Raw genomic sequence first — 54,752 nt, 5'->3', positions numbered from 1 at the left:
TCGGTCACGCCGCGCCTGGTGCCCACCACCATGTCGGAGCGCTCGGTCTGCAGAACGTTGATCAGCTGCGGCGCATCCTCCGGCGCGTAAGTGCCGTCGCCGTCGGCCATAACGTAGATGTCGGCGTCGATGTCGGCGAACATGCGCCGAACCACATTGCCCTTGCCCTGGCGCGGCTCGCGCACGACGGTGGCGCCGGCGGCGCGGGCTTTCAGCGCGGTAAGGTCCTTGGAATTGTTGTCGTAGACGTAGATCGCGGCCGAAGGCAGCGTCTCGCGGAAGCGCCGCACGACCTCGCCGATCGTCAGCTCCTCATTGTAGCAAGGCAGGAGCACGGCGACGACCGGCTCGTGGCGGACTGCATGCGGCATGTCTGTCTCCGGGCGCCCGATCCAGCCCCGGCCGTACTTATGCCGGCCCCGTCGGGCCGTTTTACTATTTATTGAAGCCGTTAAGGCTAGGTTTAAACCGATCCTCTCCTTCAAAGGCCACCGCAATGGGCACAGCCGAGAACGGCGCCGCCACCTGGAAATCCGATCTGGTGCTGGCCCTGCTGGTCGCCCTGCTCGCCTTCGCCATCAATGCGTGGGCCGGCTTCGGCCAGCTGACCGATGCGGGCGGCGACAACGACAATCTGCTGCGCCTCGTCGAGGTCCGCGACCTGCTGGCCGGCCAGGGCTGGTTCGACCTGCACCAGTACCGGATGGGGCTGGAAGGCGGCTTCGTCATGCATTGGTCGCGGCTGGTCGATGCGCCGATCGCCGCCATCGCGCTTGCCGCCTCGGCGCTCACCGGCAGCAGGCCGCTTGGCGAGGACGTGGCGCAGGTGCTGTGGCCGGCGCTGCTCTTTTGGTCGACCTTGTTCTTCACCGCCCGCGCTGCGCGCAGTTTCGGCGGCGGCGGCGCGGTGCTGCCCGCCATCCTGGTCGGCGCCGCCGGCTATTACTTCATCGGCATCTACGATCCCGGCGCGCTCGACCACCATAACGTCCAGCTGATGCTCACCATGGCGAGCCTCGCTTTGCTGCTCGAGGCGCCGGCGCAACGCTGGGCCGCGCTGCTGTCCGGCCTTTGCGCCGCGCTGACGCTCGCCATCGGCATGGAAACCGTGCCCTACGTCGCCACTATCGGCGTTTGCGTGGCGCTGCTGTTCGTCGCCGATCCGGCTGGCGAGCGGATGATCGCCCGGGATTTCGGCCTCGGCTTCGCCGGCGTCGCGGCGCTGGTCTTCGTCACGACGGTTTCGCCTTCCGCATGGGGCGTGGCTCAGTGCGACGCCTTCTCGGTCGTCCAGTTCCTCGTCGCGGCCATTGCCGGCGCGGGGCTGGCGGCAATCGTCTCCGTCGAGCCTGCCGCCCGCAGTTGGCGGCGCAGGCTGGGGTCGCTCGCCGCGCTGGGGGCCGTCCTCGGCGTAGTCGTCGCGGTGCTGTTCCCGCAATGCCTCTCCGCGCCCTATGGCTCCCTCGATCCGCGCCTCAAGGAACTGTGGCTCGACCATGTCGACGAAGCCCAGTCGCTGTTCACGCTCCTTGTCCGCGATCCGGCGCGCGTGGCGGCGCGTTACGCCACGCCGCTGGTCGCGATCATGCTGATGGCGCTGCATTTGCGCCGCGGCGGCTGGCGGCGGCAGGACAGCCTCGTCGCCGCATTGCTCGCCGTCGCTTTCGTGGTCGGCGTCTGGCAGGTGCGCGGCACCACTTTTTCGATCGCCTTCGCGGTCGTCCCGCTGTCAGCCTGGATCGCCAAATGGCGGGCGCGGGCCGAAACCAGCTCCTCGCTCGGCGTGGCGCTGCGCCTTGCGGCCGTCTGGCTGGTCTCGATGAACCCGGTCTGGACAGGCGTCGCCGCGGCCGCCTCGGTCGCGTTGGAAAAAGGCAAGTCCGTCGCCGACGGCGGCACCGCGGACAAGACTTGCGAGAGGAAGGCTACCTTCGCACCGCTCGGCGCCATGGCCGATACCACCGTGCTGACGATCTCCAATCTTGGAGCGCCGATCCTCGTCTATAGCGGCCATCGCGTCTTCGCCGGCCCGTATCACCGCAATGTCTCCGGCAATCTGCTGGCGCTGGACGCCTTTCTCGGCTCTGCCGATGACGCGCGCGCAATCGTCAAGGCGCATCGTGTCGGCCTCGTCGCCATCTGCCCCGGCAATATCGAGACCCTGATCCTCACCCGGAAAGCCCCGCAGGGCTTCCTTGCCGGCCTGCTGCGCAGCTCGGTGCCGGACTGGCTCGAGCCGGTCAGCGAGACCAAGGGCAGCCCGATCGAGCTCTATCGCGTAAAGCAAGCCGGCTAACGCAATGTCCCGAAAGTGCGAAACGGTCTTTGCATCGCAATTACTTGAATGGAAGCTGCATCGCCGGAAAAGAACTGTTCGACATCTTCATTAGAAGCTACGCATAAACGAATATGTAGGCTGAACTAGCCTTCTTCCCGAAGCTGAACCACCGCCCGCGACGCAGGTAACATCCGGGCGAAGGAAAAATCGATTTTCCGATACGTTTCCTAAACGCTTTGCTGCCAGTCTGGCTGAAAATACCGACATCAGAACAGAGATATGATGCAAACGACGTTTGGCACCGGTCGGCCGGTCAAGGAAAACACGGATCTGGCCTTCACGGATTCGTTGACCGGGCTCGGCAACCATCGTCGCTTCTTCGACAAGGTCGATCGCCTGATCGGCGACCGCGCCGACGATCCCGCGCCCTTTACCGTCGGCATCCTCGACCTCGACGGCTTCAAGCCGATCAACGACCTGTTCGGCCACAAGGCCGGCGATGACATCCTGGTCCAGGTGGCGATGCGGCTGCGCGCCTCGATGGACGGCTATTCCACCGTGTGCCGCATCGGCGCCGACGAGTTCGCCTTCCTCTACCCGATGGTGTTCTCGGAGGAGCAGGCGGCCGAGACGTCGCGCATGCTGATCGAGATCTTGTCGGCGCCCTATGATGTCGGCGAGCGCACCGCCAGGCTCTCGGCCTCGGTCGGCTGCTCGCTGTTCTATTCCGGCGACGAGACCACCGAGATCCTCCTCAACAAGGCCGAGACCGCGCTCTATCACGCCAAGCGTTCGGGCCGCGGCCGCGTCGTCGTCTACACCCGTGAGATGGAAGAGGCGGCCAAGCGCGTCACCCGCATCGAACAGGCGCTGCGCCGCGCCGTCTCGGCCGGCGAGGTCGAGCCGCATTTCCAGCCGATCGTCGACTTGAACAGCCGCCGCACCATCGGCTTCGAGACGCTGGCGCGCTGGACCGACCGCGACCTCGGCGTCGTGCCGCCATCGGTCTTCATCCCGATCGCCGAGGAACGCGGCATCATCGGCCCGCTGTCGCAGCTGGTGCTGCGCAAGGCGACCGAAGCGGCGCGCAGCTGGCCGAAGGAGCTGTTCTTGTCCTTCAACCTGTCGCCCTCGCAGCTTGTCGACCAGAACACCGGGCTGCATATCCTGGCCATACTCGACCGCACCGGCTTCGATCCGCGCCGGCTGGAGATCGAGATCACCGAGACCGGCCTGATGAACGACCCGGCCTCGGCCGAGAAGATCGTCGAGGATTTGCGCCGCGTCGGCATCCGCGTCTCGCTCGACGATTTCGGCACCGGCCAGTCGTCGCTCGGCCGCCTGCGCGAGTTCCATTTCGACAAGCTCAAGATCGACCGCGCTTTCGTCTCCTCAATCCTCGACGACCGGCCCTCGGAGCACATCATCCGCGCAATCCTGGCCATGTGCGAGGGGCTCGGCATGGATGTCGTCGCCGAAGGCATCGAGGACGAGGCACAGGCCGACCGCCTCGTCCAGTTTGGCTGCGCCGGCGGGCAGGGCTACCTGTTCGGCAAGCCGGCCGACGCCGACGCCACGCTCGGCTATCTGCGCGATTCCTATCGCGGAGCGCTGCGCGCCAAGGCAATCTGACCCGGCTTTTCGGCGGTTCGGAAGTCCGGCGGACACCGCCCCGGTGCGGCGTCGATCATTTGTCTGACATTTGGCCCGGAAATCCGACGTTTCTCCCTTGCTCCCGCGCTTCGTCTGGCTAGGATGCGCGCCGGCCAAAGGGAGAACAGATCATGATGCCATCGGCGCGTTTCGCCGACCTGGACGGCGCCTCGGTGCTGATCACCGGCGGCGGCTCCGGCATCGGCGCGGCGCTGACCGAAGGTTTTGTACGGCAGGGCGCCAGGGTCGCGTTCATCGACATCGCTGATAAGCCAAGCATCGCCCTTGCCGACCGATTGGAGAAGGAGCTTGGCCGCCGCCCGCTCTATCTCAAGGCCGATCTGCGCGACATCGAGGCGCTGCGCGCAGCCGTTGCCAAGGCGGCCGAGGCGCATGGCGACGTCACGGTGCTGGTCAACAACGCCGCGCTCGACGAGCGTCACGCGGTGGAAGACGTCACCGTCGAGTTCTGGGACAACAATCTCGCCATCAACCTGCGCCCGCATTTCTTCACCGCCCAGGCCGTGGCGCCCGGCATGAAGCGCGCCGGCGGCGGCTCGATCATCAACTTCACCTCCACCTCCTATCTGATCAACCATCCCGATATGCCGGCCTACACCGCGGCCAAGGCAGGCATACTCGGCCTCACCAAGGGCCTTGCAGGCAAGCTTGGGCAGGACCGCATCCGCGTCAACGCGGTGGCGCCAGGCTGGGTCATCACCGAACGGCAGCGCAAGCTTTGGGTCACCGACGAGGCGCTCGCCGCCCATGTCGCCAAGCAATGCATCAAGGATGTCATGCAGCCCGACGACATGGTGGGCACGGTGCTGTTCCTGGCGTCGGACGCCTCGCGCATGCTGACCGCCCAGATGCTGATCGTCGATGGAGGCTTCCTGTGAGCCCGGCACCGGCGGTCGCCGCGCTCGACTGGGGCACGACCAGGCTCAGGGCCTGGCTGCTCGACGGCACGGGCAAGGTGCTTGCCGAGCGGCGCGGCGACGACGGACTGATCACCGCCCGCGAAAAGGGTTTTGCCAAGGTGCTGGAGAGCCACCTTGCCGCCATGGGCGCGCCGGACACGCTGCCCGTCATCATTTGCGGCATGGCCGGTTCCCGGCAAGGCTGGATCGAGGCGCCTTACGTCACCGTGCCGGCGCCGATCGGCGCGATCCTGCGCGGCGCCGCTCGCGTCGAGGGCTCACGCCGCGACATCCGCATCGTGCCCGGCCTCGCGCAACGGCTGGCCGACGCGCCGGACGTTATGCGCGGCGAAGAGACCCAGCTTGCCGGCGCCGGTTTGCCGGCAAAGGGGCGCCACCTCGTCTGCATGCCCGGCACGCATTCCAAATGGGTCGCGGTCGAAGGCGGCGCGGTCGAAGGTTTCGGCACCTGGCCGACCGGCGAGCTGTTTTCCGTGCTGGCCACGCACTCGATCCTGAAACATTCACTGGGCGAGCATCCCGCTCCGGTCGCCGCGGACAGCCCGTTCTTCCGGCAATGGTGCGAGCGGGCCTTGGGCGAAGGCGGCGACGTCACCTCGAAACTGTTTGCCATCCGCGCCGCCGGGCTTCTGCAGGATCTGCAGCCCGCCGACGCCGCGGCCTGCCTTTCCGGGCTGCTGATCGGCGGCGAGATCGCCTCGGCGAGGCGCCGCTACGGCGCCAGCGAAGCGCCGGTGGTGCTGATCGCCTCGGGCGCGCTGGCCACGCTTTATGGTGCGGCGCTCGGTTTTGCCGGCCTTGCTTTCCGCAGCGTGGACGCCGATGAAGCGGTGCGTGCCGGTCTCGTCGAGGCCGCGCGCGAGAACGGCATGATTGGAGGCGCTTCATGAGCCAGACCGCACCCTTCCCGAAGCTCAAGCGCGGGCTTGTCGCCATCCTGCGCGGCTTGAAGCCGTCCGAGGCGGTGGCGATCGGCCGCGCGATCCACGACGCCGGCATCGAGGCCATCGAAGTGCCGCTCAATTCGCCGGAGCCGTTCGCCTCCATCGCCGGTCTGGTCAAGGCGCTGCCGCAAAGCGCGCTGATCGGCGCCGGCACGGTGCTGACCGCCGCCGATGTCGACGCCTTGCATAAGGCCGGCGGCAAGTTGCTGGTCAGCCCCAACATCGACGCCGAGGTCATGGGGCGCGCCATGCATTACTCCATGGTGACGATGCCTGGCGTGTTCACGCCGACCGAAGCCTTCCAGGCGATCCGGCTCGGGGCCTCGGCGCTGAAGTTCTTCCCGGCGAGCGTGCTTGGATCGAGCGGCGTTGCGGCGGTGCGTGCCGTCCTGCCGCCCGCAACCTTGATCGGCGCCGTTGGCGGCGTTTCCGACAAGGATTTTGCCGGATACAAAGCGGTCGGCGTCAGCGTCTTCGGGCTTGGGTCCAGCCTCTATAAGCCGGGCGCGACGGTCGAGGAGGTGGCGCAGCGCGCTCGCGTCGCGGTCGCCGCCTGGGACGAGGCCTTCGGAGGATGACGATGGACGGCGTTTCGGTTTTTTCCGATCATATCTGCGAGCTCGGCGAAGGCCCGAGCTACGATCCCGCCACCGACGCGCTGTTCTGGTTCGACATCGTCAACGGCAAGCTTATGGAAAAGCCGCTCGCCGGGAAGCTGAAAATCCATGATCTCGGCGTCATGGCCAGCGCCGTCGCCGTCATCGACGACGAGCGCCAGCTGATCGCCACCGAGGTCGGCCTGCAGGTCAGGGACGTCAGGACCGGTAGATTGACGCTGCACACGCCGATCGAGGCCGATAACCCGCTGACCCGCTCCAACGATTCGCGCGTCCACCCGTGCGGCGCGCTCTGGACCGGCACGATGGGCAAGGGCGAGGAGAAGGGCGCCGGCTCGATCTACTGGTTCTTCAAGGGCGAATTGCGCCGGCTGTTTTCCGACATCACCGTCTCGAACTCGATCTGCTTTTCCGAGGATGGGACGATCGCCTATTACACCGACACGGCGACCGGGCTTCTGATGCGCGTCGCCTGCGATCCGGCGACCGGCCTGCCCGAGGGCGGGCCGAAGGTGTTCGTCGATCATCGCTCCTCGAAAGGCTATGTCGACGGTTCGGTCGTCGACCGCGACGGGGTTCTCTGGAACGCCGTCTGGGGCGGCAAGGCGGTGAAGGCCTATGCGCCGGACGGCACGCTGCTGCGCGAGATCGCCATGCCGGTGACGCAGGCTTCCTGTCCCGCTTTTGTCGGTGCAAAAGCGGACCGTCTGGCTGTTACCTCCGCCTGGAAGGGCAAGGACGAGAAGCAGCGCGCGCTCGATCCGCAGGCCGGCATGACCTTCCTGCTCGACATTCCGGTCAAAGGCCGCTTCGAGCCGCGCGTGCGGATCGCCTGAGCGCTGTCACGCAACCGCCCGCGCCGGTCGGTTTCCCGCAAGCCGATTGCCGCGGCCGTGCGATGGTAGCGCCCTGATTTTGACAGGGCAGACGTCCATGCCGCAGGACAAGCCGACCCTCATCCTCGTCTACGAACCGGAAAAGGCTTGCCTCGACCGCCTATCCGCCGACGGCTACCCGGCGGATCGTGCCGTGGAAATCTCGTCCTATCTGGCGCAATCGACCGACCTTAAGCCGGAGTTCGGCCGGCTCGCCGAGGCTTGCGACAAGCGTGACCTCGCTTTCAGGCCTGTCGAGCTCGACGGTGCGGCGCCGATCCTGGCGAAAGCCGATCCCGCAAGGACGCTGGTCTGGGCCCTGACCGACGGCATTGCTTATTTCCGCGGCGGTGTGGCGCCGGCGCTTGCGCGGCTGAATGGGCTGCGGACCATCGGCGCCGATGATTCACTATTCGCGCTCTGCCAGGACAAGCTGCGTTCCGGCGCCGTGCTCGCTGCGCTCGGCCTGCCGGTGCCGCAGGCCGGCCTGGCGCGCAACGGCGCATGGCTGGTCGAGCCGCCGCCCTCGCCCAAAGGCTGGTTCGTCAAACCCAACCGGCTCGGCGCTAAGATCGGCATCTGGCCGGATTCGCGCACCGCCGATCCAGTCCATGCGCTGGAGCTTAGCCGGCGTGTGTTTTCGCATTACCGCGACGATGTCGTCGTCCAGCCCTATGTCGCCGGCCGCAACGTGCGGGCGAGCTTCCTTGGGTTGAAGGAAGAAACCGGCGTCGAGGCTTTGGGCATATTCTTCGTCGATTCCGGCGGCGACTTCCAGACCATGGCCGACTCGATGGCACTCTATGGCGAGACCGGTCAGGCGGCGAAGGATGCTGGCACCTATGCCGAGCCGGAACTTGAGGCCGTGGGCGCCAGTCAGCCCGAGGCGGATCGGAAAATCCGCGCCATTGCGCAGAAGCTGATAAGCGGTCTCGGCCTGAAAGATATCTTTTCCGTCGACTTCCGGGTCGAGGCCGACGACACCGTGCACCTCATCGAGTTCGAAGTCTGCCCCGGCCTGCCCTGCTTCGATTTCCGGAACTATTGCCGAAAGCAGTGGGGCATGGAACTCGCCGACGCGATGGCAGAGACCGCCGCCAACCGGCTTTTTGCTGACTAAACGCCCTCGACCAGCACGATCTCGCCGTCGGCCACTTTCTGGCGGATGGCAACGGCGCGCTGGTATTCCGGCGAGTGGTAGCAGTCATGCGCCGCCGCCAGTGATTCGAACTCGATGATGACGTTGCGGGCGCGCCCCGGCCCTTCGGCCTTTTCATGCTCACCGCCGCGCGCCAGGAACTTGGCGCCGAAGCGGTCGAAGGCGAGCTTCGCGGCGGCGACATAGTCCTTGTAGCCCTCGGCGTCGCGCACATCGACGCGGGCAATCCAATATCCCTTCGGCATTCTTTTTTCCTGTTTGTGCTTGAGCGAGGACTGGTCCTCAGGCTGATTGCATCTCCGCGAGGATCGCCTCTGCCGCGGCGCGGCGGTCCAGCGCGGCGACAATCGGCCGGCCGACGACCAGATGGCTGGAGCCGTTGCGGATCGCCTGCGCCGGCGTCACTACGCGTTTCTGGTCGCCATGCTCGCTGCCCGCCGGCCGGATGCCCGGCGTCACCACCGCCAGGTCGGGTCCGACGATACGGCGCACCGCTTCGGCCTCTTCCGCCGAGCAGACGATGCCGCCCATGCCGGCATGCAGCGCCTGTTCGGAGCGCCGGAGCACCAGCGTGTGCGGGTCGTGTTCGTAGCCGGCGTCGATCACGTCCTGCTCGTCCATCGAAGTCAGCACCGTCACGCCAAGCAGGCAGAGCTCGCTGCCCTTGGCCGCCTCGACAGCCGCTCTCATGGTTTTGGGATAGGCATGCAGCGTCAGCATCGTCATGCCCATCTTGACGATGTTCTCGACGCCCTTGGCGACCGTGTTGTCGATGTCGAGCAGCTTCATGTCGAGGAACACTTTGGTGCCGCCGCTGGCGAGCTCCCGGGCGAAATCCAACCCGCCGGCGAAGGCGAGCTGGTAGCCGATCTTGTAGAAGGAAACCGTGCCTTCGAGCTCGCGCACCGCTCTCTCGGCCTCCTTCAGCGTCGGCAGGTCCAGCCCAACGATCAGCCTGTCTCGCATGGTGTCGGCCTCCGCGAAATTGATCACGTCTCGATCCGGGTGGATAGCATGCGCGAGGTTTCGATCAGTGTGCGGCATAGGCGCTCCATCGATTGGTGTAGTCTGGCGTCCCTGAATTGTCCGTCCTCGGCGAAGGCTTCGCCTGCCTCGGAGACCGAGCATTCGGGCGTGATCACCTCCATCTGGCAGCGCACCAGCACCGCGCGCAGATGGTTGATGCAACGTATGCCGGCGAACTTGCCCCCGGAGGACGAGCAGAGCCCGACCGGCTTGCCGGCAAGCGGCCTGAACGTGCGGCTGCCCTCGCGCCGAATCCGGCTCACCCAGTCGATGGCGTTCTTGAGCAATGGCGGGATCGAGCCGTTATATTCGGGCGTCGCGATGAGCAAGCCGTCATGCGCGGCGATCTGGCGGCCGAGCTTGATCGCGTTCTCGGGGAGGCCTTTTTCCTTTTCCAGGTCCTCGTCCATGATCGGCAGCGGATAATCGCCGAGCGAGATGCGCGTCACCTCCGCGCCCTGCATGGCCAGTTCCTTCTGCGCCACGTCGGCGGTCCGGCCGCTGAAGGCGCCGCTCCGGGCCGAACCGGCGAAGACGAGGATTCTTGGGATCACTGCCATTGGCCACCCTTGTTCGGGGACAGGTACAGCCAAGGAGCATTCAAATCAACGAGGGGGTGGCAGAAAACGTTCGAGGATTGGTCGCCACCTACCAGCTTCGTCATCCACGGGCGAAGCAGCCGAGAAGCGGCGTCGCGAAGACCCGAGGATCCATTCCCTTACCCCAATCGTAGAGGCGCAGCGGAGCAGAATTCTGGATCGTCGCAACGCTTCGAAAGTCACGGAATGGATCCTCGGGTCTCCGCCGCGTCGCTTCGCTCCTTGCTCCGCCCGTGGAGGACGAAGTGACGGGCGCTTCGGCCAGTCGCCAGGACGCTGCCGCCACGGGCGATGCCCGAACACTTTTGCAGGTAGAAACTAATGCCCTGCGCGCCGGTAGATCCACAGCTGCGTCGGCGGGATGTTGCGGAAGATGAAATCGAAATGTTCGACCGTGTAGTCGCCGCGCCCGGCCGGGATCGGCGACAGCGGGCCGTAGGTCAGTTGCACGATCGGCCGTCCGGCGGGAATGCGGTCGAGCAGGCTTTCGATATAGGCGATGCGCTGGGCGACCGGGAAGTTGAGCAGCGGCACGCCGGAAACGACCGAATCGAACACCAGGTCGCGCTTGTCGCCGAGCGTGGCATAGAGATTGAAGGCGTCGCCCTCGATCACGTTGACGCCGGGATAGAGCCCGCGCAGATGGCGAACGAAGTCGGTCGAATATTCGACCGCGTACAGGTTTTCGGGCTTCACGCCCTGGGCAAGGATGGCGCGGGTGATGACACCGGTGCCGGGCCCGACTTCGAGCACCGGCAGGCCCGATCTCGGATTGACGATCGACGCCATCTTGCGCGCGGTGATGGAACTGGTGGGAACGATCGAGCCGACCGTCTTCGGCTTGTCGATCCAGCCTTTGAAGAACTTCAGCTCGTCGTCGAATTTTTCGGCCAGCGCTTTGCGCAACCCGGGACTACGTGCCATCACGAGCTCTCCTCAATGCTCAGCCTCCCGCTCCGCTACTTAGCAGGTGGGTGGAACAAGGCAAGGCGTCAAGCTGGCATAAGGTGTTGATGACGCTTGGGCAGCAGGTCGCTCCGCCGATGCCGCTGTGGCGGTCAGTTTTCGCCGAACGACTCGAAGAAGTCCTTCATGCGCGCGAAAAAGCCGCTCGACTGGGGCGAGTTGTCCTTGGACGAAAGCTGCTCGAACTCTTCCAGCAATTCGCGCTGGCGGCGCGTCAGGTTCTGCGGCGTCTCGACCGCCGTCTGGATATAGAGGTCGCCGACATTGGGCTGGCGCAGCACCGGCATACCCTTACCCTTCAGGCGGAACTGACGGCCGTTCTGGGTGCCTTCCGGCACTTTCACCTTGGTCTGCGTGCCGTCCAGCGTGGTGACTTCGAAGGAACCGCCAAGGGCGGCCGTCGTCATCGAGATCGGCACCTTGCAATAAAGATCGGCGCCGTCGCGCTGGAAGAATTCGTGCGGCTTGACCGCCAGGAAAATGTAAAGGTCGCCGGATGGTCCGCCGCGCAGGCCCGCCTCGCCCTCGTTGGCAAGCCGGATGCGGGTGCCGTCCTCGATGCCGGCGGGGATATTGACCGACAGTGAGCGTTCCTCGGTGACGCGGCCCTGGCCGGCGCATTTCGGGCAGGGGTCCTTGATCGTCTGGCCGCGGCCCTGGCATTGCGGGCAGGTCCGCTCGATCGAGAAGAAGCCCTGCGTGGCGCGCACCTTGCCGTGGCCGTGGCACATCGAGCAGGTCACCGGCTGCGTGCCCGACCTGGCGCCGCTGCCGGAGCATTCCGCGCAGGAGATGGAGGCCGGCACGCGGATCTGCGCCGTTTTGCCGGAAAAGGCTTCTTCCAGCGTGATTTCCATATTGTAGCGCAGATCGGCGCCGCGTTCGCGGCCGCCCGACGAACGGCGCTGCCGGCCGCCCATCATGTCGCCGAAGATATCCTCGAAGATGTCGGCGAAGCCGCCGGCGCCGAAGCCGTGTGCCGCGCCGTTCATGCCGCCCTCGAAGGCGGCGTGGCCGAAACGGTCGTATGCGGCGCGCTTCTGCGGGTCCTTCAGCGTCTCGTAGGCTTCGTTGATTTCCTTGAACTTGTGCTCGCAGGCATGGTCGCCGGGGTTGCGGTCGGGATGGAACTGCATGGCGAGCTTGCGGAAAGCGCTCTTGAGTTCCTTGTCGTCGGCGCCTTTTTGCACGCCCAGCGTTTCGTAGAAATCAGCTTTCATTTTTTCCCGCTGTCCGGATGCTCAATGTCTTCAAGCATTGTTGGCGACGTTTGCCGGCACGTTCTTGGATTTAGGAGCGATGTTTCCCGGATGCTAGTACTAAGCCGGGCCACTCCGGGTTTTTCTGTCACTTTTTCGGGCAGGGTTGCAAAAAAGCCCGGCCTTGCGCCGGGCTTTTCGCATAATCCGCCGTCAGCCGGCTCAGGCCGACTTCTTCTTCTCGTCGTCTTCGTCGATTTCCTCGAAGTCGGCGTCGACCACGTCCGAATCCTTGGCGGCATCCGCCTTGGCGTCGGCTTCGGCCGCTTCCTTCTGCGAAGCCTCGTACATGGCCTGGCCGAGCTTCATCGACACTTCGGCGAGCGACTGCGACTTGGCCTCGATGTCCGCCGGGTCATCGCCTTCGGCGGCGGTCTTCAGCGCGGCGATCGCGTCCGAAATCGCCGTGCGGTCAGCCTCCGAGACCTTGTCGCCATAGTCCTTCAGCGACTTCTCGGACGAATGCACCAGCGCCTCGGCCTGGTTGCGGGCCTCGACGAGGGCTCGGCGCTTCTTGTCCGCGTCGGCATTGGCCTCGGCGTCCTTCACCATCTTCTCGATGTCGGCGTCGGACAGACCGCCCGAAGCCTGGATGCGGATCTGGTGCTCCTTGCCGGTGCCCTTGTCCTTGGCCGAGACGTTGACGATGCCGTTGGCGTCGATGTCGAACGTGACCTCGATCTGCGGCACGCCGCGCGGGGCCGGCGGGATGCCAACGAGGTCGAACTGACCGAGCATCTTGTTGTCGGCCGCCATTTCGCGCTCGCCCTGGAAGACGCGGATCGTCACCGCCGACTGCGAATCCTCGGCGGTCGAGAAGGTCTGGCTCTTCTTGGTCGGGATCGTCGTGTTGCGCTCGATCAGTCGGGTGAACACGCCACCCAGCGTCTCGATGCCCAGCGACAGCGGCGTCACGTCGAGCAGGAGCACATCCTTGACGTCGCCCTGCAGCACGCCGGCCTGGATGGCAGCGCCAAGTGCGACGACCTCATCCGGGTTGACACCCTTATGCGGCTCCTTGCCGAAGAACTGCTTCACGATCTCCTGGATCTTGGGCATGCGGGTCATGCCGCCGACCAGCACCACCTCGTCGATCTCGCCCGCCTTCAGGCCGGCATCCTTGAGCGCCGCCTTGCAGGGGTCGATGGTGCGCTGCACGAGGTCCTCGACCAGGCTTTCGAACTTCGCCCGGGTGAGCTTCATCGTCAGGTGCTTCGGGCCGCTGGCGTCGGCGGTGATGAAGGGCAGGTTGATTTCGGTCTGCGTCGTCGACGACAGCTCGATCTTGGCCTTTTCGGCCGCTTCCTTCAGGCGCTGCAGCGCGAGCTTGTCGGCCTTGAGGTCGATGCCCTGTTCCTTCTTGAACTCGGCCGCCAGATACTCGACGAGCCGCATGTCGAAGTCCTCGCCGCCGAGGAAGGTATCGCCATTGGTCGACTTCACCTCGAACACGCCGTCGCCGATTTCGAGCACGGAAATATCGAAGGTGCCGCCGCCGAGGTCATAGACGGCGATGGTCTTGCCGTCCTTCTTTTCCAGGCCGTAGGCAAGCGCGGCGGCCGTGGGCTCGTTGATGATGCGCAACACCTCGAGGCCGGCGATCCGGCCGGCGTCCTTGGTCGCCTGGCGCTGGGCGTCATTGAAATAGGCCGGAACGGTGATGACCGCCTTCTCGACCTTCTCGCCGAGATAGGCTTCCGCCGTCTCCTTCATCTTCTGCAGGATCATGGCCGAGATCTGGCTCGGCGACTGCTTCTTGCCGCCGGCCTCGACCCAGGCGTCGCCATTGTCGCCCTTGACGATCTTATAAGGGACAAGCTTCTTGTCCTTCTCCGTCACCGGGTCGTCATAGCGGCGGCCGATCAGGCGCTTGACCGCGAAGATGGTGTTTTCCGGATTGGTGACCGCCTGGCGCTTGGCCGGCTGGCCGACGAGACGTTCGCCGTCGCTCGAGATGGCGACGATGGAAGGCGTCGTGCGCGCGCCTTCAGCATTCTCGATCACCTTGGGGTCCTTGCCATCCATGATGGCGATACACGAGTTGGTGGTGCCGAGATCGATACCGATAACTTTTGCCATTGTTCTAATCTCTCCTCTAAGCAGGCTCTCTGGACCCTTCAAAAGGCGTTCCGACGAAAGCCCCTGTTCACAAGAAATCCCGTCATGGTCCCCGCTTTTAAGGGCTGGACGGCTGGCGCGTATATAAGAACAGGCGACACAAGGCGCAAGCATTCTGCGCAAGCTGTCCGTCGACTTGGCAGCACCGGAAGGAGACCTGCCGCGCTCTGCGCCCGAGCCGGTCCGAGGTCGGCCTATCTCACTGTTCCGCCTTGGTTTTTTAAGAGCGGCGCCGCCTGGGGCTCGCAGATCTGCCGGCCGGCAAGGTCAGGACTTGCCGTTTCGGGCGTGACTTTCGGTCGCGAAAGAGCGGAAAAAGAGCGTTGCGGCGACGCTTCGCGCATACGGCGCAAGCTGCGAGGAGCGCCTGACGGTCGGGCAAAGCCCTGCCGGGCGCGTGGCCCGGCAGGGCAATTGCGAACTTAGAGCCCGTTGTCCTTCAGGATCTTGGCGGCGTTCTCCTTGGTGATCCTTTCCGTCGGCAGCGTGATGGTCTTCTCGACCTTCTCGCCGTTGAGGAACTTGATCGCCTGGCGCAGGCCCTCGGCGCCCGGCGTGACATAGGTGAAGGTCGCCGTCAGCTCGCCCTTGTTCACCATCTGCACGCCTTCGTTGGGCAGGCCGTCGATGCCGATGAACTTGATGTCCTTCTCGCGTCCGACGTCCTTGGCAGCGAGATAGGCGCCATAGGCCATCGGATCGTTGTGGCCATAGACGAGGTCGATCTTCTCGTTGGTCTTCAGCGCGTTGGCCATGATGTTATAGGCCTGGTCCTGCTTCCAGTCGCCCGACTGCTGGTCCAGCAGGTACTTGATGCCCGGCTCCTTGTCGGTGAATTCATGGAAGCCGTCATGGCGGTCATGCGCAGGCTGCGTGCCCATGCCGCCCCAGATCTCGACGACGTTGCCAGCCGCCTTGCCCTTGCCGCCCAGGAGCTCGACGGCATATTCGCCCGCAGCCCGGCCGATCAGCTTGTTGTCGCCGCCGACGAACTGCGTGTAATCCTTGGTGTCGACATTGCGGTCGAGCACGAAGACCGGGATCTTGGCGTCGATCGCCTGTTGCACGACGCCGGTGAGACCTGCCGACTCCTTCGGCGACACCAGCAGCGCGTCGACCTCCTGGCGGATCAGGTTCTCGACATCGGCGACCTGCTTTTCGGTCTTGTCCTCGCCGTCGGTGATGATCAGCTCGACTTCCGGGTGCTTGGCGGCTTCGGCGATGATGTCCTTGTTGAACTGGGCGCGCCAGGGTTCGATGGTCGTCACCTGCGAGAACCCGATCTTCCACTTCTTGTCCTGGGCAAAGGCGTGGTTGCTGGAAAAGAGAGCGGTCGTCGTCAGAAGAGCCGCCGCGAAGGTGGCGAGCTTCAGCATATCACGTCGTTTCATGGTCCTGTTTCCTCCGGATTATAGAGACGAGGTCTCCTGTGACGGCCGTTTTGCCGCGGCCGTTTCCTTTTGCGCCGTCCGTCCGCCGGGCAGGCGCAGATAGCTTAAGATGTCGCCGGCGTTGCGCTCCTGCACGAGCACGGTGCCGATGATGATCGCCCCCTTCAGCACCAGCTGAAGGTTCGAATTGATGTTGTGCAGCTGCAGGATGTTGGAGAGCAGCCCGAAGATGAGCACGCCGCAGAAGGTGCCGATCAGGCTGCCGCGCCCGCCCATCAGGCTGGTGCCGCCGATGACCACGGCGGCGATGGCGTCGAGCTCCAGCCCGGCGCCGGCATCCGGCTTGCCTTGCCGGTATTGCGCCACGTAAAGCACCGCCGCGATGCCGGCGAGCAAGCCGGACACGGCATAGGTGGCGATCTTGACGCGCCCTGCCGCAATGCCGGAGAGTCGCGCCGCCTCCTCATTGCCGCCGATGGCATAGACATAGCGGCCGAAGGGCGTGAAGCGCAGCACCGCGCCGTAGATCACGACTGCGCCGAGGAAGAAGAGACCTGGCATCGGCACGACGCCGAACACCAGCGAGCGCAGGATCTCGAAGTCGGCGGTGGCGTTGGAGCCGGTATAGACCGGCAGCACCGCGTTGTTCTGGCCGGCGGTCAGCCTGGCGATGCCGAGCGCCGTTACCATCATCGCGAGTGTCACGATGAAGGGCTGCAGACGGCCGGCGACGATGATGAAGCCGTTGATGGTGCCGAACAGGAGGCCGACGCAAGGCGCCACCAGAAGCACGCCGAGCACGCCGAACTTGGTCTCCACCTGCGGCAGCAGGTACCACAGCGAAAGGCAGCACAGCACCACGCCGACGATGCCCGGGATGACAAGTCCGCGCGTCTTGTCCAGCCGAGCCTCAGGGCCGGCTTGCGCGCCGGCGCGGGATTTCTCGATGTTGAGCAGGATAAAGCGCGTGGCCAGCGCGCCGAGGCAGAGAGCCGCCAGCGCGGTCGTCGGCAAGCCGAGCGCCGCCGACGGGGTGGCGCCCGGCACGGTGAGAAGCATGGCGCAGACGACCGAGCAGATCGCCATCAGCGAGCCGACGGATAGATCGATGCCGCCGGTCAGGATCACCGCCGTCATGCCGGTGGCGATGAGGCCGGTGGTCGACACCTGGCGCAGCACGTCGAGCAGGTTGCCGTAGGACAAGAAGATGTTGTTGCCCTTGGAGCTGATCGGCGAGCCGAAGACGCCGATCAGGAAGATGGCGATCAGCCCCCAATAGAGCTTGGTGCGGGAGAGAAGATTGATGAGGCTCATGCGGCTGGTCTCGCTGCCCGTCTTGGTGCGGCAAGCCGCATGATTGCCTCCTCGCTGGCCTCGGCGCGGGACAGGATTCCGCGCTGGCGGCCCTCCGCCATGACCAGGATGCGGTCGGCCAGATGCAGGAGCTCGGGCAGTTCGGAGCTGATCACGGCGATCGCCAGTCCGTCGCCGGCGAGTTTGAAGATGAGGTCGTAGATTTCGCGCTTGGCGCCGACATCGATGCCGCGCGTCGGCTCGTCGAGCAGAAGCACGCGCGGCCGCGTCGCCAGCCATTTGCCGATCACCACCTTCTGCTGGTTGCCGCCGGACAGCGTGCCGGCGGCCTGCTCGATGCTTTCGCAGCGTATGCCGAGCGCGCTCACCGCCTCGCGCGCCAGGCCTTGCTCGCCCGAACGCGAGCGCAGGCCGAAGCGCGCCAGCGCGCCGACCAGCGGCAGCGCGACATTATCGGTGATCGAGGCCTTGAGATGCAGGCCTTGGGTCTTGCGGTCCTCGGTGACCAAAGCGATGCCGAGCCGGCGGGCCCCGCGCGGCGAGCCGATCTCGACCGGCACGCCGTCGAGCCGGATCTCGCCGCTGGGGCGGCCGTCGCTGGAGCCGAAGATCGCCTCGAGGATTTCGGTGCGGCCGGAACCCAATAGCCCGCCTATGCCGAGGATTTCGCCGGCGCAAAGGTCGAAGCCGACACCGTCGATCACCATGCGCCAGCCATGCCGGTCGGGTTTCGACAGCGACAGGTCCCTGACCGAGAGCACCACCGTTCCGCCGGGGCCGCGCTCATGATCGGAGGAGGCCAGAAGGTCGCGCCCGACCATGGCCGAGATGATGGCGTCTTCGCCCAGTCCCGCCATGTCCTCGGTCAACACATGGCGCCCGTCGCGCAGCACCGTCACCCGGCTCGCCAGGTGCATGACCTCGTCGATGCGATGCGAGATGTAGACGATGGCGACGCCGCTTGCCGCGAGCTGGCGGATGATGCGGAACAGCCGCTCGCACTCGGCCGGCGACAGCGCCGAGGTCGGCTCGTCCATGATCAGGATGCGCGCCGACTTCGACAGCGCCTTGGCGATCTCCACCAGCTGCTGCTCGCCAACCCTCAGCGTGCCGATGCGCGCTTCCGGATCGAGCTCGATGCCGAGACGCTGCAGCAGCGCGCTGGCCGCACGGCTGCTCGCCTTGCGGTCGACGACCAGCCCGGCGATCAGCTTTTCGCGGCCGAGGAAGATGTTGTCGGCGACGCTGAGCTCGGGAACGAGGTTGAGCTCCTGATGGATGATGGCGATACCGGCGTCCTCGGCGTCGCGGACGCCGGTGAAACGGACCGCCTGGCCGTCGACGGCAACAGTGCCTTCGTAATCCGTATAGACGCCGGAGAGGATCTTCATCAGCGTCGACTTGCCGGCGCCGTTCTCGCCCATCAGCGCATGCACCTCGCCGCTTCTGAGATCCAGGCTCACATCGGACAGCGCGGTGATGCCGCCAAACCGCTTGGAAATGCCGGTCGCGCTCAGGACGACGGCGGGACCGGCGGCGGCCACATTGCCAGTCGTGATGGAATCAGCGCGCTGCATGGCAAAGGACGGCCTCCCTCCGTCGTCTTCGATGCCTGAACGCTAATCTAAACGTTTCGAATCTGTCAAGCGTCTATCTAGGCGCTGAGGATTGATGCATTTCAATTCTTGCGAAAAATGCCGGCTTTACGTAGGGTTGGTCGAATAGGGGCGGCTAAACGTTTCGAAAATGACGGTGTCAGAGCGGAAAAACCAGCGGAAATCCACGGCGCCGACCATGCTGCACGTTGCCGAGGCGGCGCGTGTGTCGGTGGCCACTGTCTCGGCATTGCTCAATGGCACCGCCACCGTCAGCCCCGAGCTTACGCAACGCATCGAGCAGGCGATCCGCGACATCGGCTACAAGCGCAATGCCATTGCCCGCAGCCTGAAGATGGGCACCACACGCACCATCGGCCTCACCGTGCCGCACATCACCAACCCGTTCTTCACTGATGTTGTCTCGGTCATCCAGCAGGCGTTCGACCGCGCCGGCTATGCCGTTATGCTGTGCTGCACCGACGAAGATCTGAACACCCAGGACGAGCAGATCCGCCTGCTGCTCGACCGCATGGTCGACGGGCTGATCGTGGCGCGCGTCGGCGACGGCGGCATTCTGAAGGACATCGTCGAGGACGCCAATGTGCCGGTGGTGCTGCTCGACCGTCTCTGCGAGGGCGTCGACACCGACGCGGTAGTGCTGGACAATCGGCGCGCCGTGTTCGACGCCGTCACCTATCTGATCCATCTCGGCCATCGCCGCATCGGCTACATCACCGGCACATCCGACATATCCCCCATGCATGACCGCATGATCGGCTATCGCGAGGCGCTGCAGGCGGCCGGCCTGCCGGTGGCGGAGGAGCTCGTGCGCTCCGGCAACTTCCACGAGATCGACGGCTACAACGCGACCATGCAGCTCTTGTCGCTGTACGACCGGCCGAGCGCGATCTTCTCGGCCAACAACCCGATGGTGATCGGCACCATGAAGGCGATCCGCGACATCGGCCTATCCTGTCCCGAGGACATTTCGGTCGCCTGCTTCGACGATTTCCCCTGGTCGGACGTGTTCGTCCCGCAGCTCACCACCGTGGCGCAGCCGGTGCAGGCGATCGGCGAGCAGGCGGCGAACCTTCTGCTTGACCGGCTGGCCGGCAACCGCGACGCGCCGCCGCGCAAGCTCGTGCTGAAGGGCCGGCTGATGATCCGCAATTCCTGCCGGCCGCTGGGCGCGGTCGCGCAGAGCGTCAGCGCGTAGGTTCGAAGGCCTCTGCGCACAGCGCCTGCAGCTTTGGGAAGATGTGCCTGCCGCCGGTGATCACCCGCGTGCCTTGGTCGATCACCGTCTCCGGATCGGCTTTCAGCATCGTGCCGCCGGCCTCTTCGACCAGCAGCATGCCGGCAAGGCAGTCCCAGGCGTTCATGTGTTCCTCGGCATAGCCGAGCAACCGGCCGGACGCCGCATAGGCAAGCATCAGCGCGCCCGAGGCATTGCGGAAGAAGACGCCGCCTTCGGCCATGATCAGGCCGATGAGCACGACGACATTCTTGGTCGAGGCGCGGTTGGAAAGCCCGGTGCCGACGGCGCCCTCGGAAAGCGACGCCGCATTGCTGGCCTTGATCGGCTTGCCGTTGAGGAAGGCGCCGCCGCCCAGGCGGGCGTAGAACGTCTCGTTGGTCGAAGGCTCATGGATGACGCCGACGATCGTCTCGCCGTCCCTGGCGCAGGCGATCACCACGCACCAGGCGGGAATGCCGCGCACGAAATTGGCGGTGCCGTCGATCGGATCGATCACCCAGACATGACCGGTTGTTCCAGTCACCGCCGCGTGCTCCTCGCCGACGATGCCGTCTTGCGGATAGGCCTCGGCGATCGCGGCGCGGATGAACAGCTCGACCTCGCGGTCGGCCTCGGAAACCAGGTCCTGGTGGCCCTTGCTCTCGACGGCCAGATTGTCGAGGTCGCGAAAATATTTTAGCCCCAGCTCGCCGGCGCGCCGCGCCAGGTCGATGGTGAAATGCATGCGGTCATCGAGATCATGGTTCATGAGCAGGCTCGCGCTTGGCAGGGAGCCTGCCCTTAGAGCAATTCCACGAAAGGTGTGAGCGGTTTTCCGCCCGGAATTGCGTCAAAGCAAAGAGATAGAGCGGTCCGCCGTTTCCGCGAAACGGTGAAAAACTCTATCAGACGGGCATGTCAGAAGCCATGGCGCCGTCAGGCCGCCTTCGACATCGATTTGTGCACGTCGGCGAGGATCTCGAAGGAACGCACGCGCGCTGCGTGGTCGAAGCACTGCGCCGTCACCATCAATTCGTCGGCGCCGGTGCGGCGGATGAAGGCGTCGATGCCCTGGCGCACCGTTTCCGGCGAACCGACGACGGCGCAGGACAGCGCCTGGGCAAGCATGGTTTTCGCCGCTGGATCGAGATCGCGGTCGTAGTTCTCGACCGGCGGCGGCAATTGTCCGGGTCGGCCGATGCGCAGATTGACGAAGGCCTGCTGCAGCGAGCTGAACAGAAGCTTCGCCTCGGCGACCGTCGGTGCGGCAAAGACATTGAGGCCGAGCATGACATAGGGCTTGTCGAGTTGCGCCGACGGCTGGAACCGCGTGCGATAAACCTCCAGCGCATGATGGAGCTCGGCCGGCGCGAAATGCGAGGCGAAGGCGTACGGCAGGCCGAGCAGCGCCGCGAGCTGCGCGCCATAGAGGCTGGAGCCGAGTATCCACACCGGCACGGTCTGGCCTTCGCCGGGCACGGCGCGGATGCGTTGGCCTTCCTCGGCCGGCTGGAAATAGCCCATCAGCTCGACCACGTCCTGCGGGAAATTGTCGGCGCTTTCCAGATTCCGCCGCAGCGCCCGCGCGGTCAGCATGTCGGTGCCCGGCGCGCGGCCGAGGCCGAGGTCGATGCGGCCGGGGAAAAGCGCCGCCAGCGTGCCGAACTGCTCGGCGATCACCAGCGGCGCATGATTGGGCAGCATGATGCCGCCGGCGCCGACGCGGATCGTCTTGGTGCCGCCGGCGACATGCGCGATCACGACGGGCGTCGCTGCGCTGGCGATGCCCGGCATGTTGTGATGCTCGGCCAGCCAGTAGCGCCGGTAGCCCAGACGCTCGGCGTGGCGGGCGAGGTCAAGCGAATTGGCAAGCGACTGCGAGGCGGTGCTGCCTTGCGTGATCGGCGACAGGTCGAGAACCGAAAGGTCAGTCATTGGTCAGGTCTCCACGATGCGTTTTTCCCGCAGCCTCGCCTCGAAGGGGGCGCGGTCGGGAATGACGATGGCGAGCTGGTTCTCCAGCACGTCGGCGAGCTCGGCAGCCGTCGCGATCTCGAGCTGCTCGCTGCGGCCGCCGGCACGATGCGTCGACAGCCGGTTGTTGCGCAGCGCATAGCGCCGGTCGGGCAGGGCCAGCGCGGCAACCAGCGTGGTCAGGAAATGCGAGCTCGGATGCGTCGAGAGGAAATGGCTGGCGACCCGGTAGTCGACCTCATAGGCCTGGCTCATATCGAAGCGATAGAGAGTGCGCCAAGTGCCGCCGATATCGGCCTGCAGGCGGAATTGTCCGCCGGTCTCGACGAGGCGAAAGGTTTCGTGTGGCGTCTGCTGCTCCAGCCCGGGTTGCAAAAGCAGCGGCGCCGTCAGGGTCAGGCCGCCGAAGCCGACATCGGCAATGTAAGTGCGGCCGCCGAGCTCGATGCGCAGCAGCATATGGCTGCGCGCGGTAATGGCGTCGTCCGGCTGGCCCCAGAGCACGCGGGCGGCAAGTCCGCTGACGGTGAAGCCCAGCGCGTCAAGCGCGTGCATGAAGACCAGATTGTGCTCGAAGCAATAGCCGCCACGGCCCTGGCGAAAAATCTTGTCCTGCAGCGAAGCGGTGTCGAGGCCGACGGAAACGCCCATCAAGGCATCGATGTTCTCGAACGGGATCGCCTGCGGGTGCGCGGCGTGCAGCGCCTGCAGCGTGGCCAGCGAAGGCTTGGCCGGTCCGCCATAACCGATGCGGGCGAAATAGCCATCGAGATCGAAGTCGCTCATTCAGGGGCAGGTCCGGCTTGACCGAGCCGATATAGGCACTGGTCACCGGTGTCGCAAACAATGGCCGAGGTTTGAGATTGGGCCAGCCTCACGCCGCCTGATTGTGATTGTTCCCGGCCGGCTCGTCATCGACGACAGCCGTATGCTGCGCCGCCAGGAAATTGCCGACCGGGCTCAGGTTTTCGAAATGGTCGCAAAAAACCTTGATGACGACCAGCAGCGGCACCGCCATCAACGCGCCGACGAAGCCCCACAGCCAGGACCAGAAGGCGATGGCGATGAAGATCGCCACCGCATTGATCTCGAGGCGTCGCCCGACCACCGTCGGCGTCACGAACTGGCCTTCGACGATGTCGCATAACACCACGAAGGCCGGCGCCAGGAGCGCATAGGCGATCGTGTCGAAGCTGATCAGCGCGATGACGGCCACGATCAAGACGGTCATCAGCGCGCCGACATAGGGCAGGAAATTGAGCAATGCCGCCATCGCCCCCCAGACCAGCGGATTGGGCATGCCGAGCGCCCAGAGACCCAGTCCGATCACCGTGCCAAGACCCATGTTGATGATTGAGACCGTGAGCAGATAGTGCGAAATCTCGCGCTCGACGTCATAGACGATGCGCAACGCCCGCTTCTTTTGGGTCATACTGGTGAAAGACTGAACGATCTTCTCGTAGAACAGCGTGCCGGAGGCGAGCAGGAACAGCGAGAGCACGAACACTATGGTGATCGCGGTGCCGGCTTCCAGGATGTTGCTGGCCGCCGTGGATAGGATGCCGGAAGGCGCGACCGCGACCCGCTGAAGGCCGGGCTCCTGCGATGTCTCGGTCAGCGCCTCCAATTGACGTGCAAGATCCATCATTCTTTCGAGCGGCCGCTTGAACGGCGCAAGCCGCTCGGTGAGCTGCTGGCCGATCGAATAGGAGTTGTTGATTAGGTCGATGACCGGGCCGCTGAGCAGATAGCCGGCGGTGGCGAAAATGAAGATCGACAGCAGCACGAGCAGCGTCGCCGAGACCACTTCCGGAATGCCGCGCTTGCGCAGGAAGCGCACGATCGGCGTCAGCGTCAACGCAAGCAGGAACGCAAGTATCACCGGCATGAAGAAGGCGCGGGCAAAATAAAGCGCGGCCGCCGTCACGAGGATGAAGATTCCGATCACCAGCGAGCGCATCAGGCGCATGTCCGCCCGCGCCTCGGCGCGCGCGTCAGGACTTTCGGTAACGCTTGCGCCCGAAGCGATCGGTTCGGTTTTCATCGGTTCCCCTAGAGCAATTCCAGGAAAAGTGTGAGCGGGTTTCCGTCGGAATTGCGTCAAAACAAGGCACCGCAACCGGTGCAATCGACGGGGAAAACGTGCTCGCCGCGCCAAGGTTCCGTTAGCCGGCGATCATGGAAGACCTCGGGCAGCTGCCGCTCAGGCGCCAGTCACCCTCGACATTGCAGCCGGCGCAGGGGATGCCGTCTCCTTGTGCACGATCGGCGCGACCTTGGTGCCGTAGAGCTCGATCGCCTTCATGATCCTGGCGTGCGGCATGGTGCCGATCGCCATTTGCAGCAGGAAGCGGTCGTTGCCGAAGATCTTGTGCTGGGCGACGATCTTTTCCGCCACGGCCTCAGGACTGCCGACGAAGAGCGCGCCGTTCGGGCCCCGCGCCTGATCGAAATGCGCGCGCGAGGTCGGACCCCAGCCGCGCTCGCGGCCGATGCGGTTCATCACCTCGGCCTGCGGTCCGTAGAAATCGTCGGCCGCCTGTTCGGTCGTCTCGGCGATGAAGCCGTGCACGTTGATGCTGGTGGCAAGCGTTGCCGGGTCGGTGCCGGCGCGTCGCGCCGCCTCGCGGTAGATCTCGAACAGCGGCGCGAAGCGGGCCGGCTCGCCGCCGATGATGGCAAGCGCCAGCGGCAGGCCGAGCACGCCGGCGCGGGCGGCGGATTGCGGCGTGCCGCCGATGGCGATCCAGATCGGCAGCTTTTCCTGCAACGGACGCGGATAGACGCCGCGGCCGTTGATCGGCGCGCGCAGCTTGCCCTGCCATGTCCCTTGACCTGGTCGCGGATGGCCAAAAGCAGGTCGAGCTTTTCGGCGAAGAGCTCGTCATAGTCCTCGAGGTTGTAGCCGAACAGCGGGAAGGATTCGATGAAGGAACCGCGCCCGGCCATCGCGGCCGTTGGACAGAAGGTCAAGCGTCGCGAATTGCTGGAAGACGCGCACCGGATCGTCGGAGGAGAGCACGGTGACCGCGCTGGTGAGCTTGATGCGCTTCGTGCGCTCGGCCGCCGCGGCCAGCGCCACCACAGGCGCCGAGGCCGCGTAGTCGGGGCGGTGATGCTCGCCGAGGCCGAACACGTCGAGGCCGACCTGGTCGGCCAGCTCGATTTCCTCGATGAGGTTGCGCAGCCGCTCATGAGGGCCGATCGCGCCGGTGCCCGGCTCCGGGCTGACATCGGCGAAAGTGTAGAGACCGAGTTCCATCTGGTTGCGTCCTAAGGGCGTTCATGTGGATGTTGCTTGTCGGCGCTAGACGTAACGATCTGCCTTGCCGACCGCCAGAGGTGCGGTCTGTGAACAGTGCATCGCGCATCGCCGCGCCGTATCCCTGCGGCAACAAGCCCGGATTTTTCATGGCTGGCATACCGAATTGGCGCTTGAACTCGCCGCTTTCACGCGTATGTAAGCGTCGCGAATAGACTGCAGGGAAGTACACTTGGCTATCTACAGGGAAAAAGACATTTTCGAGCGGCGCAACGCCGCGAACGAGGCAAAGAAGGCGCTGCTCGAGCGCTTCAAGGCAAAGCCGGCGGCGGATGATCCAGCCGTTCTGGCCCGCCAGGCCGAACGCAAGGCTATCCTCGAGGCCCGCGCCATCCGCGAGGCCGAAAAGGCAAGACTGAAGCAGGAAAAGCTGGCGCGTGAAGCGGCCGAGAAGGCCGAGCGCGAGGCGATTGCCGAAGCGGCGCGTCTTGCGGCGGAAGCAGCGGCGGCCGAAGAGGCAAGGCGCCGCGAGGCCGAGGAGGCCCAGCGGATCGCGCTTGAGCTTGCCGACGAGGCAGAGCGCAAGGCTAAGCGTGACGCACGCTACGCCGCCCGCAAGGCGCGCGTCGGCAGGGCGCCTCCGGGCTTCTCCGCCCGCTAAGTTCGGGTTTGCTGAAAATGAGTCAGGGTCGCCGAAAGCGGCCCTGAACGTGTTTGTGCCTGAAAACGCTCAAGCTACCAGTTTGAGGCCGACAATGCCGCAAACGATCAGGCCGATGCATGCGAGCCGGACAGCGGTCGCGGCCTCGCCGAGCAGCCAGATGCCGAGCAGCGCCGTGCCGACGGTGCCGATGCCGGTCCACACAGCATAGGCCGTGCCGACAGGCAGCGTCTTCAGCGCCAGGCCGAGCAGGCCGAGGCTGACGACCATCGAGGCGATGGTAAGAAGGGTCGGCAGCGGTTTGGAGAAGCCGTCGGTATATTTGAGGCCGATCGCCCAGCCGATTTCGAAAAGGCCTGCGAAGAAAAGAAATATCCAGGACATCTAAACACTCCGTCATCCAGCATCGGTTGGGATGCTCGGTGTGGCGGGTCGTCCCGGCCGATTTTTCGGACGAAGCGAGGTCGTCCTCGCCCCCTGGATATGGGGTGCCCTTGATTTTACGATCAACAAAACACCGGCAGCATGGTCATGCTGCCGGTTGAAGCCTGGATCGAGCCGGGTCGACCGAAGCCGGTCGCTTACTTTTCCTTGATGCGCAGCGCCTTGACCGGCGGCGCCTTCGGAGCCGGGGCCGCGGCGGGCTTCTTGGCATCCTTCTTCGGCTTGCGGGGTTCCTTGCCCGCCTTCATCGCACCTTTTGCCATGATTCGCTCCTCCGGTTTGTGGGCGGTCCAAGTGAAACAAGAGAAATGCCGGACTGCAAGAGGCTGTGCCGCTTTGCGAAGCCGGCCGATCGGCTGTCAACCGATTTCCGGCTCGACACCGCTTCGAAACCTCGCATGGGCTGGCGCATTGTCTGTGGAGCTTCAAGGGGCGGGCCGCTAAGCTCGGGCGCGGGGCAGGTCGGAGATCGGATGGCAGGACATAGCGGATCGAAACGGGTGATCTACGCTGCGCTTGCCGGCAATCTGGCGATCGCGCTCACCAAATTCGCGGCGGCAGCCTTCACCGGTTCGTCCGCCATGCTGTCGGAAGGCGTGCATTCGCTGGTCGACACAGGCAACGGCACGCTGCTCCTCTACGGCATGCATCGCGCCGCGCGGCCGCCCGACCGCACGCATCCGCTCGGCCACGGGCGCGAGCTCTATTTCTGGAGCCTCATCGTCGCGCTTCTGGTGTTCGCGCTCGGCGCCGGCGTGTCCTTCTATGAGGGCGTCACCCACATCATGGCGCCCGAACCGGTCGTCAATGCCAAGGTCAACTATACCGTGCTCGGCCTCTCCTTGCTCTTCGAGGGCAGCTCATGGCTGGTCGCGCTGAAGGAGTTTCGGCAGCAGAAGGGCAGGCAAGGCTGGATCCAGGCGGTGCGCCGCAGCAAGGATCCCGGCGTCTATACGGTGCTGTTCGAGGACAGCGCCGCGCTGCTCGGCCTCACCGTCGCCTTCGCCGGCATTCTGTCCGCCGAACTCCTGGGGATCCCCGAGCTCGACGGCGTCGGTTCGATCGGCATTGCGATCATTCTCGGAGCGACGGCGGTCTTCCTGGCGCGCGAAAGCAAGGGACTGCTCTTGGGCGAGCCCGCCTCCCCGGAAGTGCAGCGCCAGGTCCTGGAGATCGCCCAGGCGGATCCGGCGGTGCAGCGGGCGAACGGGATAGTGAGCGTCCATATCGGCCCGGAGGAGATCGTCGCGGGCTTGAGCATCGAATTCGAAGATCATCTCACCGCGCCCGAGATCGAAGCCTGCGTCGAGCGCCTGGAAGCAAGGCTCCAGCAGGAAATGCCGCAAATTTCCAGGCTCTTCGTCAAGCCGCAGGCCACTGGCACATGGGAGCGGCGGCGCAAGGCCATGGCCGAGGCTGCGGACGAGAGTTAGGTTGAGCACAGCGAAACTTGTGAGGAGGACGGCCGATGAAGATCGACGGCGGATGCCATTGCGGCGCGATCACCTATGAGGCGGAGGTCGATCCTGAGAAAACCTCGATCTGCCACTGCACGGACTGCCAGCAGCTGACCGGCACGGCCTTTCGCGTGACCGTTCCGGCGCCGGAAAGCGACTACAGGATCACCAAGGGCACGCCGAAAATCTATATCAAGACCGGATCCAGCGGCGCCAAACGCGCGCAGGCGTTTTGCGGCGAATGCGGATCGCATCTTTATGCGACGTCGGTTGGCGACGGACCGAAAATCTATGGCATCAGGGTGGGAACGGCGCGCCAGCGCGACCAACTGGTGCCGCGAAGACAGGTCTGGCACCGCTCGGCGTTGCACTGGCTGCCGGAAATCGAAGGCATCACGACCATCGAGGAGCAGTAGCGGCTATACACGCTGGGCGGAGCGTTCCAGACCTCGGGAATTGGCAGGAGCCCGCCGTCGCCTTCGCCCGCCTTGCGCGGTTCAACATCGTGCAGGCGCTCGATCGACTCCATGACGAAGCGCAAGACCCTCCTTCACCCCAAGAGCGTCTTCGTCCTTTTGCTGCCGCCCAGCTTGCGCCAATTGTTGAAGCGGTGGGTGGCGGCGGCGAAGGAGATCTTCATCTGCTGGGCGACGGTGTAGCGCGACTTGCCCTCGTCGAACATGCGATAGCAGCACTCGACGCCTTCCTCGGTGAGCTTGCCGTCAGGCGTCTTGTTGTGCGGATTGGCGGGATCGAATTTCTCGATCTGCTGCTCGACCAGATCCTTGAGGCGCTGCAGATCGGCCTCGATGCTGGCTATGAGGTCGAGAACGGGCTTCGCATCGAATGCGTGCGGAGGCTTCTTGTCCGTCATTCGGTTGGTCTCCTTCAACTTCGGCTGTTGCCGTCCATATAGGCAAACATTCAGCAATAATGAAGAGCGGCCCGAACGCGCTGGGATCAACCATTTGCGAGCGCGTCGACGGCATCGGCAATTGACGGCAAGCGGCCAAGATCCTAGTTTAGAACGATTCTAAACTAGAGTGATCCCATCATGCTTTCCCGTGTTTTCGGCTTCGGCCGCCGTTCCTTCGATTCGCTGTCGGAGCAGGAGATCCTGGCGCTGGCGATCTCTTCCGAGGAGGATGACGGGCGCATCTACCGCGCCTATGCCGATGGGCTGGCGGAAGACTTTCCGCAATCGGCAAAAGTGTTCGAGGCGATGGCAGAGGAAGAGGATGGCCATCGCGATTCCCTCATCGAGCTTTACCGCAAGCGCTTCGGCGAGCGCATCCCGCTCATCCGGCGCGAGCACGTGAAGGGCTATTTCGAGCGCAAGCCGGACTGGCTGGTGAAGCCGCTCGGCATCGAGCATGTGCGGCGGCAGGCCGAGGAAATGGAGCGGCAGGCCTATCGTTTCTATGTCGAGGCGGCAAAGCGCACCACCGACGCCTCGACGCGAAAGCTGCTCGACGACCTCGCCGTGGCCGAGCAGGGCCATGAAAGCTCGGCGCATGAACTGGAGCAGGAGCATGTGCCGGGCACGGTCAAGATGGAGGAGGCGACGGCCGAGCAACGCCAGTTCATCCTCACCTATGTGCAGCCGGGGCTGGCCGGGCTGATGGACGGGTCGGTGTCGACGCTGGCGCCGATTTTCGCCGCCGCCTTCGCGACGCATGCGACATTCCAGACTTTTCTCGTCGGCCTCGCCGCCTCGATTGGCGCCGGCATTTCGATGGGCTTCACCGAAGTCGCCTCCGACGACGGCAAGCTGTCGGGGCGGGGTTCGCCGATCAAGCGCGGCCTCACCGTCGGCATCATGACGACGCTGGGCGGGCTCGGCCACGCGCTGCCCTATCTCATTCCCCATTTCTGGACGGCGACAATCGTTGCCGCGATCGTGGTGTTCTTCGAGCTCTGGGCGATCGCCTTCATCCAGAACCGCTACATGCAGACGCCCTTCTGGCGTGCCGCCTTCCAGGTGGTGCTGGGGGGCGCGCTGGTGTTCGGGGCGGGCGTGCTGATCGGGAACGCGTAGCGCCGGATTCCACTTCTCCCTTGCGGGAGAAGGGAGCGCCGCGCTTCATCCATTCACGACGCGACTATCCGCCGGCGCCTCCGCCCTTTCCTCCATGCCGTAGTCGCGCACGACATGGGCGATGCGCAGACGGTAGCCGGCAAAGATGCCGCCGCGGCCGGCCTTCTGCGCCTGCCGGTGCTCCTCGGTGTTGCGCCAGGCCTTCACCGCTTCCTCGTCGCGCCAGAAGGACAATGACAGCACCCGCTTGGGATCGGCGAGGCTCTGGAAGCGCTCGACCGAGATGAAGCCGTCGATGCTCTCGAGCAGCGGCTTTAGCTCGGCGGCGATGCCGAGATAAGCATCGCGCTTGCCTTCCGCCGGCTCGACCTCGAAGATGACAGCAATCATGCTTCTATTTCCTCCTTGACGGTCACGTCGGTGCGAAAGACCTGTCTTGGACCGTGCGGCGCCGACACGAGCTTCAGAAAGACGCGATCTTCCTTCAAGATGAATTTCTCGCGCCTGGCGAATTCGTAATTTGCCTTGCCCGCCGGGTCGGCGGCAAGCCGCGCGCGATAGGCTTCATAGGCTGCGAGGCTCTCGATGCTGTAGGCGGCATAGGCCGTGGTGGCCGAGCCCTCATGCGGCGCGTAATAGCCCATGAGGTCGGCGCCGCAGCGCGGAATGGCCTGGCCCCAGGCCCGCGCATATTGCTCGAAGGCGGCCTTGCCGAACGGGTCGATCTCGTAGCGGATGAAACAGGTGATGGTCATGTCGTCTCCTCGTCCGTTGGTTTTCGACGACGACGGTTCGACCACGGTCGAAACATCGTCTCCGTCGCTATGCTAGGCATTCTCCTGTCAGGAGTGTTTGCCCGGGCTGCTTGAGATGGCCCCAGGATAATGCTTCCCTGACGGGAATGCTTCGATGAGGATCGAACCATGCGTGAAGGACCGGACATTGCCCGCATCGCCAGCCTGGTCGGCGACCCGGCGCGCGCCAACATGCTCAACGCTCTCATGGGCGGCACGGCGCTGACGGCGTCGGAGCTGGCGCTGGAAGCCGGCGTGTCGCTGCCCACCGCTTCCTCGCATTTGTCGAAGCTGATGGGGGGCGGGCTGCTCACCTTGGCCAGCCAGGGCCGCCACCGCTATTACGGCCTCGCCAGCGCGCAAGTGGCCGGCATGATCGAGGCGATCATCGGCGTTGCCGAGGCGGTCGGCCCGAAACGGGTGCGGCCCGGTCCGCGCGACGCGGCGATGCGCGTGGCGCGCGTCTGCTACGATCACCTCGCCGGCGAGCAGGCGGTGGCGATGCTCGACCGGCTGTTCGACAGGAAGCTTTTGCTGCGCGAGGACAACCAGATCAGGCTCTCGCCGTCCGGCCTCTCGCATTTTTCCGCGCTCGGCATCGAGACCCACGCCAAGGCGCGGCGGCCGGTGTGCCGCGCCTGCCTCGACTGGAGCGTGCGGCGCTCGCATCTTGCCGGCACGCTGGGCGCCGCCATCCTCGACAAGATCATCGCCGAGAGATGGGCGCGGCGCGAGAAGGACAGCCGCGCCGTGGTGTTCTCGCCGACGGGCAGGCAGGCGTTCGAGCGGGTGTTTCTGGCATAGGGCTGCGCCGCAAACGATACGCCCGCAACGTCAGCGCGAGGCACCCCCCTCTGCTCTGCCGGGCATCTCCCCGCAAGGGGGGAGATTAAGCTCTCGGCCGCTTTCGCTAATCTGCGGCATGCAGGATAAGCGGGTCGCTGCAACAGCCAATTTCCCCTTGCGGGGGAGATGGCCGGCAGGCCAGAGGGGGGTGCTGTCCCACCGACGTTGAAAGTTTCACCCCCGCTTCAGCACCTTCCCCAGCTTGAAGAACTCCTTCCACGGATCGGCCTTCTTCAGCTGGGCCAGCGTGGATGCATCGCCAAGCGGGAAGGCATTCGGCGCAAGCCCTTTCTCGATCTCCGGCCAGGTCACCGGCATGGATATCGTGGCGCCCTTCTTGGCGCGCGAGGAATAGGGCGCGACCGTGGTCGCGCCGCGGCCGTTGCGCAGATAGTCGACAAAGATCTTTCCGGTGCGCGCCTTCTTCGACAATGTCGAGGTGTATCGGTCGGGCGCAGCCTGCTCCAGGGCGCGGGCGAAATCATGCGCGAAGTCCTTGACCTCGTCCCACTCCGCCGAGGGTTTCAGCGGCACCAGCACATGATAGCCCTTGCCGCCGGAAGTCTTGACCAGGTTGGGCAGCGACAGCTCGTCGAGCTGCTTGCGAATGTCGAGCGCCGCATCGCGCACGCGGCTGGCGTCGATGCCTTCGTCCGGATCGAGATCGAAGATGATCTGGTCCGGCTTTTCCAGCTGGTCGATGGTCGAGCCCCAGATATGGACCTCGACCACGCCGTACTGGACGAGCGCCGCCAGCCCGTCGAAGTCCTTGATGTAGAGGATCTCCTCGCCATCGGTGGGATCTTTCATGCGGGCGATCTTGTCGCTCATGCCGGGCGAGGCGTGTTTCTGGAAGAAGCGCTGGCCGTGGATGCCGTCCGGTGCGCGCACCAGGCTCAGCGGCCGGTTGACGACGAATTCAGCCATGCGCGGCCAGACCAGCGCGTAGTGATCGAGCAGGTCCTGTTTCGAAACCTTCTCGTCGGGCCACAGCAGCTTGTCGGGATGCGAGAGTTTTATCGAGGTTTTCGCCGCTCCGGCTGAGGTCTTGGCGGGTTTTCCGCCCGGCTTTGCTTCGCTCCCGGCCTGCTTCGGCTTTTCCTGCACGACTTCCTCCGCCGGCTTGTCCTCGCGCAGCCCCTGGAAGGAGGCGTGGCGGATTATACGGTCGGATGTCCAGCTGCGAAACTCTACCTCGCCGACAAGTTCCGGCTTGACGAAGGTGAGGCCCTTGCCCTTGGGCACCGCGGTCGAGAAAGGCGAGGTCTTCGTCTCGAGGCTGTCGAGCTTCTTTTTCAGATCCGTCATCACCTTGCCGGAAAAACCGGTGCCGACACGGCCGGCATAATGCAGCTTGCCGCCTTCATTGAAGCCGACCAGCAGCGAGCGCAGGCCGCGGCCTGTCTTGTCGGAAGGCAGATAGCCGCCGATGACGAATTCCTGCCGGAGCGTGCATTTCGACTTGATCCAGCTGAGGCCGCGCCCGCTGCGATAGGGCGCGTCGGCGCGCTTCGACACCACACCTTCCAGGCCCATGCGGCAGACATGCTGCAGCATGATCTTGCCGGGCTCGTGGAAATGATCGCTGAAGCGCAGCGCCGAATCCTCGGACTGTTCGCCGAGCAGCTCGGCCAGCGCCTGCTTGCGCTCGACCAGCGGCTCGCGGCGCAGATCCTCGCCGTCGAGCCGCATCAGGTCGAAGACATAATAGATGAAGCGGTCGGCGCGGCGCGCCGACAGATCCGCCTGCAGCAACGGGAAGGACGACACGCCGCTGTCGGCGAGCACCACGATCTCGCCGTCGATGATGGCGTCGCGGCATTTCAATTTGGCCAGCGCGGTGGTGACCGGGCCCTCGAATTTCCCGGTCCAGTCGAGGCCGGCGCGGGTGAGCAGCCTGACCTCGCTGCCTTCGATCTGCGCCTGCATGCGGTAGCCGTCGAACTTCACTTCATGCAGCCAGTCGTCGCCGCCGGGCGCTTCCTTCTCCAGCGTCGCCAGCTGCGGCTCGATGAATTCGAGGCGCCTCACCTGCCCGGCCTTGGCTTTGGCAGGCTTGTTGGATTGCCAGACTCTCGGTGTCTGCCCCTTGGCGGCCTTGCCCTCGCCGACTTCCTCGATGGTCAGGCCGGATTTAACCGAACGAGGCTCCTCCACCAGAATGTCCTCGCCGGGCCGGGCGGCGGCGTCATCGGATTTGATCAGCAGCCAATTGTCGCGCTTCTCGCCGGGGCGGGGCTTCAGCCGGACCAGATGCCAGCGACCGTTGAGCTTGTGTCCTTGGAGCTCGAAGTCGATATGGCCCTTCTTCATGCCCTTGGCCGGATCGCCATCCGGCGTCCATGTGCCTTCATCCCATACCAGGACCGAGCCGCCGCCATATTGGCCCTTCGGAATGGTGCCTTCGAAGGAAGCATAATCGATCGGATGGTCCTCGACATGCACGGCCAGCCGCTTCTCATGCGGGTCGAGGCTCGGGCCGCGTGTCACCGCCCAGCTCCACAAGACGCCGTCATGCTCGAGGCGGAAATCGTAATGAAGCCGCGTCGCGGCATGTTTCTGGACGACGAAGATGCCGCCGGCCTGCTTGCCGCGCGTCACCTTGCCGGTCGGCTCGGCGGTTTTCTTGAAATCGCGTTTGGCGTGATATTGTTCAAGGCTGGCCATCGGCGTGGCTCCTATGCGGACTTGCGCTTCGGCGCGGCCTTGGCCTTCGCCCGTTTGGCCGGCGCCTTGGACGACGCTTTGCCGGCTTTGCCGTCATCCGCATTGAGGCTCTTCTTCAGCGCGTCGAACAAATTGACGACATTGGACGGTTTCGGCGATGCCTTGGCCTGTGGCGCCTTTCTGCCCGCCTTCTTGGCGCGGACCAGCTCGAGCAGCGATTCCTCGTAGTGATCCCTGAATTTGGCGGGGTCGAACTTCGCCTTCTTCTTGTCGATGATATGCTCGGCCAGTTCGACCATCTCGCCGTCCAGCTTCACGGACTGAATATCGGCGAAGATGGCGGACGCGTCGCGCACCGTATCGCCGTAACGCAGCGTCGTCAGCAGCATGCCTTTGCCAAACGGCTCGATCACCGCCGGGCGCTCGCGCTGATAAAGCACGATGCGGGCGAGGCCGGCCATTTTCTTCTCGGCCAGGGCATCGCGAATGACGGCGAAAGCCTCCTCCGACACCTTGTCGGCCGGCGAGACGTAATAGGGCGTGTCGAGGTAAACCTGGTCGATCGAAGCCTTGTCGACGAAGCCGTTGAGATCGAGCGTGTGCGAGGACTCGATCTGGACCGCTTCGATATCCTCGTCCTCGATGCGGATGAATTCGTCCTTGCCGACCTCGAAGCCCCTGACCTTCTCATCCTCTTCCAGCGGCTTGCCGCTTTTCTGGTCGACATAGACACGCCGGACCCTGTTGCCGGTCTTGCGGTTGAGGATGTGGAAGGACACCTTTTCGGCGTGGGTGACGACGTTGCTCAGTTCGATGGCGCAGGTGACCAGTGAAAGCTTGAGATAACCGCTCCAGGCGGGGCGCGGCGCCATGACGATCTCCTTGCAGCATCGGACGAACCGAAACGGCCGGAGCGCCGCTTCGGTTCCCGGACAGGAAAGCCGGCGCCAGGCGCACCGGCCTTAGATGGGCACGGCTATTCGGCCGCCTGCAAGTTCACCTTGCTTTCGGCGATCTCGGTGAGCTTGCGGTCGGTCGCCTCTTCTTCCTTGAGGTTCTTGGCCAGCACGTTGGCGCAGTCGCTGCGGCCGAGCTGCTTGGCCCAGGCGATCAGCGTGCCGTAGCGCGTTATCTCGTAATGCTCGACGGCCTGCGCGGAGGCGATCAGCGCCGCATCGAGGACTTCCTTGTCGTCGACATCGCCGCTTACCTCGTCGGCCTCTTCGAGGATGCCGTCGATAGCGGGGCAGTTGACAGTCTTGGCCTTGACACCGTGCAGCTCGAACACCTGCTCGACCCGTTCGATGTGACCCTTGGTCTGCGTGAGATGCTTTTCGAAGCCGGCTTTCAATTGCGGATCCGTCGCCTTGTCGATCATCTTCGGCAGCGATTTCTCGATCTGCTTCTCGGCATAATAGATGTCGCGCAGCGTGTGGATGAAGAGATCGTCCAGCGTCTTGATGTCTTTCGAAAAGAAGCCCATGGCAGTTGCCTTTCCATGTTTCGCATTGTCCGGAAGTTGCGCGGCGGGAAAGCCGTCAACACGGCCGAGTCAGCCCCCGGCCTCGCGGGGTCAACGTCGGCTTCCGTGACAGGTTCCTGCCCGCCGGGCCGCGCGAAAGGAAAATTTCCTGTCACTGGCCGGACGTGAAACAGAAGCGCGGCCAAGCGACATCGGAACGAAACATATGTGATCCAAAAGTCACACGAGCCGGAAACGCGACGAAAGGCACCGAAAGACCGCGAATCAGCCGCAATCCAGCCACGATGCAACGCGTTTCGGACCAGAAATTAACATCGCGTTCACCGACTATTCACGCCTCCACGCTATGCTCTCGAACAATTCGGACGGGACATCCGAAAGCGGGACAGGGACAAAGTAAAATGAACTTCTGGAACCAGATCGCCGGCTACGCCGCGGCCATTCGCGAATTCGTCGCGCCGACCTATCGGCCGGAGCGCTACTATATGCGCGGCCCGGGTCCGGCCTGCGCGCGCCGCGGCAACTCGCTGGGCGTCAGCGCGAACTGACATGACCAGCCTGCGCGCCCACCACAGCCGCATCTGCCGGCCGGCCGCCGACCAGCGTGCCACCACCTATCGCGCCGAGCGCCTGACGCTCGCCGCCAACTGGCGTGCGACAACGCCGCGACTTTGACGCCGCCGCCGGCTGGCTTAGTGTCTAAAAACACAAGCAGCCGGGGCCGCAATGACCGATCTGCCCGAAAGTCCCACCTTCCCGCGCCAGACCTATGACGCTCGCCAGCCGCTGATCGTCTTCGACGGCGTCTGCGTGTTCTGCTCGGGCTTCGTCCAGCTCATCCTCAAGCTCGACCGGAAAAATCCCTTCCGCTTCGCCACGGCGCAATCGCGGTTCGGCGAGGCGCTGTTTCGCCGGCATGGCCTGCCGACCGACGATTACGACAGCAACCTCGCCATCATCGACGGCGCGGCCTTCACGAAGCTCGACAGTTTCGTCGCCGTCATGGCCGAGCTCGGCTGGCCATGGCGCGCCGCGAAGGCGCTGCTCATCCTGCCGCGGCCGCTGCGCGACTGGCTCTACGACCGCGTCGCCAAGAACCGCTACACGCTGTTCGGCCGGAAAGACAGTTGCGAGATCCCTTCGGCCGAGTTGCGGGAGCGGCTGATCGGCTGACGGCTAAGAGCGAGGTTTACTGCAAAAAGCGGCGGCCGGGCTGATCGTGCGCTATCACGGCTGGCTCGAGCCGACGCACGGTTCGAGCACGGCGGGTTCGCCGGCCGTCTCGCCCAATTCCCGGCAGCCCGAGGCCGCGCACAGCGTCCAGCCTTCCTTGGTGGCGCCGGACGCCGCGAGCACCAGACGCGGCTGGGGCCCGATCCGCGGCGCATAGACCCACCAGCTGCCGCGCAGCACCGAGCCCTCCGGCGGCTCCATGCCCGCGCCGGAGCCCTTGACCCGCGCCTCGACGACCTGCAGTCCCGCCGGCGACACTTTCCAGTCCTCCTGCCAGCGCGTCCGTTCCACCGAATGCGTCCAGGATAGCGTGAAGGCGGCGACGGCGAGCGTCACCGTCTTGCCGGCGGCGAGGATGCACAGGCTCATGCGGTACCGGCCGTCGACCGCCGGCGGGCACGCCAGCAGTGCCAGGCGATCCACGCTAGCGCCAGCCCCCAGCCAGCCTCGTCGGTGAGCGGCAATGCGACCACCAGAAGCAGGCCGGCGCAGAAAGCGACGAGACGCTCCCACAAGGCCATGCGGCGGGCGAGGAAGCCGACGGCGGCGGCGCCCCAGAGCACGATGCCCATGCAGGCCTTGACGACGACATAGGCGACCTCGACGGGATAGCCGAACGAGGCGGCGATGGGTCCGGCGTCCTGCAGCATGAGGGCCGGCGTGTAGACGGCCATGAAAGGCACGACGAAGCCGGCAATGGCGAGCTTGGTAGCCTGGATGCCGATCTTCAATCCGCTTTCCTTCGCCATGGGCGCGGCGGCGAAGGCGGCGAGCGCCACCGGCGGGGTCAGGTCCGCCATGATGCCGAAATAGAAGACGAACATGTGGCTGACCACCAGCGGCACGCCCAGCGACAGCAGCGCCGGGCCGGCAAGTGAGGAGGTGATGATGTAATTCGGGATGGTCGGAATACCCATGCCGAGAACCAGGCAGGTGAGCATGGTCAACACCAGCGACAGGAACAAATTGTTCTCGCCGATGGAGATGATCCAGCCGATGAAGGTGGAGGCGATGCCGGTAAGCGTCAGCGTGCCGATGACGATGCCGACGATGGCGCAGGCGATGCCGACCGGCAGGGCGTTCTTGGCTCCCTCGGCAAGCGAGTCGACGCAAATGCGCAGCGTCTCGCGCCCGCCCCTGAAGGCGAGGCAGGCAATGACGAGCGCCGCGATGACGAGGCTCAGCACATTGACGCCGAAGCGCATGAAGGACGCCGCGGCAAGCCCGAGCGCCAGCCAGAAGACGAAGCGAAAGGCAACCGGTCCGATCAACGCCGCCAGCGGCGTGCCGAGGATGAGCACGACGGTCAGCGCGAGGCCCATCGTGCCGGCGAAGATCGGCGTGTAACCGGCAAAGAGCAGATAGACCAGCACGGCGAGCGGCAGCACCAGCGGCCAGTGCTTCCTGACCGCTTCCCACGGATTGGGCAGCTCGGCCTTGGCCATGCCGTGCAGGCCGGCCTTGCCGGCTTCCAGATGCACCTGCCAGAAGCAGGCGCCGAAATAGAGGAGCGCGGGGATGATCGCCGCCTTGACCACCTCGGCGTAAGGGATGTTCAGCGTCTCGGCCATGATGAAGGCGACTGCTCCCATCACCGGCGGCATGATCTGGCCGCCCATCGAGGAGGTCGCCTCGACCGCGCCGGCGAAGGCGGAGCGGAAACCGAAGCGCTTCATCAGCGGGATGGTGAACTGGCCGCTGGCGACGACATTGGCGACGCCCGAACCGGAGATGGTGCCCATCAGCGCCGAGGACAGCACGCAGACCTGGGCCGGGCCGCCTCGCCACGAACCGACGAGGCCGAGCGCGAAATCGTTGAACAGCGCGATCATGCCGGCCCGTTCAAGGAAGGCGGCAAAGACGACGAAGATGAAGATGTAGGCGGCCGAGACGTAAACCGGCGTGCCGTATATGCCTTCGGTGCCATAGGCGAAGGTGTCGACAAGCTGCGCGAAATCATAGCCGCGATGGATGAAGGGCGGCGGCAGGTGATTGCCGACGAAGCAATAGGCGAGGAAGATGAAGGCGATGACCGCCAGCGGAAGGCCCATCAGCCGCCGCGCCGCCTCGAAGACCAGCGCCACCAGCAGCGTGCCGACGATCAGGTCCGGCGTGGTGAGGAAGCCGGAGCGGCGGATGAGGTCGGCATAGAAGACCCAGTTGTAGAGGCCTGTGCCGAAGCCGAGCAGGCCAAGCACCCAGAAGCCCGCCTTCGCCGCGGCGCTCCTGGCGCGCAGATTGGCGATCAGGCCGAAACCGAGCAGCAGCAGGAAGCCGACATGCATGGCGCGCACCACCTGGCTGGGCAGGCTGCCATAGGCGGCGATGTAGATCTGGAAAACGGAGAAGGCGACCGCGATGAGGAAGGCCGCCTTGCCGCCGAGGCCTTCGCCAAAACCGGGCGGCAGACCTTCGATTTGTTCCTCGGCGACGGGAAGATGCAACGTGGCCGATTTGCCGTCGGTTGTTGTTCCGGACGTTGCTTCGGTCATCCGACGGGCTCCAGGATGGACATCTCAGTTAGCCGCGTCACTCTTTTTACTTCAGCAGCCCTTTTTCCCTGTAGTATTTCTCCGCGCCAGGATGCAGCGCCACAGGCATGCCGTCCAGCGCCTTGGCCGGATCGATCGCCTTGGCTGCGGAATGGGCGGCGACCAGCTGGTCGAGATGCTCGAACAGCAGCTTGGTCATCTGATAGGCGGTCTCGTCGGAGACGTCGGCGCGGGTAATGAGGAAATTGCCGACCGCGGCCGTCGCGACATCTTCCGCCTGGCCTTCATAGGTGCCTTTCGGGATGACCACGGAGAGATAGGGCGCGCCGATCTTGGCGACGTCCTCGGGCGGCACGGCGACGACGTTGATGGGAACCGAGGTCGCGAGATCGCGGATGGAGGCGACGCCGAGGCCGGCCGACTGCAAGGTGGCGTCGAGCTGGCGGTTCTTGATCAGCTCGACCGACTCGGCGAAAGGCAGATATTCGACCCGCCCGAGATCCTCGTATTTGAGACCGGCGGCGGCGAAGATGGCGCGCGCGTTGAGCTCGGTGCCGGAGGCAGGCGCGCCGACCGACAGGCTCTTGCCCTTGAGGTCGGCGAGCGTCTTGATGCCGGAGTCCTGGCTGGCGACGATCTGGATATAATTGGGATAGATGGCGGCGATGCCGCGCAACTTGTCGAGCTTGCCCGGGAAGCCGGCCTCCGTGTTGCCTTCGGCGGCCATCTTGACCGAATCGCCGAGCGCAAAGGCGATCTCGCCCTTGCCCTGCTGCAGCAGGTTGAGGTTTTCGACCGAAGCCTTGGTCGCCTGAACCTGCGTGCGGGCGCCCTCGATCCCCTTGCCGTAAATCTCCGACAGGGCGACGCCGAGCGGATAGTAGACGCCGGACGTGCCGCCGGTGAGCACATTTATGAATTCCTGCGCCCCGGCCGATACGGCGCCAAGGCCGAGCGATAAGGCCAGCGTGCCGGCGGCAATAGACTTGGTCCAGAAATTGAACATAGGGTTTCCTCCTCCTGAAAGGGTCGCGCCACACCGCCTCCCCGGTGCGAAGTTGGGAGTTTAGACGGGAGGAGCCAAATGCCAACCCGCAATTGCATCTATTAGACGAACGGTTGAGCGGCTGCGAAAGCGCCGGCTTGCGCTCGATTGCATTGGGGACGAAAATTTTTCCGGCGCCTGTCGAAATCGGCCAAGGCCGCACGACATAGGCCGGCACGCGATGATGCGGCCTTCAAGAAACGGGAGAAGACCATGCGATACATGCTTTTGATCTACAATGACGAAGCCGCGATGGCGAACGCTCCGAAGGAGCAGACCCAGCAGGTGCTCGCGGCCTATGGCGCCTATACCGAGGCGCTGAAGAAATCCGGCGCGTACATCGCCGGCGAGCGGCTGCGCCCGACCCAGGCGGCCACCGCGGTGCGGATGGCGAACGGCAAGACCAACGTGCTCGACGGCCCCTATGCCGACACCAAGGAGCAATTAGCCGGTTTCTACATGATCGAGGCGGCCGACATCGACACGGCCATCGAATGGGCCGCGCGCTGCCCGGCGTCCAGCACCGGCACGGTCGAGCTGCGGCCGATCTGGGAAATGGCCGAGTACGTCGCCGCCGCGGAGTGACCCCGCGATGGATGATCGTTCGGAGATCGCGCGGGCGGCGGCCGAGGCGGCCGCCCGGCGCAGCTACGGCAAGCTGGTCGCCTGGCTCGCGGCGCGCACGCGCGACGTCGCCGGCGCCGAGGACGCGCTGGCCGATGCCTTCGCCGCCGCGCTCGAACGCTGGCCGCGAACCGGCGTGCCGGCGCAGCCCGAAGCCTGGCTGCTTGCCGTGGCGCGGCGGCGCGACGTGGACGCCGTGCGGCGGCGGCTGACCGGCGAGGCGGCGCGCGACCACCTGAAGCTGATCGCCGAGGAGATGGAGGCGCGCGTGCGGGGCGAAGACCTGCCCGACGACCGGTTGCGGCTGATGTTTGCCTGCGCCCATCCTGCGATCGAAGCCAGCGTGCGCGCGCCGCTGATCCTGCAGACGATCCTCGGCTTCGACGCCGCGACGATCGCCTCGGCCTTTCTGGTTTCGCCGGCGACGATAAGCCAGCGGCTGGTGCGGGCCAAGGCGCGCATCCGCGAGACCGGGATTCCGTTTCGCGTGCCGGAGCAGGCGGAACTGAGCGAGCGGCTGGGCGCGGTGCTCGAAGCGATCTATGCCACCTTCGCCGAAGGCTGGTCGGATCCGACCGGCACGGATAGCCGGCGGCGCAATCTCGCCGCCGAAGGCATCTGGCTTGGACGGCTGGTCGCCTCGCTGATGCCGGACGAGCCAGAGGCGCTGGGACTGCTGGCGCTGATGCTGTTCGCCGAAGCGCGCCGCTCGGCGAGGCGCGGCCCGGAGGGGGATTTCGTGCCTTTAGCCGAGCAGGATATCGCGCTCTGGGACGACCGCCTGATCGATGAGGCGGAGGCCTTGCTGGTGCGCGCCGCGCAAAGGGGCATCATCGGCCGCTATCAGCTGGAGGCCGCCGTGCAGTCCGCCCATACGGCGCGCCGGCGCGGCAGCGGCACCGACTGGGCGGCGATCCGCCAGCTCTATGATGCGCTTCTGGCCGTGGCCGGCTCGCCGGTGGTGGCGATCAACCGCGCGGTGGCGATCGCCGAAACCGAGGGCGTCACGGCCGGACTGGCGGCGCTTTACGTGCTGGGCGACGACAAGCGGCTGCAGGACTACCAGCCCTATTGGGCGGCCCGCGCCGGGCTGCTCGCAAGGCTCGGCAATATCAAACAGGCGGCAGAATCCTACGACAGGGCGATCGGCCTCGAGCGCGATCCGGCGCTGCGGCGTTTCCTGCAGGGCGAGAAGGCGAAGCTCGTCAGGAACTAGCTTTCGGGCCACATCTCGTGCGATGCGTTCAGCTTGCGCATCAGCTCATTCTCGCGCAGCCTCGCCCAGAGACGTTCGATGTTCGGCCAGGCGCCGCGCACCTTCTGGACCTCGGGATGCCAGGCCACCAGCATGACGAGGTAGATGTCCGCCAGCGACAGCGTCTCGCCGGCCAGCCAGTCACGGCCGGCCAAAGCCTGGTCGAGAATGGCAAAGCCGCGATCCATCTCGGCGACCGCCGCCTGCTTAACCGGCTGCAGGCCGTCGCCATCGGCGGTGTAGCGATGGGCGTAATATAGCCGCAGGACCGCCGGGTAGAGCACCGACGACATGAAAGCCAGCCAGCGCAGGAAATCGGCGCGGTCGGGCGAGCCCGCTTGCGGCGCGAGATGGGCTTCAGGGTGGCGTTCAGCAAGCAGGATGCAGATTGCCGCCGATTCGGTCAGCGAATGACCGTCCGGCAGCGTCAGCACGGGCACCTGGTTCAAAGGGCTGATGGCGAGGAAGGCCGGATCCGGCGGATCCTTCTTGGGCACGTCGATCTGCTCGAAGGGCACGCCGGCCATGGCAAGCGCGGCCTCGGCGACGAAGCCGCCGCTGTTTGGGCGCGTATAGAGCTTGTACATGAAAATCCTCCCGCCGGCCGATTAGGGCCGGCGGCGATATGAGCCGGAAGCGGCGCCTGGCTCAAGCCGCCGACGAATGCCACCGGCGCCTTTTCAGCGGTCCAGTCCGTTCAGGCTCCCAGCCCATCGAACAGGATGGTCGAAAGATAGCGCTCGGCGAAGGAGGGGATGACGACGACAAGGATCTTGCCCTTGTTCTCCGGCCGCGAGCCGACGACGATAGCGGCCTGGAGTGCCGCGCCCGACGAGATGCCGACCGGCACGCCTTCGAGGCGGGCAACAAGGCGTGCATTGGCGACCGAATCCTCGTTCGAGACCCTGACGACCTCGTCATAGATCGAGGTGTCGAGGATTTTGGGCGCAAAGCCGGCGCCGATGCCCTGGATCTTATGCGGGCCGGGCTGGCCGCCCGACAGAACCGGCGAGGCTTCCGGCTCGACCGCCACGACGTGCAGCGAGGGCTTGCGCTTCTTCAGCACCTGGCCGACGCCGGTGATGGTGCCGCCGGTGCCGATGCCGGCAACGAAGATGTCGACCTCGCCATTGGTGTCGTTCCAGATTTCCTCGGCCGTGGTGCGGCGGTGGATTTCGGGATTGGCCGGATTCTCGAACTGCTGCGGGATGATGGCGTTGGGCAGCGTGGCGGCGAGCTCGTCGGCCTTGGCGATGGCGCCCTTCATGCCTTTCGGGCCTTCGGTCAGCACCAGCTCGGCGCCGAGCAGCGCGAGCATCTTGCGGCGCTCGACCGACATCGTCTCCGGCATGGTGAGGATCAGCTTGTAGCCCTTGGCGGCTGCGGCGAAGGCAAGCGCGATGCCGGTGTTGCCGGAGGTCGGCTCGATCAGCGTCGTCTTGCCGGGCGAAATCTTGCCGGCTTCCTCCAGCGCCTCGATCATGGCGACACCGATGCGGTCCTTGACCGAGGCGATCGGGTTGAAGAATTCGAGCTTGGCCAGAAGGTCGGCGACGATGCCTTTCTCCTTCGCAAATTTGTCCAGCCTGACCAGCGGCGTGTCGCCAATCGTCTCCGTGATCGAGTTGAAGACGCGGCCGCGGCCGGGCACGCGCGCGGAGGTGACGGGCTTATTCATTGGTTTCGCTCCCAAGGCAATGGCACAGGCAGACAGAATAGGGCTTTCAGCCGCGCAAGATAGGCTGAGGCTGGAAAATATCCGAGTGGGGCGGTTGCTCAAAAGCGCCCACGGCCGGAAATGCATTTTCCGCCACGACGGGTTTCAGGAATAGTTTGGCCGAATCCGGGATCGGTTGAGATTGGAACCTATTGACGCGCCGCTATGGCGGCAGCCGCCCCCATCATGAAGCCGGCGGCGGTGCGGTTCAGCACCTTCAGCGCGCGCGGCGATTTCAGGAACCAGCGCGCCTTGGCGGCCAGCGCCAGATAAGGCACCAGTACCACGAACAGAACCACCACGGTGAGCGTCGCGAGGATGGCGTAGTCGGCGAGCGTGATCGTCTTCAGGTCGACGACGGTCGGCGTGATGGCGAGATAGAAGATCATCGTCTTGGGATTGCCGAGCGTCACCGTCAGCCCGGCGATGAAGCTCGACACCAGCCCGCCCTTGGCCTTCCGCGCCTCGAGGTTTTCGGGCGTGATGCCGCTGGTCCAGAAGCGCCAGGCAAGGAGGCGAGATAGGCAACGCCCGCCCATTTGATGGCGAGGAAGACCATGGCGAAGGTGTGGGCGACGAAGGCGAGCCCGAGCACCACGGCGGTGAGGTAGGTGAGGTCGCCGAGCATCAGGCCGAACGACATGGCGAGCGAGGAACGGAAGCCGGAGCCGAGCGCGCGGGCGACAAGCGCCGTGACGCCTGGGCCCGGGATGGCCGCGGCGATGCCGAGCGCGGCGCTGTAAGCGAGGAATCCGGTGAGTGTCATCGTTCTGGCCTGGGATCGGACGCGTCTATTGCACGAAACGGAACGGGAATGAATTCGCTTAGGTCCGGATTCGTTTGCGCCAGCCCCCTCATCGGGCCGCTGCGCGGCCACCTTCTCCCCGGGGGGAGAAGAGGTTGGCGCCGGCGCTTGCCTGCTCCTCTCCCCTTGGGGAGAGGTCGGATTGGCCCGAATTGCTGTTCGCAATTCGGATGGCAATCCGGGTGAGGGGGGAGCCGCTACAACTCGACCGGGAGCTAGCCACCATAAGTCTACCCGCCGTAAGTTACACGCCAAATCGTGCCGTTGCCGTCCTCGGTGAGGATCAGCGCGCCGTCCCTGGCCACGGCGACGCCGACCGGCCGGCCCCAGACCGCGTCGTCGGATATGACGAAGCCGGTGGCGAAGTCCTCGTATTCGCCGGTCGGCTTGCCGTCCTTGAATCTCAGCCGCACCACCTTGTAGCCAGTGCGGACATTGCGGTTCCACGAGCCGTGCAGCGTGACGAAGGCGTCGCCCTTGTAATCAGCCGGAAAATTCTCGCCGTCGTAGAAGGCGATGTTGAGCGGCGCCGAATGCGCCTGCATCAGCACATCCGGAACCGTGACCTTGCCGGCGAGGTCGGGGCGCGCGCCCTTGTGGCGCGGGTCCTCATTGTCGCCGATGTAATACCAGGGCCAGCCATAGAAGGCGCCTTCCTTCACCGCGGTCGCGTATTCGAACGGGGTGTTGTCGCCAAGCTCGTCGCGCTCGTTGACAACGCACCAGAGTGCGCCCGTCGCCGGCTGCACGGTCATGCCGGAGCAATTGCGCAGGCCGGTGGCGACCGTCCTGCGGTCGTTGCCGTCGGGGTCGAAGGCGAGCACGTCGGCGCGGCCCTGTTCCGAGCCCCAGGCTTCGCCGAGCGGCTGCGATTTCGCCCATTCCTCGACACCGCCCTTCGGCTTCGCCCCCATATCCTCGGCGATGTTGGAGCCGGAGCCGACCGACAGATAGAGCGTCTTGCCGTCGGGCGAGAAGGCGATGTCGCGCGTCCAATGGTGGCTGGCGGGGACCTTGGCCACGATGGTTTCCGGCTTGCCCGACGCTTCCAGGTCGCCACCGCGATAGGGGAAGCGGACGACGCTGTTGCTGTTGGCGACATAGACCCATTGCGGCTTGTCGCCCGGCGGATAGAAGGCAATGCCGTAGGGCCGCGTCAGGCCCTTGGCGAAGATCGACTTCTGCGCGGGCTTGGCGCTGCCTTGCGCGAGGCGATAGACGCGGACCTGGTTCGCCCGGCTGTCGGCGACGAAGAGATCGCCATTCGGCGCCACGCGCACGACGCGCGGGCTGTCGATGCCGGACGCGACGAGCTCGGCGGAAAAACCGGGCGGAAGTTTCGGCTTCGCATCCTCGGGGCGATCGGTGACGCCGCCGCCATTGGAGGCGGACTCCGTCATATCGGGCTTCGGCAAATCCTCGGGTTTCAGCAGCCGGCGCACGCCCGGGCGGTCGGCCTTCCAGTCGCCGAAGGCCTTTTCGCCGCTGAGCAAGGGCCGATCGGCCTGCTGCGCAAAGGCAGCCGTGGCAAAAACCAGCGCGAGGCCCACAAGGCCGGCGATCCGCATCATGCTGTCCTCCGTCGTCTGCCAACATGTCCTGTCTGCGGGCGCCTCACTCGAAGGCGCCCGGAGACAGAACATATTGGGCTAACGATCGAAAAGAGAAGCTCGCGCACGTGATTTGACGGAACGCCGGGCTCAGACCTCTTCGGCATCCAGATCGTCGTCGAGGCGCTTTTCCAATTCGACGAGGTCGGCCGGCAAGGGCAGGCCCATGGCGCGCATTTCCCGCAACTTCTCGCGCAGCTGCTCCTGGATCTCATGCTCGTCCTCGGGCTGGTTGACCATCTCCTCGAGCAGCAGGCTGATCTGGGCTTTCAACGATTCCAGCGCCATGTTTTTCTCCTCTGCGGCGATCTTAGGTGTGTCGAGATTCAGGTCAGGCCGAGTCGAGAACGGTGGATTCCGAGAACCGGAGCGGAGCGCACTTAAAGTACGTGAGCACCGGCCTACGCCGACCGTAGCCTTAATCTAGCTGCCGCGCCACTCACAAGCGCTTCGGCCGGCGAAGGCAGGAAGCACAGGAAGCCGCCGTTCGCAGGCCGCCATCACCTGAAAATCGATACACCTAACGAAGCATGCGGGAAATCAGCTGTGCGGTATAGTCGACCATCGGCACGATGCGGGCGTAATTCAGGCGCGTCGGGCCGATGACGCCAAGCGCGCCGACGACACGGGCGTCCTTGTCGCGATAGGGAGCGACGACCAGCGACGAGCCGGACAGCGAAAACAGCTTGTTCTCCGAGCCGATGAAGATGCGCACGCCCGGCCCTTCCTCGGCAAGGTCGAGCAGCTGCAGCAAGCCGTCCTGCGTTTCCAAATCCTCGAACAGATGACGCAGCAATTCGAGATCGGCCTGGGCGGTGACGTTTTCCAGAAGATTGGCGCGGCCGCGCACGATGAGACGCGCCGGCAGGCCGCTTTCAGCGCCGGCCCAGACCGCGAGGCCCTTCTCGACCAGATCCTGCGACAGCGTGTCGAGGGCCGCCCTGGTCTCCTCCTTGATGCGGGCGATCTCAACGCGCGCCTCAGCCAGGGTGCGGCCACGAATATGGGCGTTGAGGAAATTGGACGCCTCATGCAGCTGCGACACGGTGATGCCGGCCGGCAGCTCGACGACGCGGTTCTCGACGTCACCGTTCTGCGACACCAGCACGGCAAGCGCCTTGGTGGGCTCGAGCTGGATGAATTCGATGTGCTTCAGCGCCACCTCGTTCTTGGAGGCAAGCACGAGGCCGGCGCCGCGCGACATGCCGGACAGCATCTGGCTGGCCTCGGTCAGCATATGCTCCAGCGTCGCGCCCGAGCCGGAGGCGCGCACCTGCGCTTCGATGGTGCGGCGCTCGTCGTCGGAAAGGTCGCCGAGCTCCATGAAGGCGTCGACGAAGAAGCGCAAGCCTGTCTGGGTCGGCAGCCGCCCGGCGGACACATGCGGCGCGTAGATCAGCCCCAGATGCTCGAGATCGCTCATCACGTTGCGGATGGTGGCGGGCGACAGCGAGGAGGGCAGGATGCGCGACAGGCTGCGCGAGCCGACCGGCTCGCCGTCGCGCAGGTAGGAATCGACGATCCGCCGGAAAATATCGCGCGAGCGCATGTCGAGTGATTGAAGTACGGGCGACTGAAGCCCGGGCGACTGCGACGTCGGATCGACTGGTTTGTTCATTCCGGCGAGAAACCTCCTGCCGAAAGATATAGACTTAAGCCACAGCGGCGCAACCCGGTGCCGCATTCGCGGTCACGTGCCGCGTTCGCGGTTGTGGGTGCCGCGTTTGCGGTTACCCGGCCCGTTTTCCTTTGCGACCTCGTTTTCCTTTGCGCCATGCTGCGCATGCGTCTACAAGCCGCCGACGAATCCGGGAAAGAACAGAAAGAGCCTCGATGCGCCCCTCCAAACGCCAAGCCGACGAAATGCGCGCCATCTCCTTCGAGCGCGGCGTTTCCAAGCATGCCGAAGGCTCGTGCCTGGTGAAGTTCGGCGACACGCATGTCTTGTGCACGGCGAGCCTGGAGGAAAAGGTGCCGGCCTGGATGCGCAATTCCGGCAAGGGCTGGGTGACGGCCGAATACGGCATGCTGCCGCGCTCGACCGGCGAGCGCATGCGGCGCGAGGCCTCGGCCGGCAAGCAGGGCGGCCGCACGCTGGAGATCCAGCGGCTGATCGGCCGTTCGCTGCGCGCCGTGGTCGACCTGCAGGCGCTGGGCGAACAGCAGATCACCGTCGACTGCGACGTGATCCAGGCCGATGGCGGCACCCGCACGGCCTCGATCACCGGCGGCTGGGTGGCGCTCTATGATTGCCTGCGCTGGATGGAAGCGCGCCAGATGGTGAGCGTCGCCAAGGTGCTGAAGGACCATGTGGCGGCGATCTCCTGCGGCATCCATGACGGCCAGCCGGTCATCGACCTCGATTACCTCGAGGATTCCTCGGCGGGCACCGATGCCAATTTCGTCATGACCGGCAAGGGCGGCATCGTCGAGATCCAGGGCACGGCGGAGGGCGAGCCGTTTTCCGAGGAGCAGTTCGCGGCGCTGATGGGGTTGGCGAAGAAGGGTATTTCGCGGCTGGTGAGCCTGCAGCAGATGGCGGTGGCCTGACGTTGAATGCGATGAGGTCGGCGATCCTTCACACCCCCCTCTGGCCTGCCGGCCATCTCCCCCGCAAGGGGGGAGATCGGATGTCACCTTGGGTTTCGCCAACTATCAACGTTGAGATGCCGCCGGCGGAGCTGCCAATCTCCCCCCTTGCGGGGGAGATGGCCGGCAGGGCAGAGAGGGGGGCCTCGTGATACCCTCCGCAATCCTCGAATCCGCCCTCTACGTCACAGACCTACACGCCGCCGAAGCCTTCTACCGCGACATCATCGGTCTCGAAGCCTTGGGCAAGGTCGAGGGCCGGCACGTCTTCTTCCGTTGCGGCGACGGCGTATTGCTTCTCTTCAACGCCGAGGCGACGAAGATCCCGCCGGCGCCGGACGCTCGGCTCAAGGTGCCGCCGCACGGCACGGCCGGCGAAGGGCACCTCTGCTTTGCGGCAACCGCCGATGAAATCGCCGCATGGCGCAAGCATCTCACCGCCAACAATATCGCCATCGAAAGCGATTTCGAATGGCCGCAGGGCGGGCACTCGATCTATATCCGCGACCCGTCCGGCAATTCGATCGAGTTCGCCGAACCACGGATCTGGGGTTTTTGATGCATTCGCTTAACGGAAAAAAGATCGTCGTCGCCAGCCACAACGAAGGCAAGCTGCGCGAATTCGCCGACCTGATGGCGCCGTTCGGCTTCGAGGCGAAATCGGCCAAGGAATACGGCCTGCCCGAACCCGACGAGACCGGCACCACCTTCGAGGAGAACGCCTATATCAAGGCATATGCCGCCGCCAAGGCCACCGGCCTGCCGGCGCTTTCCGATGATTCCGGGCTCTGCGTCGACGCGCTCGACGGCGCGCCCGGTGTTTATACCGCCAACTGGGCCGAGAAGCCCGATGGCAGCAGGGATTTCGGCATGGCCATGCAGAAGACCGAAACCGCCCTGCAGGAAGTCGGCGCGACCGAGCCTTCGCACCGCACCGGCCGCTTCGTCGCCGTCATCTGCCTGGCATTTCCCGACGGCGAGGCCGAATATTATCGCGGCGAAGCGGAAGGCACGCTGGTCTGGCCGCCGCGCGGCACGCTCGGCTTCGGCTACGATCCGGTGTTCCTGCCCAACGGTTTCGACAAGACCTTTGGCGAGATGAGCGCGGAAGAAAAGCATGGCTGGAAGCCCGGCCAGGCGACGGCGCTGTCGCACCGCGCCCGCGCTTTCCAGAAATTCGCGCAAGCGCGACTGGATTTGGGGCGTCTGGATTTGGCCAGGCTAGGATCGGCATGAGCGCGGTCACCATCCCGCTCGACCGCAGCCCCGGCTTCGGCGTCTATATCCACTGGCCGTTCTGCGCGGCCAAGTGCCCTTACTGCGACTTCAACAGCCATGTCCGCCACCAGCCGGTCGACCAGGAGCGTTTTGCCCGCGCCTTCGAGACGGAGCTCAGGACCATGCGCGACCGCACCGGGCCGCGCGAGGTGACCAGCATCTTCATCGGCGGCGGCACGCCGTCGCTAATGAAGCCGCAAACGGTGGCCGCCGTCATGGAGGCCGTGGCGAGGAACTGGACGGTGCCTGCCGGCATCGAGGTGACGCTGGAGGCCAACCCGTCCTCGGTCGAGGCCGAACGTTTCCGCGGCTATCGCGCCGCCGGCGTCAACCGCGTCTCGCTCGGCGTGCAGGCCCTGAACGACAAGGATCTGCGCTTCCTCGGCCGGCTGCACAATGTCGAGGAGGCGCTGCAGGCCATCGGCCTCGCGCGCGAAATTTTTCCGCGGCTGTCCTTTGACCTGATCTATGCGCGGCCCGGCCAGACGCCGGAAGCATGGGGGGCGGAGCTGGAGCAGGCGATCGGCTATGCCGTCGACCACCTGTCGCTCTATCAGCTGACCATCGAGGAGGGCACGCCCTTCCACGCGCTTTACGCTGCGCGCAAATTCACGCTGCCCGACAACGACGATGCCGCCGACCTCTACGCGCTGACGCAAGAGGTCACGGCGGCGCAAGGCCTGCCCGCGTATGAGATTTCCAACCACGCCCGGCCGGGCGCCGAGAGCCGGCACAACCTCACCTATTGGCGCTATGGCGAATATGTCGGCGTCGGGCCGGGCGCGCATGGCCGCTTCGTCGAGAACGGACGCCGCACGGTGACGATCGCGGAAAGAATGCCGGAGACCTGGGCCAATCTGGTCGAGGCCAAGGGCCACGGCATAACCGGCGGCGAGATCCTGACGCGTTCCGAAGAGGCGGACGAGTTCCTGCTGATGGGCCTAAGGCTCGCCGAAGGCATCGACCTGCAGCGCTACGAGGCGCTCTCGGGTCGCGGCCTTTCAAGCGCGCGGCTCTCGGTGCTTCAGGAGGAAGGGCTGGTGGCGCCGGTCGGCAATGCCAGGCTGCGCGCCACTACGGCAGGGATGATCGTGCTCGATGCGGTGGTGGCGGATTTGGCCAGGTAGAGCAGCACCTTCGTCATTCTCGGGCTTGACCCGAGAATCCATGCCGTGACCTCGCGCGAAGGGCGCGGCGGTGCAGAATTCTGCACGTGGGTGGCGCTTCGACGTAACGTTCCAGGATCTGCGCGCCTCGCTTCGCTCCTTGCTCCGCCCTGGAATGAGGAGGCGCGAGGTCGCGAAGGTTGCCAGTTACTTCAAGCGTCGTGCTTCTGGCGGTGCTTGCCGCGGTGCTTCTCGCCATGCGCCTCGCCGTGACGGATAGGCTTCTGGTCGGCCTTGTTGCGGCGCGCCCCGGACTCGGCGGCGATAGGGTGTGGAGGGATGCCCTCGCGGGCGGTCTTGCTTTCAAGTCGGCCGATAAAAATATCGAAGCGATTGGGCATCGTTCGGTCCTGCCTCCTCCCGGGGAATCAGGGGTTAAATTCGCCGATGTGGGTTTCGTTCCGCACTGTGGCAAAGGCAAGGCGATTTCCTTACCTCGACCTCACGTTTTGCAACGGGGCGTCAGCCATGCGAAACAGACTTGGTTCTTCGCAATTCCGGACGGAAAACCGCGACGCACTTTTCCTGGAATTGCTCGGAATGAGGGGCATTCGGTGACCGGCGACAAACGCAGCTATCTGATCGGACAGAGCGAGATCGCGGCGCGGCCGCTTCAGCCGGCTCTCTATCTGGTGGCGACACCGATCGGCAACTTGGCCGACATCACGCTGCGCGCGCTGGAGACGCTGGCGGCTGCCGATATCGTCGCCTGCGAGGACACGCGCGTCTCGCGCGTGCTGCTCGAACGCTACGGCATCCGCCGCCGCACCACCGCCTATCATGAGCACAATGCGAGTGAGGCCGGGCCGAAGCTGATCGAGGCGATGGCTGCCGAGCAGAGCGTGGCGCTGATCTCGGACGCCGGCACGCCTTTGGTCTCCGATCCCGGCTACCGGCTGGTCGGCGAGGCGCTGGATCATGGCATCCGCGTCGTGCCTATCCCCGGACCTTCGGCTCCGCTTGCAGCGCTGACCGCGTCGGGCCTGCCGTCCGATGCTTTCCTGTTCGCAGGGTTCCTGCCCGTGAAGACCGGACAGAGGCTGACCAAGCTCGAAACGTTCAAGGCGGTGCCGGCGACACTGATCTTCTTCGAATCCCCGCGCCGTCTGGCGGAGACGCTTGGCGCGATGGTCGAGGCGCTGGGCGGCGCCCGGAAGGCCGCGATCGGCCGCGAGCTGACCAAGGCCTTCGAGGAAATGCGCACCGGAACCCTGGCCGAACTGGCCGGCCACTATGCCGCCGCAGACACGCCGAAAGGCGAGATCGTCATCTGTATCGGTCCGCCGGAAGCGGCGGAGGACCAGCCGGCCGACATCGACCGGCTCCTGCTCTCGCTTGCTGCCGAAATGCCGGCATCGAAAGCTGCTGCGGAAGCTGCAAAAATGACGGGCGGTCAGAAACAGACGCTTTACCGCCGGCTGATCGAGCTCAAGGACAGGCCATGATCCCGAAAAGTGGAGGCCGGTTTTCGGACAAGATCATGGTCAAACAGAAAGGAGCCGGCGATGGCTGAACGCACGATCGGCCATCGCCGAAAGGCCTATCGGCGCGGTCATCGCGGCGAGTGGCTGGCGGCGCTGGCGCTGATGTTGAAAGGCTACCGCATCCTTGCCCGCCGCCACCGCACCAGGCTCGGCGAGATCGACCTCATCGCCCGGCGCGGCGACCTCGTGCTGTTCGTCGAGGTCAAGGCGCGGCGGACGCTGATCGAGGCGATGGAAGCGATCGGCCGCGAATCGGAGCGCCGCATCGAGGGCGCCGCGGATTTGTGGCTGTCGCGCCAACCGGATTACGGCCGGCTATCGATGCGTTTCGACATGGTGGCGGTGCTGCCCTGGCGCTGGCCGGTGCATGTCGAGAATGCGTTTTATGGGAGGAATTGAGGACTGCTCAACGGAGATAGGCTGGCGGGACAGCAGCCCCCTCTGTCCTGCCGGAAATCTCCCCCGCAAGGGGGGAGATTGGCAGGTTGGGCGCCGCGCCCTTCTTCGGTTCCCACAATTGGCGAAAGCCGCGGTGACGTCTGATCTCCCCCCTTGCGGGGGAGATGGCCGGCAGGCCAGAGGGGGGTTGGCGGGAACTCGACGATTGGTACGGGCGAAGCCCGCCTCACCCCCAAATGAATAGCGCCACCAGCCCCGCGATCCCGACCACCAGCCGCCACCAGCCGAACAGCGCGTAACCGTTGCGCGAGACGTAGTCGAGCAGGAAGCGCACCACGATGAGCGCGCTGACGAAGGCGGCGATGAAGCCGACGGCGATGATCGGCAAATCGGCCGAGGTCAGCACGTTGCGGTTCTTGAAAAGATCGAAGGCGAAGGCGCCGACCATGGTCGGCATGGCGAGGAAGAAGGAGAACTCGGCCGCGGCGCGCTTGTCGACGCCCATCAGCAGCGCGCCGACGATGGTCGAGCCGGAGCGCGAGGTGCCGGGGATCAGCGACAGGCATTGGAACAGGCCGATCTTGAGGTAAACGCTCAATGGGAAGCGCTCGACATCGTGGAAGCGCGGCTTGAAGGTGATGCGGTCGACGATAAGCAGCACCACGCCGCCAATGATCAGCATGATGCAGATCAGCCGGGGCGATTCGAACAGGATTGTCTTGATGACATCATGCGCCAGCGCGCCGATCACCGCAGCCGGCAGGAAGGCAATCAGGATGCCGATGACGAAATGCCGGGTCTGCGGGTCGCTGGGCAGCTTGACCAGCATCTGCCAGAGCTTGCTGAAATAGACGCTGAGGATCGCCAGGATCGCGCCAAGCTGAATCAGGATCTCGAAGGCCTTGCCGGTGGAATGGAAACCAAGGAAATGGCCGGCAAGCAGGATGTGGCCGGTCGAGGACACCGGGATGAACTCGGTCAGGCCCTCCAGCAGCCCAAGCAGCAGCGCTTCGACGATGGTCTGGCTTTCCATGGCAACCTCTGCTTTTGAATGACGGCTAAGGGAAGGGCTTGCTTGTCATGGGGCGGAAGTCCCCCTATAGGTCGCAGCACCATGACAGTCCCTGGAATCGGGCGGCCATGACTTACCGGCGCGGCCGGCCAATTGCCAGTGCGCCCTATCATCGCGGAACCATGCTGACGCTTTTCCATCATTCCATGTTCGCCACCTGCCGGTTCGTGCGCCTCGCTTTCGGCGAGTATGGCGAGGAGCTGGCGCTGATCGAGGAAAAGCCTTGGACCCGGCGCAAGGAGTTTCTGGCGCTGAACCCTGCCGGCACGCTGCCGATCCTGCTCGCCGAAGGCGACGTGCCGATCGTCGGGGCCATGGTGATCGCCGAATATCTGGATGAGACGCGCGGCGTGTTGAAGCGCGACAAGCGGCTGTTCGCAGA

57 protein-coding genes and 2 pseudogenes (2 of these 59 running past the window's edge) are annotated in these 54,752 nt (G+C 65.0%); 25 read left to right on the top strand and 34 right to left on the bottom strand.

Features of this window, described 5'->3' with window-relative positions:
• Positions 1–371, bottom strand: partial view of a glycosyltransferase gene (locus tag LB528_RS16625; RefSeq protein WP_224715565.1) — the beginning only. The gene continues 634 nt to the left of window position 1, outside the view; the window shows 371 of its 1,005 coding nt (coding positions 1–371); it begins with the start codon at positions 369–371; its stop codon lies off the left edge, out of view.
• A 125-nt stretch (positions 372–496) separates the two neighbouring features.
• Between LB528_RS16625 and LB528_RS16620 the strand changes: the two genes are divergently transcribed.
• The 7 genes from LB528_RS16620 (at position 497) to LB528_RS16590 (ending at position 8,428) form a co-directional block, all read left to right on the top strand.
• A complete protein-coding gene (locus LB528_RS16620) occupies positions 497–2,296 on the top strand; it encodes a GtrA family protein (RefSeq protein WP_224715564.1) in 1,800 nt (599 codons plus the stop codon).
• Positions 2,297–2,560: 264 nt separating this feature from the next.
• Entirely contained in the window at positions 2,561–3,910 is a 1,350-nt protein-coding gene (locus LB528_RS16615) for a putative bifunctional diguanylate cyclase/phosphodiesterase (RefSeq protein ID WP_224715563.1), read from the top strand.
• A gap of 152 nt (positions 3,911–4,062) precedes the next feature.
• Positions 4,063–4,830 carry an SDR family NAD(P)-dependent oxidoreductase gene (locus tag LB528_RS16610; protein WP_224715562.1) on the top strand — a complete coding sequence of 256 codons (768 nt, stop codon included), beginning with the start codon at positions 4,063–4,065 and terminating at the stop codon, positions 4,828–4,830.
• Positions 4,827–5,762 (top strand): 2-dehydro-3-deoxygalactonokinase, encoded by a 936-nt coding sequence (locus tag LB528_RS16605; RefSeq protein ID WP_224715561.1) that lies wholly within the window; start codon positions 4,827–4,829, stop codon positions 5,760–5,762. Before LB528_RS16610 ends, LB528_RS16605 begins: the two co-directional genes overlap by 4 nt.
• Positions 5,759–6,394: a 2-dehydro-3-deoxy-6-phosphogalactonate aldolase gene (locus LB528_RS16600; RefSeq protein ID WP_224515145.1), complete on the top strand. Its 636-nt coding sequence runs from the start codon at positions 5,759–5,761 to the stop codon at positions 6,392–6,394. Before LB528_RS16605 ends, LB528_RS16600 begins: the two co-directional genes overlap by 4 nt.
• 2 nt (positions 6,395–6,396) lie before the next feature.
• Positions 6,397–7,269 (top strand): SMP-30/gluconolactonase/LRE family protein, encoded by an 873-nt coding sequence (locus LB528_RS16595; RefSeq protein WP_411962194.1) that lies wholly within the window; start codon positions 6,397–6,399, stop codon positions 7,267–7,269.
• A gap of 97 nt (positions 7,270–7,366) precedes the next feature.
• Positions 7,367–8,428 carry a D-alanine:D-lactate ligase-like protein gene (locus LB528_RS16590; RefSeq protein WP_224715559.1) on the top strand — a complete coding sequence of 354 codons (1,062 nt, stop codon included), beginning with the start codon at positions 7,367–7,369 and terminating at the stop codon, positions 8,426–8,428.
• On the opposite strand, the gene LB528_RS16585 is transcribed toward LB528_RS16590, so the two are convergent.
• The 9 genes from LB528_RS16585 to LB528_RS16545 all read right to left on the bottom strand — a co-directional run bounded on the left by LB528_RS16585 (position 8,425) and on the right by LB528_RS16545 (position 18,717).
• Positions 8,425–8,712: a DUF1330 domain-containing protein gene (locus LB528_RS16585; protein ID WP_140682050.1), complete on the bottom strand. Its 288-nt coding sequence runs from the start codon at positions 8,710–8,712 to the stop codon at positions 8,425–8,427. The two genes, LB528_RS16590 and LB528_RS16585, sit on opposite strands and share 4 nt — an antisense overlap.
• A gap of 37 nt (positions 8,713–8,749) precedes the next feature.
• Positions 8,750–9,433, bottom strand: coding sequence for an orotidine-5'-phosphate decarboxylase (gene pyrF / locus LB528_RS16580; RefSeq protein ID WP_224515387.1), 684 nt, complete (start codon positions 9,431–9,433; stop codon positions 8,750–8,752).
• A gap of 23 nt (positions 9,434–9,456) precedes the next feature.
• Positions 9,457–10,053 carry an NADPH-dependent FMN reductase gene (locus tag LB528_RS16575; protein ID WP_224715558.1) on the bottom strand — a complete coding sequence of 199 codons (597 nt, stop codon included), beginning with the start codon at positions 10,051–10,053 and terminating at the stop codon, positions 9,457–9,459.
• 357 nt (positions 10,054–10,410) lie between these two features.
• A complete protein-coding gene (gene pmtA / locus LB528_RS16570; protein WP_224515154.1) occupies positions 10,411–11,016 on the bottom strand; it encodes a phospholipid N-methyltransferase PmtA in 606 nt (201 codons plus the stop codon).
• A gap of 134 nt (positions 11,017–11,150) precedes the next feature.
• A complete protein-coding gene (dnaJ, locus tag LB528_RS16565) occupies positions 11,151–12,278 on the bottom strand; it encodes a molecular chaperone DnaJ (protein ID WP_224715557.1) in 1,128 nt (375 codons plus the stop codon).
• Between the two features lie 201 nt (positions 12,279–12,479).
• Positions 12,480–14,396, bottom strand: a complete 1,917-nt coding sequence (gene dnaK / locus LB528_RS16560) for a molecular chaperone DnaK (RefSeq protein ID WP_140845306.1) — start codon at positions 14,394–14,396, stop codon at positions 12,480–12,482.
• A gap of 461 nt (positions 14,397–14,857) precedes the next feature.
• The gene (locus LB528_RS16555; RefSeq protein ID WP_224515160.1) at positions 14,858–15,826 is read right to left on the bottom strand and encodes a substrate-binding domain-containing protein; all 969 of its coding nucleotides are present in this window, start codon (positions 15,824–15,826) and stop codon (positions 14,858–14,860) included.
• 18 nt (positions 15,827–15,844) lie between these two features.
• On the bottom strand, positions 15,845–17,140 hold the full coding sequence (locus LB528_RS16550) for an ABC transporter permease (protein ID WP_224715556.1): 1,296 nt from the start codon (positions 17,138–17,140) through the stop codon (positions 15,845–15,847).
• A complete protein-coding gene (locus tag LB528_RS16545; RefSeq protein ID WP_224715555.1) occupies positions 17,137–18,717 on the bottom strand; it encodes a sugar ABC transporter ATP-binding protein in 1,581 nt (526 codons plus the stop codon). The genes LB528_RS16550 and LB528_RS16545 overlap by 4 nt, the downstream gene beginning before the upstream one ends.
• Positions 18,718–18,934: 217 nt before the next feature.
• On the opposite strand from LB528_RS16545, the gene LB528_RS16540 reads away from it, so the two are divergent.
• Positions 18,935–19,954 carry a LacI family DNA-binding transcriptional regulator gene (locus LB528_RS16540; RefSeq protein WP_224715554.1) on the top strand — a complete coding sequence of 340 codons (1,020 nt, stop codon included), beginning with the start codon at positions 18,935–18,937 and terminating at the stop codon, positions 19,952–19,954.
• Here the strand turns inward: LB528_RS16540 and LB528_RS16535 are convergent.
• From LB528_RS16535 to LB528_RS16515, 5 genes and pseudogenes are all read right to left on the bottom strand, one after another.
• On the bottom strand, positions 19,944–20,744 hold the full coding sequence (locus tag LB528_RS16535) for an inositol monophosphatase family protein (protein ID WP_224715553.1): 801 nt from the start codon (positions 20,742–20,744) through the stop codon (positions 19,944–19,946). The genes LB528_RS16540 and LB528_RS16535 overlap by 11 nt on opposite strands.
• Before the next feature lie 167 nt (positions 20,745–20,911).
• A complete protein-coding gene (locus tag LB528_RS16530; RefSeq protein ID WP_224715552.1) occupies positions 20,912–21,910 on the bottom strand; it encodes an LLM class flavin-dependent oxidoreductase in 999 nt (332 codons plus the stop codon).
• 3 nt (positions 21,911–21,913) lie between these two features.
• On the bottom strand, positions 21,914–22,735 hold the full coding sequence (locus tag LB528_RS16525; protein WP_224715551.1) for an arylamine N-acetyltransferase family protein: 822 nt from the start codon (positions 22,733–22,735) through the stop codon (positions 21,914–21,916).
• 88 nt (positions 22,736–22,823) lie between these two features.
• Positions 22,824–23,993, bottom strand: coding sequence for an AI-2E family transporter (locus LB528_RS16520; protein ID WP_224715550.1), 1,170 nt, complete (start codon positions 23,991–23,993; stop codon positions 22,824–22,826).
• 159 nt (positions 23,994–24,152) lie between these two features.
• Positions 24,153–25,211: pseudogene (locus tag LB528_RS16515) on the bottom strand (LLM class flavin-dependent oxidoreductase).
• A 232-nt stretch (positions 25,212–25,443) separates the two neighbouring features.
• Here LB528_RS16515 and LB528_RS16510 point away from each other — a divergent pair.
• On the top strand, positions 25,444–25,872 hold the full coding sequence (locus tag LB528_RS16510; protein WP_224515176.1) for a DUF6481 family protein: 429 nt from the start codon (positions 25,444–25,446) through the stop codon (positions 25,870–25,872).
• 69 nt (positions 25,873–25,941) lie between these two features.
• Here the strand turns inward: LB528_RS16510 and sugE are convergent, their stop codons facing one another.
• Positions 25,942–26,256 (bottom strand): quaternary ammonium compound efflux SMR transporter SugE, encoded by a 315-nt coding sequence (gene sugE / locus LB528_RS16505; RefSeq protein ID WP_224715549.1) that lies wholly within the window; start codon positions 26,254–26,256, stop codon positions 25,942–25,944.
• A 197-nt stretch (positions 26,257–26,453) separates the two neighbouring features.
• Positions 26,454–26,579: a hypothetical protein gene (locus LB528_RS30230; RefSeq protein ID WP_140752416.1), complete on the bottom strand. Its 126-nt coding sequence runs from the start codon at positions 26,577–26,579 to the stop codon at positions 26,454–26,456.
• A 210-nt stretch (positions 26,580–26,789) separates the two neighbouring features.
• Between LB528_RS30230 and LB528_RS16500 the strand changes: the two genes are divergently transcribed.
• Both LB528_RS16500 and LB528_RS16495 read left to right on the top strand, forming a co-directional pair.
• On the top strand, positions 26,790–27,749 hold the full coding sequence (locus LB528_RS16500; protein WP_224715548.1) for a cation diffusion facilitator family transporter: 960 nt from the start codon (positions 26,790–26,792) through the stop codon (positions 27,747–27,749).
• Positions 27,750–27,784: 35 nt separating this feature from the next.
• A complete protein-coding gene (locus LB528_RS16495) occupies positions 27,785–28,189 on the top strand; it encodes a GFA family protein (protein WP_224715547.1) in 405 nt (134 codons plus the stop codon).
• Positions 28,190–28,323: 134 nt separating this feature from the next.
• Here the strand turns inward: LB528_RS16495 and LB528_RS16490 are convergent, their stop codons facing one another.
• The gene (locus LB528_RS16490; RefSeq protein WP_224515182.1) at positions 28,324–28,647 is read right to left on the bottom strand and encodes a hypothetical protein; all 324 of its coding nucleotides are present in this window, start codon (positions 28,645–28,647) and stop codon (positions 28,324–28,326) included.
• Between the two features lie 180 nt (positions 28,648–28,827).
• Here LB528_RS16490 and mbfA point away from each other — a divergent pair, with 180 nt between their 5' ends.
• Positions 28,828–29,811, top strand: coding sequence for an iron exporter MbfA (gene mbfA, locus LB528_RS16485; protein ID WP_224715546.1), 984 nt, complete (start codon positions 28,828–28,830; stop codon positions 29,809–29,811).
• Positions 29,812–29,856: 45 nt separating this feature from the next.
• Here mbfA and LB528_RS16480 read toward each other — a convergent pair whose 3' ends face one another.
• Together LB528_RS16480 and LB528_RS16475 are read right to left on the bottom strand one after the other, a co-directional pair.
• On the bottom strand, positions 29,857–30,201 hold the full coding sequence (locus LB528_RS16480; protein WP_224715545.1) for an antibiotic biosynthesis monooxygenase family protein: 345 nt from the start codon (positions 30,199–30,201) through the stop codon (positions 29,857–29,859).
• Complete coding sequence (locus tag LB528_RS16475; protein WP_224715544.1) at positions 30,198–30,566, bottom strand: NIPSNAP family protein; 369 nt, start codon at positions 30,564–30,566, stop codon at positions 30,198–30,200. Before LB528_RS16475 ends, LB528_RS16480 begins: the two co-directional genes overlap by 4 nt.
• Before the next feature lie 168 nt (positions 30,567–30,734).
• On the opposite strand from LB528_RS16475, the gene LB528_RS16470 reads away from it, so the two are divergent.
• Positions 30,735–31,409: an ArsR/SmtB family transcription factor gene (locus LB528_RS16470; RefSeq protein WP_224715543.1), complete on the top strand. Its 675-nt coding sequence runs from the start codon at positions 30,735–30,737 to the stop codon at positions 31,407–31,409.
• 216 nt (positions 31,410–31,625) lie between these two features.
• Here LB528_RS16470 and ligD read toward each other — a convergent pair whose 3' ends face one another.
• The 3 genes from ligD to LB528_RS16455 all read right to left on the bottom strand — a co-directional run bounded on the left by ligD (position 31,626) and on the right by LB528_RS16455 (position 35,601).
• The gene (gene ligD, locus LB528_RS16465) at positions 31,626–34,118 is read right to left on the bottom strand and encodes a DNA ligase D (RefSeq protein WP_224715542.1); all 2,493 of its coding nucleotides are present in this window, start codon (positions 34,116–34,118) and stop codon (positions 31,626–31,628) included.
• 11 nt (positions 34,119–34,129) lie between these two features.
• The gene (locus LB528_RS16460) at positions 34,130–34,990 is read right to left on the bottom strand and encodes a Ku protein (RefSeq protein WP_224715541.1); all 861 of its coding nucleotides are present in this window, start codon (positions 34,988–34,990) and stop codon (positions 34,130–34,132) included.
• Between the two features lie 104 nt (positions 34,991–35,094).
• Positions 35,095–35,601 (bottom strand): ferritin-like domain-containing protein, encoded by a 507-nt coding sequence (locus LB528_RS16455; RefSeq protein WP_224515196.1) that lies wholly within the window; start codon positions 35,599–35,601, stop codon positions 35,095–35,097.
• A gap of 401 nt (positions 35,602–36,002) precedes the next feature.
• On the opposite strand from LB528_RS16455, the gene LB528_RS16450 reads away from it, so the two are divergent.
• Genes LB528_RS16450 through LB528_RS16445 form a run of 3 tightly spaced genes read left to right on the top strand, consistent with a single transcriptional unit; the run spans position 36,003 to position 36,774 of the window.
• Positions 36,003–36,149, top strand: coding sequence for a hypothetical protein (locus tag LB528_RS16450; protein ID WP_224515197.1), 147 nt, complete (start codon positions 36,003–36,005; stop codon positions 36,147–36,149).
• A 1-nt stretch (position 36,150) separates the two neighbouring features.
• Entirely contained in the window at positions 36,151–36,276 is a 126-nt protein-coding gene (locus tag LB528_RS30225) for a hypothetical protein (protein WP_263484105.1), read from the top strand.
• Between the two features lie 51 nt (positions 36,277–36,327).
• Positions 36,328–36,774: a thiol-disulfide oxidoreductase DCC family protein gene (locus tag LB528_RS16445; RefSeq protein WP_224715540.1), complete on the top strand. Its 447-nt coding sequence runs from the start codon at positions 36,328–36,330 to the stop codon at positions 36,772–36,774.
• Between the two features lie 54 nt (positions 36,775–36,828).
• On the opposite strand, the gene LB528_RS16440 is transcribed toward LB528_RS16445, so the two are convergent.
• From LB528_RS16440 to LB528_RS16430, 3 genes are read right to left on the bottom strand one after another with little or no spacing between them, the layout of a single operon-like run.
• Positions 36,829–37,203, bottom strand: coding sequence for a DUF1850 domain-containing protein (locus tag LB528_RS16440; RefSeq protein ID WP_224715539.1), 375 nt, complete (start codon positions 37,201–37,203; stop codon positions 36,829–36,831).
• Complete coding sequence (locus LB528_RS16435; RefSeq protein WP_224715538.1) at positions 37,200–39,326, bottom strand: TRAP transporter permease; 2,127 nt, start codon at positions 39,324–39,326, stop codon at positions 37,200–37,202. The genes LB528_RS16440 and LB528_RS16435 overlap by 4 nt, the downstream gene beginning before the upstream one ends.
• A 46-nt stretch (positions 39,327–39,372) precedes the next feature.
• Positions 39,373–40,332 (bottom strand): TAXI family TRAP transporter solute-binding subunit, encoded by a 960-nt coding sequence (locus LB528_RS16430; RefSeq protein WP_224715537.1) that lies wholly within the window; start codon positions 40,330–40,332, stop codon positions 39,373–39,375.
• Between the two features lie 252 nt (positions 40,333–40,584).
• On the opposite strand from LB528_RS16430, the gene LB528_RS16425 reads away from it, so the two are divergent.
• Both LB528_RS16425 and LB528_RS16420 read left to right on the top strand, forming a co-directional pair.
• The gene (locus tag LB528_RS16425; protein WP_224515202.1) at positions 40,585–40,956 is read left to right on the top strand and encodes a YciI family protein; all 372 of its coding nucleotides are present in this window, start codon (positions 40,585–40,587) and stop codon (positions 40,954–40,956) included.
• Between the two features lie 7 nt (positions 40,957–40,963).
• A complete protein-coding gene (locus tag LB528_RS16420) occupies positions 40,964–42,211 on the top strand; it encodes an RNA polymerase sigma factor (RefSeq protein WP_224715536.1) in 1,248 nt (415 codons plus the stop codon).
• On the opposite strand, the gene LB528_RS16415 is transcribed toward LB528_RS16420, so the two are convergent.
• The 6 genes and pseudogenes from LB528_RS16415 to hrcA all read right to left on the bottom strand — a co-directional run bounded on the left by LB528_RS16415 (position 42,208) and on the right by hrcA (position 48,000).
• Positions 42,208–42,837 (bottom strand): glutathione S-transferase family protein, encoded by a 630-nt coding sequence (locus LB528_RS16415; protein WP_224515205.1) that lies wholly within the window; start codon positions 42,835–42,837, stop codon positions 42,208–42,210. The genes LB528_RS16420 and LB528_RS16415 overlap by 4 nt on opposite strands.
• Positions 42,838–42,947: 110 nt before the next feature.
• Complete coding sequence (gene cysK / locus LB528_RS16410) at positions 42,948–43,928, bottom strand: cysteine synthase A (protein WP_224715535.1); 981 nt, start codon at positions 43,926–43,928, stop codon at positions 42,948–42,950.
• Positions 43,929–44,116: 188 nt separating this feature from the next.
• A pseudogene (locus LB528_RS16405) lies at positions 44,117–44,733 on the bottom strand (LysE family translocator).
• Between the two features lie 269 nt (positions 44,734–45,002).
• Positions 45,003–46,343, bottom strand: a complete 1,341-nt coding sequence (locus tag LB528_RS16400; RefSeq protein ID WP_224715534.1) for a PQQ-dependent sugar dehydrogenase — start codon at positions 46,341–46,343, stop codon at positions 45,003–45,005.
• 129 nt (positions 46,344–46,472) lie between these two features.
• Positions 46,473–46,670: a hypothetical protein gene (locus LB528_RS16395; protein ID WP_224515213.1), complete on the bottom strand. Its 198-nt coding sequence runs from the start codon at positions 46,668–46,670 to the stop codon at positions 46,473–46,475.
• Between the two features lie 232 nt (positions 46,671–46,902).
• Positions 46,903–48,000, bottom strand: coding sequence for a heat-inducible transcriptional repressor HrcA (gene hrcA, locus LB528_RS16390; RefSeq protein WP_224715533.1), 1,098 nt, complete (start codon positions 47,998–48,000; stop codon positions 46,903–46,905).
• A 215-nt stretch (positions 48,001–48,215) separates the two neighbouring features.
• Here hrcA and rph point away from each other — a divergent pair, with 215 nt between their 5' ends.
• The 4 genes from rph (at position 48,216) to hemW (ending at position 51,376) form a co-directional block, all read left to right on the top strand.
• Positions 48,216–48,932 (top strand): ribonuclease PH, encoded by a 717-nt coding sequence (gene rph / locus LB528_RS16385; RefSeq protein WP_027169620.1) that lies wholly within the window; start codon positions 48,216–48,218, stop codon positions 48,930–48,932.
• Positions 48,933–49,119: 187 nt separating this feature from the next.
• On the top strand, positions 49,120–49,530 hold the full coding sequence (locus LB528_RS16380; protein WP_224715532.1) for a VOC family protein: 411 nt from the start codon (positions 49,120–49,122) through the stop codon (positions 49,528–49,530).
• A complete protein-coding gene (rdgB, locus tag LB528_RS16375; protein WP_224715531.1) occupies positions 49,530–50,207 on the top strand; it encodes an RdgB/HAM1 family non-canonical purine NTP pyrophosphatase in 678 nt (225 codons plus the stop codon). Before LB528_RS16380 ends, rdgB begins: the two co-directional genes overlap by 1 nt.
• A complete protein-coding gene (hemW, locus tag LB528_RS16370; protein ID WP_224715530.1) occupies positions 50,204–51,376 on the top strand; it encodes a radical SAM family heme chaperone HemW in 1,173 nt (390 codons plus the stop codon). The genes rdgB and hemW overlap by 4 nt, the downstream gene beginning before the upstream one ends.
• A gap of 191 nt (positions 51,377–51,567) precedes the next feature.
• Here the strand turns inward: hemW and LB528_RS16365 are convergent, their stop codons facing one another.
• Complete coding sequence (locus LB528_RS16365; protein WP_224715529.1) at positions 51,568–51,756, bottom strand: hypothetical protein; 189 nt, start codon at positions 51,754–51,756, stop codon at positions 51,568–51,570.
• A 213-nt stretch (positions 51,757–51,969) separates the two neighbouring features.
• On the opposite strand from LB528_RS16365, the gene rsmI reads away from it, so the two are divergent.
• Positions 51,970–52,860 (top strand): 16S rRNA (cytidine(1402)-2'-O)-methyltransferase, encoded by an 891-nt coding sequence (gene rsmI / locus LB528_RS16360; RefSeq protein WP_224715528.1) that lies wholly within the window; start codon positions 51,970–51,972, stop codon positions 52,858–52,860.
• Between the two features lie 60 nt (positions 52,861–52,920).
• Entirely contained in the window at positions 52,921–53,298 is a 378-nt protein-coding gene (locus tag LB528_RS16355) for a YraN family protein (RefSeq protein WP_224715527.1), read from the top strand.
• 226 nt (positions 53,299–53,524) lie between these two features.
• Here LB528_RS16355 and LB528_RS16350 read toward each other — a convergent pair whose 3' ends face one another.
• Positions 53,525–54,331: an undecaprenyl-diphosphate phosphatase gene (locus tag LB528_RS16350; RefSeq protein ID WP_224715526.1), complete on the bottom strand. Its 807-nt coding sequence runs from the start codon at positions 54,329–54,331 to the stop codon at positions 53,525–53,527.
• 161 nt (positions 54,332–54,492) lie between these two features.
• Here LB528_RS16350 and LB528_RS16345 point away from each other — a divergent pair, with 161 nt between their 5' ends.
• Positions 54,493–54,752 carry the beginning of a glutathione S-transferase family protein gene (locus LB528_RS16345; protein WP_224715575.1) on the top strand. 433 nt of this gene lie beyond the right edge of the window, so the window shows 260 of its 693 coding nt (coding positions 1–260); the start codon lies at positions 54,493–54,495; the stop codon falls past the right edge of the window.

Source organism: Mesorhizobium sp. CA4, from assembly GCF_020165075.1.
Taxonomy (GTDB): domain Bacteria; phylum Pseudomonadota; class Alphaproteobacteria; order Rhizobiales; family Rhizobiaceae; genus Mesorhizobium.
Note: the sequence above shows the minus strand (reverse complement) of the source record. Positions and strands in the feature narration are given on the sequence as shown.

Coding starts and splice junctions, on each gene's coding strand:
- LB528_RS16395 (WP_224515213.1), bottom strand. CDS start 46,670: ATGGCGCTGGAATCGTTGAAAGCCCAGATCAGCCTGCTGCTCGAGGAG.
- sugE (WP_224715549.1), bottom strand. CDS start 26,256: ATGTCCTGGATATTTCTTTTCTTCGCAGGCCTTTTCGAAATCGGCTGG.
- rdgB (WP_224715531.1), top strand. CDS start 49,530: ATGCATTCGCTTAACGGAAAAAAGATCGTCGTCGCCAGCCACAACGAA.
- LB528_RS30230 (WP_140752416.1), bottom strand. CDS start 26,579: ATGGCAAAAGGTGCGATGAAGGCGGGCAAGGAACCCCGCAAGCCGAAG.
- LB528_RS16355 (WP_224715527.1), top strand. CDS start 52,921: ATGGCTGAACGCACGATCGGCCATCGCCGAAAGGCCTATCGGCGCGGT.
- LB528_RS16540 (WP_224715554.1), top strand. CDS start 18,935: ATGCTGCACGTTGCCGAGGCGGCGCGTGTGTCGGTGGCCACTGTCTCG.
- rph (WP_027169620.1), top strand. CDS start 48,216: ATGCGCCCCTCCAAACGCCAAGCCGACGAAATGCGCGCCATCTCCTTC.
- LB528_RS16525 (WP_224715551.1), bottom strand. CDS start 22,735: ATGAGCGACTTCGATCTCGATGGCTATTTCGCCCGCATCGGTTATGGC.
- LB528_RS16590 (WP_224715559.1), top strand. CDS start 7,367: ATGCCGCAGGACAAGCCGACCCTCATCCTCGTCTACGAACCGGAAAAG.
- hrcA (WP_224715533.1), bottom strand. CDS start 48,000: ATGAACAAACCAGTCGATCCGACGTCGCAGTCGCCCGGGCTTCAGTCG.
- LB528_RS16535 (WP_224715553.1), bottom strand. CDS start 20,744: ATGAACCATGATCTCGATGACCGCATGCATTTCACCATCGACCTGGCG.
- LB528_RS16450 (WP_224515197.1), top strand. CDS start 36,003: ATGAACTTCTGGAACCAGATCGCCGGCTACGCCGCGGCCATTCGCGAA.
- LB528_RS16400 (WP_224715534.1), bottom strand. CDS start 46,343: ATGATGCGGATCGCCGGCCTTGTGGGCCTCGCGCTGGTTTTTGCCACG.
- LB528_RS16495 (WP_224715547.1), top strand. CDS start 27,785: ATGAAGATCGACGGCGGATGCCATTGCGGCGCGATCACCTATGAGGCG.
- LB528_RS16445 (WP_224715540.1), top strand. CDS start 36,328: ATGACCGATCTGCCCGAAAGTCCCACCTTCCCGCGCCAGACCTATGAC.
- LB528_RS16460 (WP_224715541.1), bottom strand. CDS start 34,990: ATGGCGCCGCGCCCCGCCTGGAGCGGTTATCTCAAGCTTTCACTGGTC.
- LB528_RS16520 (WP_224715550.1), bottom strand. CDS start 23,993: ATGAAAACCGAACCGATCGCTTCGGGCGCAAGCGTTACCGAAAGTCCT.
- LB528_RS16350 (WP_224715526.1), bottom strand. CDS start 54,331: ATGGAAAGCCAGACCATCGTCGAAGCGCTGCTGCTTGGGCTGCTGGAG.
- dnaK (WP_140845306.1), bottom strand. CDS start 14,396: ATGGCAAAAGTTATCGGTATCGATCTCGGCACCACCAACTCGTGTATC.
- LB528_RS16530 (WP_224715552.1), bottom strand. CDS start 21,910: ATGACTGACCTTTCGGTTCTCGACCTGTCGCCGATCACGCAAGGCAGC.
- LB528_RS16420 (WP_224715536.1), top strand. CDS start 40,964: ATGGATGATCGTTCGGAGATCGCGCGGGCGGCGGCCGAGGCGGCCGCC.
- LB528_RS16425 (WP_224515202.1), top strand. CDS start 40,585: ATGCGATACATGCTTTTGATCTACAATGACGAAGCCGCGATGGCGAAC.
- LB528_RS16480 (WP_224715545.1), bottom strand. CDS start 30,201: ATGATTGCTGTCATCTTCGAGGTCGAGCCGGCGGAAGGCAAGCGCGAT.
- LB528_RS16545 (WP_224715555.1), bottom strand. CDS start 18,717: ATGCAGCGCGCTGATTCCATCACGACTGGCAATGTGGCCGCCGCCGGT.
- LB528_RS16610 (WP_224715562.1), top strand. CDS start 4,063: ATGATGCCATCGGCGCGTTTCGCCGACCTGGACGGCGCCTCGGTGCTG.
- ligD (WP_224715542.1), bottom strand. CDS start 34,118: ATGGCCAGCCTTGAACAATATCACGCCAAACGCGATTTCAAGAAAACC.
- LB528_RS16440 (WP_224715539.1), bottom strand. CDS start 37,203: ATGAGCCTGTGCATCCTCGCCGCCGGCAAGACGGTGACGCTCGCCGTC.
- LB528_RS16365 (WP_224715529.1), bottom strand. CDS start 51,756: ATGCCCAATCGCTTCGATATTTTTATCGGCCGACTTGAAAGCAAGACC.
- LB528_RS16620 (WP_224715564.1), top strand. CDS start 497: ATGGGCACAGCCGAGAACGGCGCCGCCACCTGGAAATCCGATCTGGTG.
- pmtA (WP_224515154.1), bottom strand. CDS start 11,016: ATGGCACGTAGTCCCGGGTTGCGCAAAGCGCTGGCCGAAAAATTCGAC.
- LB528_RS16600 (WP_224515145.1), top strand. CDS start 5,759: ATGAGCCAGACCGCACCCTTCCCGAAGCTCAAGCGCGGGCTTGTCGCC.
- LB528_RS16490 (WP_224515182.1), bottom strand. CDS start 28,647: ATGACGGACAAGAAGCCTCCGCACGCATTCGATGCGAAGCCCGTTCTC.
- LB528_RS16415 (WP_224515205.1), bottom strand. CDS start 42,837: ATGTACAAGCTCTATACGCGCCCAAACAGCGGCGGCTTCGTCGCCGAG.
- LB528_RS16470 (WP_224715543.1), top strand. CDS start 30,735: ATGCGTGAAGGACCGGACATTGCCCGCATCGCCAGCCTGGTCGGCGAC.
- mbfA (WP_224715546.1), top strand. CDS start 28,828: ATGCTTTCCCGTGTTTTCGGCTTCGGCCGCCGTTCCTTCGATTCGCTG.
- LB528_RS16585 (WP_140682050.1), bottom strand. CDS start 8,712: ATGCCGAAGGGATATTGGATTGCCCGCGTCGATGTGCGCGACGCCGAG.
- LB528_RS16595 (WP_411962194.1), top strand. CDS start 6,397: ATGGACGGCGTTTCGGTTTTTTCCGATCATATCTGCGAGCTCGGCGAA.
- hemW (WP_224715530.1), top strand. CDS start 50,204: ATGAGCGCGGTCACCATCCCGCTCGACCGCAGCCCCGGCTTCGGCGTC.
- LB528_RS16455 (WP_224515196.1), bottom strand. CDS start 35,601: ATGGGCTTCTTTTCGAAAGACATCAAGACGCTGGACGATCTCTTCATC.
- LB528_RS16430 (WP_224715537.1), bottom strand. CDS start 40,332: ATGTTCAATTTCTGGACCAAGTCTATTGCCGCCGGCACGCTGGCCTTA.
- LB528_RS16475 (WP_224715544.1), bottom strand. CDS start 30,566: ATGACCATCACCTGTTTCATCCGCTACGAGATCGACCCGTTCGGCAAG.
- LB528_RS16435 (WP_224715538.1), bottom strand. CDS start 39,326: ATGACCGAAGCAACGTCCGGAACAACAACCGACGGCAAATCGGCCACG.
- cysK (WP_224715535.1), bottom strand. CDS start 43,928: ATGAATAAGCCCGTCACCTCCGCGCGCGTGCCCGGCCGCGGCCGCGTC.
- LB528_RS16550 (WP_224715556.1), bottom strand. CDS start 17,140: ATGAGCCTCATCAATCTTCTCTCCCGCACCAAGCTCTATTGGGGGCTG.
- dnaJ (WP_224715557.1), bottom strand. CDS start 12,278: ATGAAAGCTGATTTCTACGAAACGCTGGGCGTGCAAAAAGGCGCCGAC.
- LB528_RS30225 (WP_263484105.1), top strand. CDS start 36,151: ATGACCAGCCTGCGCGCCCACCACAGCCGCATCTGCCGGCCGGCCGCC.
- LB528_RS16575 (WP_224715558.1), bottom strand. CDS start 10,053: ATGGCAGTGATCCCAAGAATCCTCGTCTTCGCCGGTTCGGCCCGGAGC.
- LB528_RS16500 (WP_224715548.1), top strand. CDS start 26,790: ATGGCAGGACATAGCGGATCGAAACGGGTGATCTACGCTGCGCTTGCC.
- LB528_RS16555 (WP_224515160.1), bottom strand. CDS start 15,826: ATGAAACGACGTGATATGCTGAAGCTCGCCACCTTCGCGGCGGCTCTT.
- pyrF (WP_224515387.1), bottom strand. CDS start 9,433: ATGCGAGACAGGCTGATCGTTGGGCTGGACCTGCCGACGCTGAAGGAG.
- LB528_RS16615 (WP_224715563.1), top strand. CDS start 2,561: ATGCAAACGACGTTTGGCACCGGTCGGCCGGTCAAGGAAAACACGGAT.